This is a genomic window from Planomonospora sp. ID82291, from assembly GCF_015711645.1.
In the GTDB taxonomy this organism is placed as follows: domain Bacteria; phylum Actinomycetota; class Actinomycetes; order Streptosporangiales; family Streptosporangiaceae; genus Planomonospora.
On sequence record NZ_JABTEX010000001.1, the window covers coordinates 1 to 56848 of the forward strand.

The following is a 56848-nucleotide window of genomic DNA, read 5'->3' on the forward strand; positions in this document are numbered from 1 at the left end:
CCGTCCCGTCCCCGCCGCTCCGCGCCCCCGCCGCCGCGCCGCCCCGGTCCCGGCGCGGCGCGGCCCCCGCGCCGGGACCGGGAGGCGCGGCCACTACGGTGGCCGCGTGCTCTCCGTATCGCTGGACACCCTGCGTGTCTTCCTCCACGTGCTGGCCGCCGCCGTCTGGGTCGGCGGCCAGCTGACCCTCGCCTTCCTCGTCCCGGCGCTGCGCGCGGCCGGTGAGGGGGTGACCAAGGCCGCCGCCCGCGCGTTCGACCGGGTGGCCTGGCCGGCCTACGCGGTCCTGCTCGCCACCGGCGTGTGGAACCTGCTCGACGGGATCGGCGACGACCCCGCCTACCGCCGCACCCTGGAGGTGAAGGTGGCCGTCGTGGTCGTCTCCGGCGTCGCCGCCTTCCTGCACGCGCGCGCGAAGACGCGGGGCGCCCTGGCCGCCTTCGGCGCGCTCAGCGGCCTGTCCGCGCTGGCGGCGCTGTTCCTGGGCGTGATGCTGGGCTGAGCGGGCCCCGCCGGTCCCCCGGTCCCTCGCGTGCCGATTTATATGTCGATGATCCCTTATATAGGGAGAGACATCCATGGAAGCGGAAAATCCGGATCGTACCCTGTAACCTCTTAAAAGGGACGATCACTGGGGGTGACATGCCTGCGCGCGCCGATCGGAGCGTCGGCACGGGCGCGCTCCGGTCCGTCAGCGTGCACACCGCCCCGCTCCTCCTGCCCGTCTCGGGGCCGCCGATCGCCGACGGCGCCCTGGCCGTCCGTGCGGGCCGGGTGCTCCGGGTCGGCCCGCGTGCGCGGATCGAGGCCCTCTATCCCGCCCGCGATCCCGTGCGCTGGCCGGGAATGATCGTTCCAGGCCTCGTCGACGCGCACGTCCGGCTCGGCCCCCGGCTCGGCCCGGCGCTCGGCTCGGTGCTCGCCCACGGCGTCACCGCGATCGCCGGCGTCGTCGCCGATGCGGACGGCGCGGCGCACCCGGACACCGGTTCCGGCGGCGCCCCGCGCCCCGAGGCGGGCCCGCGCCCCGAGGCGGGCCCGCGCCCGGAGACCGGTCCGGACCTCGCCTCCGCGGCCGTCCGGGCCGGCCTGGGGGGCGTGACCTACCTGGAGACGCGGTGCGCGAGCGAGGGCCGCTGGGAGGCCGGCGGACGCGACCGGCTCATCGCGGCGATCCACGAGGTGGACCACCCCGGGCTCGTCGGCATCGCCGCGCACTCCCCCGACCCCCTGGTCATGGAGGATCTGGCGGTCCTGTCCCGGACGTTCGGGCTCCGGCTCCTGGTCGAGCTCGGCCACCGCGGCGTCGCGTTCCTGGAGGAGGCGGGCGTGCTCGGCGCCGGATCCCACGTGGTGCTCTCCGGCCCGCTCGACGAGGCCGACCGCAAGCTGCTGCGCGTCCGCGGCACGACGGCCGCCGTCACCTCGCCGTTCGCCGCCCAGGAGATGCTGGACGGGCGGAACGCGATCGCCGTCGGCACCCGGACGGGCGGGGACCCGCTGGCGCTCGCCCGCGGGTTCGCCCGCGGGTTCGCCCGCGATCCCGGAACGGACCGCCTCCTGGTCGAGGCCCTGACCATCGGCGGCGCCAGGGCCCTCGGACTGGACGAGGGGCCCGGCCGGCTGGGCCGTCTGGAGCCGGGCTGCCGCGCCGACTTCGCCGTGTTCGACGTGGACGCCGACGCGGAGACCGCCTGCACCGCCCTGCTCCACGAGGGGCCGGGCCGGTGCGTGGCCACGTTCACCGCCGGTCGCCCCGCCTGGCGCCGTGCCGTCCCCGGGAGGGCCGCCGGCCGGGGCGGTACGGCGCCGGGCGGGGCGGAGGACAGCGCGACCGGGTGACCCGCGGAGCGGCCCGGCCGCCCGCCGGACCGCTCCCGGCTCCCGGCCCGGCTCAGCCGCTCCACCCGCCGGACCGTCCGCACGCTCCCCGCCCGGCTCAGCCGCTCCACCCGCCGGACCGTCCGCACGCTCCCCGCCCGGCTCAGCCGCTCCACCCGCCGGACAGGTTCCGGACGGGTTCCGGACGGCCACCGGACCGCTCCCGGCCCTGTTCACCGATCGATTTCCGGACGGCGCTGACGGTAAAGTGGCGGAAATCGTTGGGTATGGGAGGTTTTTATGGGTGTGCCGCCGGCCGATGGACAGGACCCTGGCCAGCGCCTGAAGGATCTCCAGACGGTGCTCGACTCCATCGTCGACTACGAGATCGTCACCCTGGACACCGACGGCCGGATCGTCGGCTGGAACCGGGGCGCGCAGGGCCTTCGGGGCTACACCGCCGAGGAGGTCCTCGGACAGCCCATCTCGATGTTCCACACCGAGGAGGACCGGGACGCGGGCCTCGCCGGGCACGCCCTGGCCGCGGCCCTCGAGACGGGCCGGTTCGAGACCGAGGGCTGGCGGGTCCGCAAGGACGGCACCCGGTTCTGGGCGAGCGTGATCATCACCTCGGTCCGCGACGAGGACGGGGCGCCCGCCGGCTTCGTCAAGGTCACCCGCGACGTGACGGACCGCCGCCAGGCCGACGCGATGTTCCGCGGCCTGCTGGAGGCGGCGCCCGACTCCATGGTGATCGTGGACTCCGACGGCCTCATCGTCCTGGTCAACCGCCAGACCGAGCAGTTGTTCGGCCACACGCGGGAGGAACTGGTCGGCCGCCCGGTCGAGGTCCTGGTGCCGGAGCGCTTCCGCGACCGGCACCCCCTCTACCGCGACACCTTCTTCACCCACCCGCAGGCCCGCCCCATGGGGGTCGGCCTGCAGCTGACCGGCCTGCGCCGCGACGGCACCGAGTTCCCCGTCGAGATCAGCCTCAGCCCCCTGGAGACCGAGAAGGGCACGCTCGTGTCCGCGGCGATCCGCGACGTCACCGAGCGCCGCGAGCAGGAGCTGCGGCTCCAGCGCCAGCGCGACGAGATCATGGAGCTGTCCACCCCCGTGATCCAGGTCTGGGACAAGGTGCTGGCGCTGCCCATCATCGGCACCCTCGACTCCATGCGCGCCGCCCGGCTGACCGAGAGCCTGCTGGAGAAGATCTCCGAGAACCAGGCCGAGGTGATCATCCTGGACATCAGCGGCGTCCCCACCATCGACACCCAGGTGGCCCAGCACCTCCTCAAGACGGTCCAGGCGGCCACGCTGATGGGGGCGACGAGCATCCTGAGCGGCGTGCGGCCGGAGACGGCCCAGGCGATGGTGCACCTGGGCATCGACATCGGCCGGCTGCGCAGCCGCAACACGCTGCGTGACGCGCTGCAACTGGCGCTGCAGATCGTCTCCGACCAGGCGGGGGCGGCGCGCAGCGCCGCCACGACGGTCATGGGGGCCGCGACGACCCGGGGACAGGGAGTGATATGAGCGAGATCGTCCCGATCATGCGGATCGGGGAGACGCTGCTGGTCAGCCTCCAGGGCGACCTCGACGACGAGGCCGTGCTCCGGGTCGAGGAGCAGCTCTCCCGGGAGGTCGCCCGGACGCGTACGACGGGGACCCTGATCGACGTCAGCGGGCTGGCCGTGGTCGACTCGTTCATCGCCCGGGTCCTCACCCGCGTCGTCGCGATGATCCGGCTGCTCGGGTCGCAGGCGGCCGTCGTCGGGATCCAGCCCGCGGTGGCCATCACCCTGGTCGAGCTCGGTGTGCCCATGGGCCATCTGCACACCGCCCTCAACGCCGAGCAGGGCATGGCCCTGCTGGCGCGGTTGCGTGACCATGGCGCCTGAGCTCACCGGCACGGACCCGGTGGTCGTGACGATCGCCGCGGGGGCCGACCTCATCCACGTGCGCCAGGTGCTGCGCGCGCAGGCGCTGGAGGCCGGGCTCGGTCTCGTCGACCAGACGAAGCTCATCACCGCCGGCAGCGAGCTCGCCCGCAACATCGTGACCTACGCCACCGGCTCCCGCGGCACGCTCCACGTCGAGCAGGTGCGGGCGAACGGGCGGCGCGGCGTCCGGGCCGCCTTCTCCGACTCCGGTCCCGGGATCGACGACGTCGAGCTGGCGCTCACCGACGGATTCAGCACGGGCCGCAGCCTGGGCCTCGGCCTACCCGGCGCCCGGCGACTCACCGACGAGCTGACGATCACCTCGGCCAAGGGGGCCGGGACGACGGTGGTGATCGTGAAGTGGGCGCGCTGACCCAGGCGGAGCACCAGCGCCACGTGATCGCCGCCGAGGAGGACGTCGGCGCGGTGCGCCGGGCGGTCGCCGCGACGGCCCGGCGGCTGCCCTGCCTGCGCGAGGGCGAGGCGGAGCTGGTGGTGACCGAGCTCGCCACGAACGTGCTGCGGCACGCGAGAGCCGGCGGGTACGTGCTGCACCGGCCCTCGGGAGAAGGCCTCGAACTCCTCGCGGTCGACCGCGGGCCCGGCGGCGTCCTGCCGGGCGTGCCCCGCTGGGCGGTGCCCGGCCTCGACGGGGGGCCGGGCCCGCAGCCGTCCGGCGGCCGGCCCGCCTGGGGATCCGGCCCGGGACCGGGAGCGGGGCCCGGTGGGGGACTCGGCACGGGACTCGGCGCCGCCCCGGGCGCGGGACCCGGCACGGGACTCGGCGCCGCCCCGGGTGGGGGACTCGGTGTGGGACTCGGCGCGGTACGGCGCCGCGCCTCGGCCTTCGACTGCTACTCGGGCCCCGGCGGGACGGCCGTACTGGTCCGGATCGGCCCGTGCGCGCCCACCGCCGCCGGAACCTGGCGCTGGGGCGGGGTGAACGTCCCGCTCGGCGGCGCCGGCGAGTCCGGGGACGCCTGGGCGGTCGCCGCCGACGGGCACCTGACCGTCCTCGTCGCCGACGGGCTGGGCCACGGGCCGGCCGCCGCCGAGGCGTCGCGGGCCGCCGTCGCGGCGCTGGAGCACCCGGCGGCACCCGGCCGCCCCCCCGCGACCGGCCTCGACGGCCTCGTACGGCGCGCGCACGAGGCCATGCGCGGCACCCGCGGCGGGGTGATCGGCGTCTGCGCGATCGGGCCGGACGCGCTGAGCTTCGCGGGGATCGGCAACATCGCCGGGCGACTGCTGCCCGCCGGGGAGACCCCGCGCAGGAGCCACGGCCTGCTGTCCCACCACGGGACCCTGGGCGTCCAGCTCGCCCCGCCCCGGACCCGGGTCTCCGCCCACGTCTGGGGGCCCGGCGCCGTACTGGTCGTGACGTCCGACGGGATCACGAGCCGCTGCGATCCGCTGGCCTATCCCGGGCTGCTGGAGCGGGACCCCGCGGTCGTCGCCGCCGTCCTCCAGCGCGACCACGGGCGCGACGGCGACGACTCGACCGTGCTCGTCGTACGGGACGTCCGGGAGCCCGCCGTACAGGACACGCAGGGGGATGACGACCCCGGCGACAACCCGCAGAGTGGTGGATCGTGACAGCAGGACATCCCGAGGAACCCGCCGAGGCCCTCGCCGCGCTCGCCCGGCGGGAGGCCGAACTCGCGGCCTGCCGCCAGCAGGTCGCCGACCTGGACGCCGAACTCGAGGCGACGAGCCGGGGGCTCATCGCGCTCCACGCCGAGCTGGAGAACGCCCGCCAGGCCGAGGCCCGGCTCGCCGCGATCGTCCAGTTCTCCGACGACGCCATGTTCTCGATGACCGTGCACGGGGAGATCCAGACCTGGAACCCGAGCGCGGAGCGGCTGTTCGGGTACGGCGCGGCCGAGGCCGTGGGGCGGTCCGCGGAGATGCTGGTCCCCGAGTCGTCGCTGCACCCGTTCGGCGAGGTGCTGGAGCGGGTCCGGTCCACCGCCCAGGCCAGGAGCTACGACACCCGGCTGCGCCGCGGCGACGGCCGCCTGTTCGACGCCGCCGTCGCCGTCTCCCCCATGGGCGACCCCGGCGGCGCGCCCACCGGTTTCTCCGTGGTGGCCCGCGACATCACCGACCGGCTCCGGCTGGAGACCGAGCTGGCGGCCGCGCGCGCCCAGCAGGAGGTGATGAGCGACCGGGAGCGGATCGCCCGCGACCTGCACGACATGGTGATCCAGCGGATCTTCGGCGCCGGGCTGGCCCTGCAGGCCACCGCGGGCATGATCAAGAACCCCCAGGCGGAGGACCGCCTGCGGAAGGTCATCGGCGAGCTCGACGTCACGATCCACGAACTCCGTACCGCGATCTTCAACCTGCAGCGCCTCCCGCAGCAGGAGACCACGCTGCGGGCGGCGATCCTCCAGCTGACGGCCGAGGCGGCCGACCGGCTCGGCTTCTCGCCCTCGGTCGCCTTCGACGGGCCCATCGACTCCGCCGTCCCCGACGAGGTCGCGGTCCAGCTGCTGGCCGTCCTGCGGGAGGCGCTGTCCAACATCGTCCGCCACGCCCGCGCCACGAGCGCCGAGGTGCTGCTGAGCGCCGGGGACGACCTGGTGCTGCGGGTCACCGACAACGGGCGCGGCCTCGGCGAGACGACCCGCAGCAGCGGGCTGGGCAACATGGGCGAGCGGGCCAGGGCGCTGGACGGGTCCTTCGAGGCGGTCGGCCCGCCCGGCGGCGGGACCCGGATCGAGTGGCGGGTCCCGCTCGGGTGACCGCCCCGCTCGGGTGACCGCCCCACTCCGGTGACCGCCCGCTCCGGCCGATCCGCGCGGGGACGGCGCCGGACCGGGCGGCTGGAACGTTCCAGCGACCTCCTCTTCCGCTCGCTTCCGGGAACCCGTCCGCCGGTTCCCCCGTGCGAGCATTGATATGCAAGGAAAAGCTTGCCTATACTCGGGGCGTGGGAGACGTCTTCAAAGCGCTCGCCGACCCCACGCGCAGGGCGATCCTCGACGAGCTCGCCGAGCGGAACGGGCAGACCCTGTTCGAGATCTGCTCGCGGCTGGCCGCCAGGCACCGACTCTCCTCGTCGCGGCAGGCGGTCTCACAGCACCTCGACGTGCTGGAGGCCGCGGGCCTGGTCGAGACACGGCGCGAGGGCCGCTACAAGTTCCACCACCTCGACACCCGGCCGCTCCGGAACCTCACCGACCGGTGGCTGGGCACCGATTCCCAGGAGGACCCGTGCGAATCAACCTGACCAGCGTCTTCGTCGACGACCAGGACAAGGCCCTGCGCTTCTACACCGAGGTGCTCGGCTTCGTGAAGAAGACCGAGATCCCGCTCGGCGCGTTCCGCTGGCTGACCGTGGTCTCCTCCGACGAGCCGGACGGCGTGGAGCTGGTGCTCGAACCCGGCGAGCACCCCGCCGTCGGGCCGTTCAAGGAGGCGCTCGTCGCCGACGGCATCCCCTTCACCTCGTTCGCCGTGGACGACGTGCACAAGGAGTTCGACCGGCTCCGGGGGCTCGGCGTGCGGTTCACCCAGGAGCCCGCGGAGATGGGGCCGGTGACGACCGCCGTGTTCGACGACACCTGCGGCAACCTGATCCAGATCGCCTCCCAGGGCTGACGGCCGGCCGGCTCCGGGTGTCACGGCGCGCGGCCTCCCGTCGTACCCGTCTGCTCGGATCCCCCGTGGTTCCGTCGTACCCGCCCGCTCGGATCCCCCGTGGTTCCGTCGTACCCGTCTGCTTGGATCCCCCCATGGCTGAACGCAAGCACGGCGTGCCCGCGCCCGAGACCCGCACCACCGTCCGGTCGGCGGACTGGGACAGCGAGGACCTGTCGGGCCAGACCCACGAACAGGTCGCCTTCGTCGACGTGGACATGACCGAGGCCACCAGCCGGGGGGCCGTCTTCTCCGAGTGCTCCTTCCGCGACGTGCGGTTCAACGCCTCGGTCCACACCGGGACGGCCTTCCTGAACTGCACCTTCACCCGGTGCACGTTCTTCGACGCCGCCTTCACGGCCTGCAAGTTCGTGGGCAGCGTGTTCAGCGACTGCACCTTCGACCTGCTGAAGGTCTCCGGCGGGGACTGGTCGTTCGCCGGGCTGCCGGGGGCGGCCCTCGGCGGCGCCTCCTTCACCGACGTGCGGATGCGCGAGGCCGACCTCACCGGCGCCCGGTGCGAGGGCGCCACGCTCCAGCGGATCGACCTGTCCGGCGCCTGGCTGCACAACGCCGACCTGTCCCGCTGCGACCTGCGCGGGAGCGACCTGTCGTCGGTGGACCCGCTCACCGTCAAACTGAAGGACGCGGTGATCGACGTCCGCCAGGCGGTCATGATCGCCGGCCTGCTCGGCCTGGAGGTCCGCTCCGACTGACCGCCCGGTCGGCCCCCGCCCCCTCCCGGCCGACCGCCTCTGCGGCCCGGCGGGCGTCCCCGCCGGGCCCGGCCGCGGCCGTCCGGCGGGAAAGGCGTTCCCGGTGACCCGGGCCGGACGGCTCCCCCGTACGCTCAGGGACATGCGCAACACCCGATACGCACGGTCCGCAATGGTCTGCACGGTCGATCACCTGGCGTCGAGGGCCGGGGTCGCGATGCTGGAGCGGGGAGGGTCGGCGGCCGACGCGGCCGTCGCGGCGAACGCCGTGCTGGCGGTCACCGCGCCGCACCTGTGCGGGCTGGGCGGCGACCTGTTCGCGCTCGTGCACGACGGGTCCCCGGTCCCCGCGGCGCTCAACGCCTCCGGGCGGGCCGGGTCGGGCGCCGATCCGGAGCGCCTGCGCGCCGAGGGGCACGAGCGCATGCCGTTCCACCACGACGTGCGGTCCGCTCCGGTGCCCGGCTGCGCGGACGGCTGGCTGGCCCTGCACGCCCGGTACGGCAGGCTGCCCCTGGACGAGGTGCTCGCCCCCGCGATCGGGTACGCCGAGGACGGGTTCCCCGCCTCGCCGCTGCTGGTGCCCGGCCTGGCGACGGTCGGCCCGCTCTGCGAGGACTTCGCCGCCGCCCGCTCGGCCGGCGACCTGATCCGGCGGCCGGGGGTGGCGCGGGCGCTGAAGGCGCTGACCGGCGGCCGGGACGGGTTCTACCTCGGCGAGTTCGGCGAGGGGCTGCTCGGCCTCGGCTCCGGGGAGTACACCGAGGACGACCTGGCCCGTCCGGGTGCGGAGTGGGTCGGGCCGCTGCGCACCCGGGTCTTCGGCCACGACGTGTGGACGATGCCGCCCAACTCCCAGGGCTACCTGCTGCTGCTCGCGCTCGCCGTCGCCGAGGGCCTCGACCTGCCCGCCGACCCCGCCGATCCGCTCTGGGCGCACCTGCTCGTCGAGGCGTCGCGGGCCGCCGGGCACGACCGGCCGGAGCTGCTGTTCGACGGCGCCCGCGTCGACGCGGTCCTGGAGTCGGCCGCCGGGCGCCGGGCGCTGGTCGACCGGGACCGGCGGAGCGCGCTGCGCGGCCTTACCGCGCCCGGCGACACCACCTACCTGTGCGCGGTGGACGGCGACGGCATGGGCGTCTCGCTGATCCAGTCCAACGCCGCCGGGTTCGGCAGCCTGCTCTTCGAACCCCGGACCGGGATCAACCTGCACAACCGGGGCATCGGCTTCTCGCTCGTCCCGGGCCATCCCGCCGAGTACGGCCCCGGGCGGCGTCCCCCGCACACGCTGCTCCCGGCCCTGGTCACCCGGCCGGACGGGTCGCTGCGCTCGGTCGCCGGCACCATGGGCGGCGACGGGCAGCCGCAGATCGTGCTCCAGCTCCTGACCCGCCTGCTCCTGCACGGCCGGGAGCCCGGCGAGGCCGTGGGCGCCCCGCGCTGGCGGCTGGGCACCGGCGGCACCGGCTTCGACACCTGGACCGCCCCCGACGAGGTCGTGGTCGAGGTGGAGGAGGGCGGCCCGTGGGGCGGGGGCCTGGCGGAGCGCGGCCATGCGGTCGCGGCGCTGCCGTACGGCTCCGCGTTCGGCCACGCCCACCTGATCGACGTACTGCCCTCCGGGGTGCTGGCGGGGGCGGCCGATCCGCGCTCCGTCATCGGGGCCGCCGCCGGTCTCTGACCGGGACGCCCGGGACGGGAGGCGTCCGGTGATTCCTCATCCCTTCCGGGGGTAGTGCCCCGGTATGAGCCAATCACCCCCGGACCGTTTCGGGATGAGCGACGAGCAGGCGCTCGAAGTCGAGCAGGCGACCAGCGACCTGGGCCTCAACCACCGGATCGTCGAGGACGACCCCCGGCATCGGGACAGCCTGGACGAGCGCCTCCGGCGGGAGGCCCCCGACCACGGGCGGACGCCGCGCGACGGCAACCGCCTGATCGCGCCCGACGAGGAAACCCGGCCGGACGAGACCTCCCAGGCGTACGCCACCGACGTCGGCCGCGACGACGGCGACCTGTCGGCCGAAGAACGCGCGATCCGCATCGAGCCGTACCGCTGAACCGCCTCCGGCGGGTCCGCGTCCCGGCCGCGGGGCTCCGCGCCCCGGTCCGTCAGCGCGGCGGGCCCGCTGACAGGGCGGCCACCAGGTCGGCGAAGCCGTCGACGACGTGGTCGGCGTCGGCCGCCTCCGGGCGGGCGGCGTGCAGGTGGCCCCAGGGACCGCGGCGGATCAGCGCGGTGCGCATGCCCGCCTTCCGCGCCGGGCGGACGTCGTTGTCGAGCCGGTCGCCCACGTAGAGGATCTCCGCCGGTTCCCGGCCGGAGACCGCGACGACCTGGGCGAAGAACGCCGGATCGGGTTTGGACACGCCCCAGCCGTCGGAGGTGTGGACGGCGTCCACCGGCAGGTCCATCGCGATCAGCGCATCATAGGCCTGCGGCGGCTGGTTCCCCGCGATGATCAGCTCGTAGCCGAGGCCGCGCAGCGCGGCCAGGCCCGGCCGTACGTCCGGGTAGAGGTCGGCCGCGTCGAAGTTCACCCGCAGCCCCGCGGGGTCCTCCCGCTTCCAGGCCTCCTGCTCGGCCTCCAGGTCGAAGCCGGGCCGCAGCAGTTCGAAGGCCTCGGTGAAGGAGCGGTCGAGGGCCGCCATGCCGCCCAGCACGCCGAGCATCGTGAACCGGGTGACGCCGAGCCGGTCCGCCCAGCGCGACCAGATCCGCGTCTCGTCGATCAGCGTCTCCCCGACGTCGAACACCAGCGTCCGGATCACGGCGGTCTCCCCCTCGATGCCCTTCGATGCCCTTTAAGTGCCCCTTCGGCCGGGCCCACCGCATCCTAAGGTCTGTCCCGCCCGCCGCGGGATCCGCGGGCGCTCCCGCCGGAGCCGCGTCCGAGGGGCGCCCGGTCAGCGCCGCGCCCTCCCTCCGTCCGGCTCTTCGGGGGTGAGGTAGCGGTGCAGGTGGCTGGAGCCCTCCAGCATGGCCGCCGCGCGCCGCGTCAGCTCCTCCTGGCGCTGCGCGACGGCGGCGCGGAGCGCGTCGCTGCTGCCGTTGCGGCGCAGGCCGTCGAGGACGGACCGGATCTGCTCCAGGGGATAGCGGCTGCGGCGGAGCATGCCGATCATCCGCGCGTCCCGGATGTCGGCCGGGCCGAAGCGGCGGTACCCGGTTCCGGGCTCGCGCTTCGGGGCCAGCAGGCCGGCGGACTCCCACAGGCGCAGTGCGGACGGGCGCACCCCGAGACGGGCGGCCACCTCCCCGACGCGCAGGCCGGACCGCGGCGTCTCCGGAGCCTCCGGCGTCTGCCCCGCGACCGTCTCCAGCGCCTCGCCCGTCGCCTGCAGGGAGAGGCGCTGCTCGTGCAGCGCGGCGTGGCCGGCGTCGATGAGCCGGAGGGCCAGCGGCACGTCCCCGGCGTGCACGGCCTGCATGATCGACTGGGCGGCGTCCGGACCGTGCCCCCCGGCCAGCGCCCGGTAGGCGAGCAGGGCCCGCAGGTGCCGGGTGTCGAACCTGCGGTAGCCGGAGGCGGTCCGGGGCACCGGGGGCAGGACACCCGCCGCCGCGTAGTTGCGGATCTGCTGGGTCGAGACGCCCGCCGCCCGCGCCAGGTCGATGGGGCGCAGCCCCGGTCCCGCACGGTCCACGCGTCCGCCCTTTCCTCAGGAGGGTTACAGGGAAGTTTAAGGTTCTCCGTCAGAATCCCGATTATAGACGTAGAATTCTGCGAAAAGTCTTCACTGGGACTTGAATGAGAGACTTGAAGGCATGACTGTCGGCAACAGCGGTAACACGTCAGACCTGACCTCTCACCTCGCCGCGGACAGCCACGACCTCATCCAGGTCCGTGGTGCCCGGGAGAACAATCTCACCGGCGTCTCCCTCGACATCCCCAAGCGACGGCTCACCGTCTTCACCGGGGTCTCCGGCTCCGGCAAGTCCTCCCTCGTCTTCGACACCATCGCCGCGGAGTCCCGGCGGCTGATCAACGAGACCTACACGGCGTTCGTCCAGGGCTTCATGCCGAACCTCAACCGGCCCGACGTGGACGCGCTGCACAACCTGAGCGCGGCGATCATCGTCGACCAGGAGCGGATGGGGGCCAACGCCCGATCGACCGTGGGCACCGCCACCGACACCTACACGATGCTGCGGATCGTGTTCAGCCGGATCGGCGTCCCGCACGTCGGCCCGGCCTACGCCTTCAGCTTCAACACCCCGCAGGGCATGTGCCCGGCCTGCGAGGGACTCGGCATGGTCACCGACCTCGACGTCGACGAGCTGGTCGACCGGGAGCTCTCGCTGAACGAGGGCGCGATCAAGGTGCCCGGGTTCGGGGTGGACACCTGGTACTGGCAGGTGATGGCGAACTCGGGCTTCTACGACCCGGCGGTCAAGTTGAAGGACTTCACCCCGCAGCAGTGGGAGGACTTCCTGCACCGGCCGAACACCAAGGTGAAGGTCGGCTCCAGCAACCTCACCTACGAGGGGCTCGCCGTCCGGGTGCGGCGGCAGTACCTCGGCAAGGACCGCGAGTCGATGAAGGGGCAGATGCGCGAGTTCGCCGACCGCGCGGTCAAGCTCACCGGCTGCCCCGACTGCGGCGGCACGCGCCTGAACGAGGCGGCGCGCTCGGCGAAGATCGAGGGCCTCGGCATCGCCGACTGCGCGGCGATGCAGATCAGCGACCTGGCCGAGTTCGTCCGGAAGATCAGCGACCCCGCCATCAAGCCGGTCCTGGAGAGCCTGCGCTCGACGCTGGACTCGCTGGTGGAGATCGGCCTGGGCTACCTGAGCCTGGACCGGGAGTCCGGCACGCTCTCGGGCGGCGAGGCCCAGCGGGTGAAGATGGTCCGGCACCTCAACTCCAGCCTGACCGACGTCACCTACGTCTTCGACGAGCCCACCGCCGGTCTGCACCCGCACGACATCCAGCGGATGAACGGCCTGCTGCTGCAGCTGCGCGACAAGGGCAACACCGTGCTCGTCGTCGAGCACAAACCGGAGATGATCGCCATCGCCGACCACGTGGTCGACCTCGGCCCCGGCGCCGGCGCCGCGGGCGGCCGGCTCTGCTACACCGGCGACCTGGCGGGGCTGCGCGCCTCCGGCAGCCTGACCGGCCGCTACCTCGACCACCGGGTCGGGCTGCGCGAGACCTTCCGGCGGCCCGCCGGGCACCTGCCGATCAGGGGCGCCACGCTGCACAACCTGCGCGACGTCGACGTCGACGTCCCGCTCGGCGTGCTGACCGTCGTCACCGGGGTCGCCGGGTCCGGCAAGAGCTCGCTCATCCACGGCTACGTCTCCGGCCGGGAGGGCGTGGTGGTGGCCGACCAGTCGCCGATCCGCGGCTCGCGCCGGAGCAACCCGGCGACCTACACCGGCCTGCTCGACCCGATCCGCACGGCCTTCGCCAAGGCCAACAAGGTCAAGCCGGCCCTGTTCAGCGCCAACTCCGAGGGCGCCTGCCCGGCCTGCAAGGGCATCGGCCTCATCTACACCGACCTGGCGATGATGGCCGGGGTGGCGACGGTGTGCGAGGAGTGCGAGGGCAGGCGGTTCACCTCCGAGGTGCTGTCGTACACGCTGCGCGGCAAGAACATCAGCGAGGTGCTGGAGATGCCGGTCGCCGAGGCGGCCGAGTTCTTCACCACCGGCCCCGCGCGGGTCATCCTCGACCGCCTGGCCGCGGTGGGCCTGGGCTACCTGGGCCTGGGCCAGCCGCTCACCACCCTGTCCGGGGGCGAGCGGCAGCGCCTGAAGCTGGCCGTCAACATGGCCAGGAACGGCACCACGTACGTCCTGGACGAGCCGACGACCGGACTACACCTGGCCGACGTCGACCACCTGCTGGGCCTGCTGGACCGGCTGGTCGACGACGGCAACACGGTCATCGTCATCGAGCACCACCAGGCGGTGATGGCGCACGCCGACTGGATCATCGACATCGGCCCGGGCGCCGGTCACGACGGCGGCCAGGTGGTCTTCTCCGGCACCCCCGCCGAACTCGTCGGCACCGGCGACTCCCTGACCGCGGTCCACCTGCGCGAGTACGTCGGGCGGCCGTAGGGTCCGGCTCCGGCGGTCCCGGTCCCGCAGCCGCGCGGCCGGAGCCGCCTCCCGCGGGGGCGCCCGGAGGCCGGGCGCCCCGTCCGGGACGCCGGGCGCCTCAGCCGCCGGGCGTGGCAGACGGTCCTCTTCCGCGGGCGGCGCGGGCGGAAGAGGACCCGGCGGCTCAGCCGCGCGCGGCGGCCTCGATCGCCTCCTTCATCTCCGACGCGCCGTACTCCATGCGCCCCCGGATCTCGGCGGCCCGCGCGTGCGGCAGCACGTCGGTGGTCCAGATCAACCGGCCCGCCCGGTCGCCCTCCGGGAGGACTTCGAACGAGGCGTGGTGGTGTTCGAGCGGGGGCCTCGCGCCTTCGACGACGGAGTACGCCAGGCGGCGGGAGTCGTCGTCGATCGCGACGATCAGCTCGCGGACGACGTGGCCGTCGGGAAAGGTCAGGAACCGCTGGCCGTCCTCCAGCCGGGTGTCCGTGACGCGGCCCGGCAGCAGGCGCTCGTGCACGGCTCCGACGTCGCGCAGCACGTCCCAGATGTGTTCGGGGGACGCGTCGATGACGATCTCGTGGCGGATGGAGGCCATGACGCCGGGAACTCCTTTCGGGACGGGCGGCCCCCCTGGGGACCGCCCGCGGTGGACGGGTCCGTTCCTGAGCCTCCGCGGTCACGTCCGCTGTCCGGCCCGGCGCAGGCACCCGATCGTGCAGGGTACCGCCTAGCGTTGGAAGGACACTCCCCGGTCGATGCCCTCCATCGCCTTGCGGACGCGCTTGTCGGAGATCGAGTACGGCGTGCCGAGCGTCTGCGCGAAGTAGCTCACCCGCAGCTCCTCGATCATCCAGCGGATCTTCTGCACGTCCTCGTCGCGGCGCCGGGCCGGGGGCAGCTTCTCCAGCAGGTCGTGGTAGTCGTCCTCGACGTCGTGGACCTGGTGCATGCGCTGCTCGTCGCGGTAGGGGTCCTCCGGCAGCTTCTCCAGGCGCCGCTCGGCCGCCCTGAGGTAGCGGAGCAGGTCGGCCAGGCGGCCGTACCCCGTGGCGGTCACGAAGCCGGGGTAGACCAGGTGGGCCACCTGGTCGCGGACGTCCTCCACCGCCGGCGTGGAGCGGGCCTCGGCCAGGCGGCCGCAGACGGCGTGCCAGACCGCCAGGACGCTCTCGACCCGGGCGACGACCTCCTCGGTGGTGTCGAACAGCTCGGCGCGGACCCTGTCGCGCAGCGCGGCGAAGCCCGCCTCGTCCCAGACCGGCCCCCCGTTCTCGGCGATCAGCTTGTCGGCGGCGCAGGAGACGCAGTCGTCGAACAGCGCCACGGCCCCGGCGTGCGGGCTCCGGCTCAGCGTCAGCTTGGCCTGGTTGCCCAGGCGGCCGAGGACCCATTTGGCCGGGGACGGGATGCCGAGCAGCAGCAGCCTGCGGGTGCCCTCCCACATGGCGCGGCGCTGCTCGGCCTCGGTCTCGAACATGCGCACGGCCACGCTGGAGCCCTCGTCGGCCAGCGCCGGGTAGGCCTTCATCCTGCGTTGTTCGAAGGTCTTCGGCAGCTCGCCGAGGCTCCAGTCGGTCAGGCCCGTGCGCTCCATGCCCGCGGCCTTGGACAGAGTCTGGCGGAGCTTGGGGGCCAGTCTCCGTTTGAGGTCGGCCAGGTCCTTGCTCTCGGCGATCTTGTGCTTGCGTCCGTCGAGCACCCTGAAGGTGATCTTCAGGTGGTCGGGGACCTGGTCGAGCTGCCAGGCCTCGCGCGGGACCTGGATCCCGGTGAGCCGCAGCAGCTCCCGCTCCAGCACGGCCAGCAGCGGCTCCTGGGTGGGCTCGGCCCGCTGCAGCACCTGCTTGGCGTAGTTGGGGGCGGGCACGAAGTTGCGCCGGATGTTCTTGGGCAGGGAGCGGATCAGCGCGGTGAGGAGCTCCTCGCGCAGGCCGGGGATCTGCCAGTCGAAGCCCTCGACGTTGACCTGGTTGAGCAGCGCGAGCGGGATGTGCGCGGTGACGCCGTCGGCGTCGGCGCCGGGCTCGAACTGGTAGGTCAGCGGGAAGCGCAGGCCGCCCTGGCGCCAGACGTCGGGGTAGTCGCGCTGGCTGACGTCCCCGGCGGTCTCGCTGATCAGCATCGACTTCTCGAAGTTGAGCAGGTCGGGGTCGGTCTGCCGGGTCTTCTTCCACCAGGAGTCGAAGTGCCGGCCGGAGACGACGTCCTGCCCGACCCGCTGGTCGTAGAAGTCGAAGAGGGTCTCGTCGTCGACGAGGATGTCGCGCCGGCGGGCGCGCTCCTCCAGCTCGCCGACCTCCTCCAGCAGCCTGCGGTTGGCGGCGAAGAAGGCGTGGTGGGTCTCCCAGTCGCCCTCGACCAGGGCGTGCCGGATGAACAGCTCGCGGCTCAGCTCGGGGTCGATGCGGCCGTAGTTGACCTTGCGCTGGGCCACGATCGGCACGCCGTACAGGGTGACCTTCTCGTAGGCGATGACGGCGGCCTGCTTCTTCTCCCAGTGCGGCTCGGAGTAGGTGCGCTTGATCAGGTGCTGCGCCAGCGGCTCGACCCACTCGGGCTCGATCTTGGCGTTGACCCGGGCCCAGAGCCGGGAGGTCTCCACCAGCTCGGCGGACATCACCCACAGCGGCTGCTTCTTGGCCAGCGCGGATCCGGGGAAGATGGCGAAGCGGGCGTTGCGCGCGCCGATGTACTCCGTGAACGGCCGGCGCGGCTCGGTCATGGGGCGGCGCTGGCCCTCTTGCGGGCCCTTCTTGTCGATGTCCTTGACGCCCACGTGGGACAGCAGGCCGGACAGCAGCGAGACGTGGATCTTCTGCTCGTCTCCGGGGGCGCTGTTCAGCGTGACGCCGAGGGACTTCGACATCTGGCGGAGCTGGCTGTAGACGTCCTGCCACTCGCGCACCCGCAGGTAGTTGAGGAACTCCGCCCGGCACAGCCGCCGGAACGCGCTGGAGGACAGCTCCTGCTGTTTCTCCTGGAGGTGGTTCCAGAGGTTCAGGTAGGAGATGAAGTCCGATTCTGAGTCGGCGAAGCGGCGGTGCATCTCGTCGGCGGCCTGCTGCTTGTCCGCCGGGCGCTCGCGCGGGTCCTGGATGGACAGCGCCGCGGCGATGACCATGACCTCGCGGGCGCAGCCGTTGTGGTCGGCCTCCAGCACCATGCGGGCCAGCCGCGGGTCCACCGGGAGCCCGGCGAGCTTGCGGCCGAGCGGGGTGATGCGCTTGGCCGCGTCGAACGCGCCGAGCTCCACCAGCAGGTCGAAGCCGTCCTTGACCTGGCGCTGGTCCGGCGGCTCGACGAACGGGAAGGCCGCGATGTCGCCCAGGCCGATGGAGGTCATCTGCAGGATGACCGAGGCGAGGTTGGTCCGCAGGATCTCCGGATCGGTGAACTCCGGGCGGGCCAGGAAGTCCTCCTCCTCGTACAGCCGGATGCAGACGCCCTCGGAGACCCGGCCGCAGCGGCCCTTGCGCTGGTTGGCCGAGGCCTGGGAGATCGCCTCGATGGGCAGCCGCTGGACCTTGGTCCGGTGGCTGTAGCGGGAGATGCGGGCGAAGCCGGGGTCCACGACGTACTTGATGCCGGGGACGGTCAGCGAGGTCTCGGCCACGTTGGTCGCCAGCACGACGCGTCGGCCCCGGTGCGGCTGGAACACCCGGTGCTGCTCGGCCGCCGACAGCCGCGCGTACAGCGGCAGCACCTCGATGTCCTTGCGTTTGGACAGGGCGTCGGCGGTGTCGCGGATCTCCCGCTCGCCGCTGAGGAAGACCAGGACGTCGCCGGGCCCCTCCCGGCAGAGCTCGTCCACCGCGTCGCCGATCGCCTGGATCTGGTCGTCGTCCTCGCCCACCGGCCGGTAGCGGACCTCGACCGGGTAGGTCCGGCCGGAGACCTCCACGATCGGTGCGCCGCCGAAGTGCCGGGAGAAGCGCTCCGGGTCGATGGTCGCCGAGGTGATGATCACCTTCAGGTCGGGGCGCCGGGGCAGGAGCTGCTTGAGGTAGCCCAGGATGAAGTCGATGTTGAGGCTGCGCTCGTGCGCCTCGTCGATGATCAGCGTGTCGTACTGGAGCAGCTCGCGGTCGCCCTGCAGCTCGGCCAGGAGGATGCCGTCCGTCATCACCTTGACGAACGTGCCCTCGCCCACCTGGTCGGTGAAGCGCACCTTGTAGCCGACCGCCTCGCCGAGGGAGCCGCCGAGCTCCTCGGCGACGCGCTCGGCCACGGTCCTGGCGGCGATCCGGCGGGGCTGGGTGTGCCCGATCAGCCCTTTGACGCCCCGGCCCAGCTCCAGGCAGATCTTCGGCAGCTGGGTGGTCTTGCCCGACCCCGTCTCGCCGGCGACGATCACCACCTGGTGGTCGCGGATCGCCTCCAGGATGTCGTCCCTGCGGCGGCTGACCGGCAGGGCCTCCGGATAGGTCACCGCGGGCACGCCGGCCCGCCGCTCGGCGATCCGCCGCGCGGCCCGCTCGATGTCGGCGCCGATCTCCGCGGCGATCTTCTGCTGCGCGGCGCGGTTGCGCACCCGGCGGGCGCCGTCGAGCCGGCGGCCCAGCCGCCGCTGGTCGCGGAGCGTCAGCTCGGACAGGCGCGCGTGGAGGTCGGTGAGCGGCGAGGTCAAAGGAGGCGTTCCCATACTGCAGATCAGGATACTTTCAGCCCGTACGTCAGGAGCCAACCGCCCATGGTGCCTGACCTGTTCCCGGGGCGCATCCCAATATCCGCGGCCGCCGCACCGGAGGGGCGCGGGCCCCGCACGGTCCCGGGCGGACACCGCCGACGCACCCCGGCACGGAGACGCGGACAGGCTCGCACGGTCCCGGGCGGACACCGCCGACGCGCCCCGGCACGGAGACGCGGACGGCCCCGCCGCCTCTCGCGGAGGCGGCGGGGCCGCGTTCCGGCGCCGGTGGGGGCCGGCTCCGGGGAGGGTCCCGCCTCGCGGCGGGACCCCTGTGTCAGGTGACTACTGGACGGGCGGGTACGCGTTCTGCAGCAGCTGGCGGAACTGGGCGGAGAACCACTGGCCGGAGATGGGGGCGTCCGGCAGGGCGCCGCTCATGTTGTGCTGGTTGCGCTCGTTGCCCTCGTAGGTCGGGTCGCACATCCGGTCGAAGCCCTTGCCCTCGTTGTTCGGGATCGCCTTGCTGGAGCCGTCGGACTCACCCGGGGGCTTGATCCAGACGTAGGCGTCGATGCCGGCGGCGGGGTTGGCCTGCGGCCGCTCGCCGAGGCCCGCACCGCTCTGGTTGCACCAGTTGCCGGCGTGGATCCGGCGGTCGACGCGGGACTGGTTGACGAACTCGTCCACGTTGGTGGAGGTGCTGGCCTTGGTCGGGCGGGCGGTGCCGCCCCAGCCGTTGCGGGAGGTGTCGATGACCATTCCGAGGGTCGACTTGAAGCCCCTGCGGATGAGCTCCTGCCGGAAGGCCTGGGCGAAGGACAGCTCGTCGGCGTAGAAGTTCCAGTCGAGCCACTTGGACTGGCGGACCGTCCGGCCGTCGATGGTGGTGCTCGCGGAGAAGAACGGCTCCTTCAGCGCGGAGTAGTTGGCGGTGTTGGTGATGAAGCCGTCGACGCTCTCGAAGCCCTTGGCGGTGCCGGCGACGGTGGTGGCGAACAGCTCGGCGGAGGGGCCGAAGTTGGAGTCCCAGCCGAGCCAGCCGTGGTGGCCGGCGTCGACGTAGGTGTAGACGTTCGGGATGGCGTGCAGCTTGTCCAGGGCGTAGCGGACGCCGTTGACGTAGGCGCCGCTGTTCTTGGCCTCCTGGCACTTGTCCACGTTGAGGTTGGTGACCAGGTTCGGCAGCGAGTCGATCTCGATGACGGTCACGATCCGCAGCGCGGCGTACTTCGGATCGTCCATGATGTCGGCGATCGGGTCGATGTACTCGGCCTTGTAGCGGTTGAGGCCGTTCTCGGCGATCTTCAGCTCACCGTTGGAGGCCAGGGCCGAGCAGTCGCGGTTGGGCAGGTTGTAGATGACGAACTGGATCGTCAGCGGCTTGGCGCCGTTGGCGGCGTCCTGCTTGAGGGCCTCCTCCAGGTGGGCGCGCAGGCCCTTGGCCGAGGAGCTGCCCTCGATGGCCGCGATCCGGTCCAGCCACACGCCGGTCGAGATGTCCGCCACGGCGTCGCCGCCCGGCTCGGCGGCGGCCTTGGCCGACCAGTCCGGGTTCACGTAGCCGGTGGCCCCGTCGTAGGGGTTGTCGACGTGCTCGCCGATCGGCGGCGTGTCGCCGTCGTTGTCCTCCTCGGTCGCGGTGACCGAGACGCCGGTGTGGCCGGTGGCGGCGGCCGCGACGGTGGCGGTGCCGTTCGCCTCGTCGGCGTCCTCGGCCGCGGAGACCGTCACGTTCTGCGCCGTGTTCCAGTTGGCGCCGGTGAAGGTCAGCGTGGCGGGCGCGATGGTGACGTCGGCGTCACCGGTCTTGGTCAGGTTGACCGTGACGTTGCCGGACGGCGCCTGGCTGAGCTTGAACCCGACGGTCTTGCCGCCGCCCTCGGGGACGCTCACCGAGGTGGCGGAGGCGACGATCGACGGGGTGCCGGTGCCGCCGCCCACGGTGAACGGGACCTCGGCGCTCTCCTTGCTCAGGACCGGGGTGCCGTTGTCGTAGGCCACCGCCTTGGCGGTGTGGGCCCCGGCGGCCAGCCCGGTGGCGGAGTAGGCGTAGGGGGCGCTGGTGTCGCTGTTGACCAGGGCGCCGTCGACGTAGAACTCGACCTTGCCGACCGCGCCGTCGTCGGAGGCCGTCGCGGCGAGCGGCACGGCCGCGCCGGCGGCGTGCGAGGAGCCGCTCGCCGGGCTGGTCAGGCTGACGGTCGGGGCCTGGTTGCCGGGCTGGGTGCCGCCGCAGGCGACCCCGTTGACCGTGAAGTCGGTCGGCTTGGGGTTGGAGCCGCTCCACGAGCCGTTGAAGCCGATGCTGGTGGAGGCGCCGGTGGCGAGCCTGCCGTTCCACTCCAGGTTCTTCGCGGTGACCTTGGTCCCGTCCTGGGCCCAGGTGGCCGACCACCCCTGCAGGAGTTTCTGACCGCCGGTGAAGCCGAAGCCGAGGGTCCAGCCGTCCAGCGCGTCACCGAGGTTCTTCAGGTTCACGCTGGCGGTGAAGCCGCCCTGCCAGTCGTTGGTCGTGTAGGTGACGTCGCAGGCGACGGCCGCGTGGGCCGTCGCCGCCTGACCGGTCGCCAGACCGGCGGCCGCGACCAGCAGCGCCGCCGTCGTCGCAGCCCGGTTCCGCCAGGCGTGGCGGCGCGGATGATCTCTCATGAGTGTCATCTCCAGACGAGGGGTGGGAGCGCTCCCATAGTCCGGATGTTTCCGGGATGTGTACAGCATGTTGCGCGCGCACGGACCCGGGGTGAGCCCTTTCTCCCGGTTGACCTCAGCGAATGCCGTTCGGGTTCGATGAAAGTTTCAGATCCGGGGCCGCGGTGCCCGTCCGGGAGGGGAGCCCTCCCCCCTGCGGACGCGGTGCCGGCGGCTCCGGGACGCGCGGGCCGTACCCCGGGCCGGACGGCCGGCGGAGCGGGAAGTCCGTCAGCCGGTACCACCCCGCGAAGTCCCCGTGGACGATCAGGTTCCCGGCCCGGCGGGGATGCCCGCCGTGGCCCACGAGCCTGATCGCCGGGTACGGCGGGCCGCCCCGGCGTCCGGCGCCGCGGGCGGGGACGGGCTTGCGGCTCCACCGGGCGGAGGTCACCCCGAAGACCACCACGGTGCCGTCCTGCCGGGTGACCGCCACCGCGTCGTTCCGCCTGACCGCGGGCAGCCGGGCGAACACCGCGGGCCCGCCCCGGCCGCCGAGGCGCCCGGAGACGACCGCCCGTCCGGGCTCCCCCGGCGCGGGCCCCGCGCGCTCCCAGCGGACCGGTCCGGTCCGCCAGAGGGGCGGCGCGCCGGGCGGGTCCTCCGGCAGCAGGCCGCCCTCGACGAGCGGGGCCGCCACCCCCGCACGCGGCACCGCGATCGCCACCGGCGCGGACCTGCGGGGCCTGCCGGGCAGCGGGGCCGGCCAGCCCCGCCGCCCCGGTCCGGACCGCGTTCCCGCCGCCCCGGCCGCCGACGGGCCGCCCGGCGCCACCACCGGGAAGGAGGGGGCCGGGCCGGGACCGGCCTCCCGCAGGCCCCGCTCCCGGCAGCTCACGGCCGCCAGCAGGATCCCGAGCACCACCGCCCAGGCCGGCACGGTCGAACGACTCTGCGCACTCGTCGGCCGTGTCACATCTGTTCCGTTCCCGCCGGATACGATCTTGCTGACTCCGGCTACATACCCGGGGCCGCGAGCCGCGCCCGCCAAACGGGATCAAAATCCCGGCGGCCTTTCCCCCATGCGTCGGAACCGGGTGGCCCCGTGTCAGGCCGTCCGGCCCCGGCGCGGGTGGCGGGACCGCCCGGCCTCCCGCAGGGGCGCCGCACGGACCGCCGTCACAGGTGCGCGGCGGCCATGGCGGCGCCGACGATCCCCGCCTCGTTGCGCAGCGCCGCCGGGACCACCCGGGTCCGCACGCTCACCTTCGGCAGGAACTTCTCGGACTTCTTGCTGACGCCGCCGCCGATGACGATCAGCGAGGGGGAGAACAGCATCTCGACGTGGCGGAGGTACTCCTCGACCCGCTCGGCCCACTCGTCCCAGCTCAGATCGTGCCGCTCCCGGGCGCTGTCGGAGGCCCGCCGCTCGGCGTCCTTGCCGCGGATCTCCAGATGGCCCAGCTCGGTGTTGGGCACCAGCCGGCCGTCGACGAACAGGGCGCTGCCGATCCCGGTGCCGAAGGTCAGCATCAGCACGACCCCCGCCTCGCCCTTGGCCGCGCCGATCTCCACCTCGGCGAGCCCGGCCGCGTCGGCGTCGTTGAGCACCGTCACCGGCCGCCCGGCCGCCGCCGAGAACAGCCCGCACGCGTCCGCGCCCACCCACCGGGGGTCCACGTTGGCCGCCGTCATGGTGATCCCGTTCAGCACCACACCGGGGAAGGTGACCCCGATCGGCCCGGTCCAGCCGAAGTGCCGGACGATCTGCCCGACCACCCCGGTGACCTCCTCGGGTCCGGCCGGGTCGGGGGTGGGGATCCGCAGCCGCTCCTCGGTCAGCTCCCCCTTCTCCAGGTCCACCGGGGCGCCCTTGATCCCCGACCCGCCGATGTCGATTCCCAGTGCTCGCATGGCATCCTCCTCGGTGCGCCCCCTACCCCTGACCGGGGGAGGCAAAATTCGCGTGACGGCCGGGTTTCCCGCCGTCCTTCAGGCGAGCCGTCCCTCAGGCGAGCTGCGCGCCCTGGAGCCCGGCGTAGACGCCGCGCAGCCGCATCAGCTCCGCGTGGGCGCCGATCTCCTCGATCCGCCCGTCGCGCATCACCACGATGCGGTCGGCGCCCCTGACCGTCGAGAGGCGGTGGGCGACGACGAACACCGTACGGCCGGCCACCAGGCGGGCGAGCGCCTCCTGCACGAGCGCCTCGGAGCGGGCGTCCAGGGCCGAGGTCGCCTCGTCCAGGATCAGCACGCGCGGGTCCCGGATGAGCGCGCGGGCGATGGCCAGGCGCTGCTTCTGCCCGCCCGACAGGCGGGCGCCGCGCTCCCCCACCACCGTGTCGAGCCCGCCGGGCAGCCGGTCGATGAACTCCAGGGCGTTGGCGTCCCGCAGCGCCTGCCGCACCCGCTCCTCGCAGACCCCGGACAGGCCGTAGGTGACGTTCTCCCGGATGCTGCCCTCGAACAGGATGGACTCCTGCGGCACGACCGACAGGAACCGGCGGTAGCTGCGCAGGTCGATCTCCTCCATGTCGCGGCCGTCGAGCAGGATCCGCCCGGAGGTCGGCCGCAGGTAGCCGATGACGAGGCTGAGCACGGTGGACTTGCCCGCCCCGGACGGCCCGACCAGCGCGATCGTCTCGCCGGGGGCGACCTTCAGCGTGAAGCCGTCGACGGCGGGGGCCTCGGCCGCTCCGGCGCTCCCGTCCGTACCGCCGTCGCCGCCGCGCCCGCCGTAGGCGAAGCCGACGTCGCGGAACTCCACCTCGCCGCGGACGGAGTCCACGGCGGCCTTGCCGGAGTTGTGCTCCAGGTCGGGCGCCTGGAGCACCTCGCCGACCGAGCGCACCGACGCCAGGCCCTTGCTGATCACCGGGGTCAGGCTGAGCAGCGCGGTGACCGCCGAGGTCAGGGTGGCGAAGAAGGTGCTCAGCATGAACACGTCCCCCGCCGTGATCGGGATGAGCCGGTGGTAGGCGACCAGCGCCGAGCCCGCCAGCACGGCGGCGCCGAGCGCGTTGAGCAGGATCCAGGCCAGTGCGCCGAAGCTGCCGTTGAGCAGGTCGAGCCGGAGACCCTTGCGCAGCACCCTGGTCAGCGTGCCGTCGACCCGGTGCAGGGCGTCCTGCTCCAGGCCGTGCGCGCGGGTGATCGGGATCAGCGTGGTCATCTCGCCGACCCGGGCCGACAGGCTCTCGACCTCGCGGCGGAAGCTCTCGTTGTCCTCGCGCAGGCGGGTGCGGAGCCTCATGACCAGGAGCGCGGCGGCGGGCACGACCAGCAGGAAGACCGGGAGCGCGGCGGGCACCTGGACGGCGATCACCACCAGGCCGCCGGCCAGCATGGTCAGCGCCGACAGCCCCATGTCGCTCGCCTGCTGGGCGGCCTGCTCGATGCTCTCGACGTCCCGGATGACCTTGGTCTGCAGCACGGCGGCACTGACCCGGGAGTGGTAGCCGATGGACAGCTGCTGCATCCGGCGGCAGAGCGCCGAGCGCAGGTCCGTGCCCACCCGCCGGATCGCGCCGTGCAGGCAGCGCACGTAGAGCAGGTGCAGCGGGTAGTTGAGCAGCAGCAGGGCCAGCAGCACCGCCGTGTTGGCCCACAGCTGGGCGAGCGGGCGCTGGTAGACCACCACGTTCACGATGTTCGCGGTGATCAGCGGCAGGATCCAGACCGGGCTGTGCTTGACCAGGAAGGCCAGGACCGCGACGGCCAGCCTGAGGCGGTCCTCCTTGAACAGGTAGGCGAGCGTGCGGACGGGATGTTCGCCCCGGTAGCGATGATCGAGAGCGCCGACCACGAATCCCCCAAACAAGGATAGATCTCTACCCACATCCTCTCCTGCCCCGGTTCCGTCCGAAGGCCCGCCCCCGCCTCCCCGTCCGCCCCGGCTCCCGTGCGGTCCGCCCCCGCCTCCCCGTCCGCCCCGGCTCCCGTGCGGACCGGTCCCGGCTTCCCCGTACGGCCCGGCCCCTGCCGGTGACGGTCCCGCGCCGCCGGCCGGGGCCGGAGATCAGACGGTGTACGGCCGGGCCGCCCGCGCCTCCCGCAGGGCCGTCCCCCACCAGATGAGCTGGTCCAGCATGACCTTGGCGGCGCCGTCGACGCCCGCCCGGTCGAGCGGCTCGCCCTCCCCGTCGAACCGGGCCCGCACCCGGTGGAAGCTCACCGTGTCGCGGAGGGTGACCACGTGGAGCTCGGCCAGGACGAGGCGGAGCTGCTCCACGGCGCGCAGGCCGCCGGACTGCCCGCCGTAGGAGACGAACGCGGCGGGCTTGGCGGCCCACTCCCGGCGGACCGCGTCGATCGCCAGCTTCAGGACCGCCGGGTAGGCGTGGTTGTGCTCCGGCATGACCATCACGAAGCCGTCGGCGGCGCCGATCCGGGCGGCCAGTCCGCGGGCCTGCGGCGTCCCGGTGCCGGCGCGCGGGGCCGAGGGCGCGGGCAGCGGCGTCCGGCCGAGGTCCACGACGTCCGGCCGCAGGTCGTCCCGGCGCCCGACCTGACCGAGGAACCACCGGAGCACGTCGGCCCCGGACCGGCTCTCCGGATCGGCGGCGCTGATCACGGCGATGTCGAGCATGGTGCCTCCCGGCTGTGCGGCGTTCCCGGGGACAGCCTGCAACCTCGACCTTGGTGGAGGTCAACCCGGACGCGCGCCGGGACGGCTACCGCTCGGCGATCCGCCCGGAGTCGGCGTGCAGGTGGCGGGTGGTGTGCACGGCGTCGAGCATCCGGCGGTCGTGGGTGACCAGCAGGAGCGTGCCCGGGTAGGAGGCCAGCGCCGACTCCAGCTGCTCGATGGCGGGCAGGTCCAGGTGGTTGGTCGGCTCGTCGAGGACGAGCAGGTTCACCCCGCGGGCCTGGAGCAGCGCGAGCGCGGCCCGGGTCCGCTCCCCCGGCGACAGCGTGGCGGCCGGGCGGAGCACGTGGTCGGCGCGCAGGCCGTACTTGGCCAGCAGCGTCCGCGCCTCGGCCGGCGCCATGTCCCCCGAGGCGTCCCCGGCCGCCGCGCCGAAGGCGTCCAGCAGCGGTTCGTCCCCGAGGAAGAGCCCGCGCGCCTGGTCCACCTCGCCGACGACCACGCCGGGCCCGAGGGAGGAGTGGCCCTCGTCCAGGGGGAGCCGGCCGAGCAGCGCGGCGAGCAGCGTGGACTTGCCCGAGCCGTTGGCGCCGGTGACCGCCACCCGTTCGGCCCAGCCGATCTGGAGGTCCACCGGGCCGAGGGTGAACGCGCCGCGCCGCACGACGGCCCCGCGCAGCGTCGCGACGACCGCGCCCGCCCGGGGCGCCACGGCGATCTCCATCCGCAGCTCCCACTCCTTGCGGGGCTCTTCGACCACCTCCAGCCGCTCGATCAGCCGCTCGGTCTGGCGAGCCTTGGCGGCCTGCTTCTCGGTCGTCTCGACGCGGGCGTTGCGGCCGATCTTGTCGTTGTCGCTCATCTTGCGCCGTGCGTTCCTGACGCCCTTCTCCATCCAGTTGCGCTGGGTCAGGGCGCGGGCCTTGAGGTCGGCGACCGTCCCGGCGTACTCCTCGTACTGCTCGCGGGCGTGCCGACGGGCGACCTCGCGTTCGGCGAGGTAGGCCTCGTAGCCGCCGCCGTAGGCGCGCACCAGCCGCTGGGCGAGATCGAGCTCGACGATCCGGTCGGCGGTCCTGGCCAGGAACTCGCGGTCGTGGCTGACCAGGACCGTCCCGGCCCGCAGTCCGGTGACGAAGCGCTCCAGGCGCTCCAGGCCGTCCAGGTCGAGGTCGTTGGTGGGCTCGTCGAGCAGGAAGACGTCGTAGCGGCTGAGCAGCAGGGAGGCCATGCCCGCGCGGGCGGCCTGCCCGCCCGACAGCGCCGTCATCGGACGGTCGAGCTCCACCGCGAGGCCGAGGTCGGCGACGACCGCCTCGGCCCGCTCCTCCAGGTCGGCGCCGCCCAGGGCGAGCCACCGCTCCAGGGACGCGGCGTACGCGTCGTCGGCGCCGGGGCGGCTCTCGACCAGGCCCTCGGTGGCGGCGTCCAGCGCGCGCTGGGCGTCGGCCACCCCGGTCCGCCTGGCCAGGAAGCCCGCGACCGTCTCGCCCTCCCGGCGCTCGCGCTCCTGGGGCAGGTAGCCGACCGTCGCGGTGGGCGGGCTGAGCCGTACCGAGCCCTCCTCGGGCGGGAGCAGGCCCGCCAGGATGCGCATCAGGGTGGACTTCCCGGCGCCGTTCACCCCGACCAGGCCGACGACGTCGCCGGGGGCGACGACCAGGTCGAGGCCGGAGAAGAGGGCACGGTCACCGTGTCCGGCGGCGAGGTCCTTGACGACGACGGTGGCGCTCATGGGGGAACGCTATCCGCCCCCGGCGCGTCGGCCGAATCGATTTCCGGGGGTTCGCCATCCGTATTCCCGGCAAATCGGACAGCCAACGGATTTTTTTCCGCGGTACGGCCCGGCGCCGCACGATGTGATCGACCTGCGGGCACGCGACCGAATCGTGATGAGAAAGATACTTTGCCCCGTTGTGGTGATGGCGTTGAACCCGCGGCCCCGGCATACCCGTGTGTTAACCGGGTGGAGGCGATAACCCCGAGCATCGTCTCCACGGCAACGGGGAAAGGACCGAAAATGTTCAAGAAGATCGCTGCAGGTGCTCTCGCCACGGCGGCGAGCGCCTCTCTCGTCGTCACCATGGGCGCCGGCACGGCCTCCGCCACGGCGGCCGACCTCAGCGTGAACATCAGCGAGGTCAGCCCGAATCCCGTCGTGGTCCGGGGCGACCGGGACGTGAAGGTCACCATCGAGATCCGCACCACCGAGGCGGAGAAGGTGGAGCTCCGGCTCCGGCCGGACACCGACGCGCCCCACACCCTCAAGGCGAAGGAGCCCGAGCTCGTCCGCGAGGGCGAGCTGTGGCGCTTCGTCACCACCTTCGACAAGTCCGACCACCGCGGTCGCTGGATCGCGGTCGCCGACGCCTACGGCAAGGACGGCAAGAAGCTGACCGACACGGCGGGCTTCACCGTCAAGTACGTCGAGCGCTGGAGGAGGGCCGACACCCGCCTGGTGGGCTTCAACGCCTCTCCGGAGCCGGTCCGCAAGGGCCGTTCGGTCTACTTCTCGGGCCGCCTGGAGGCCCGCGACCGCTGGGAGTGGAACGGCGTGCGCCACGAGGAGGTGGAGATCTACTTCCGCGCCGACCGCTCCAGCGCCTGGAAGTACGTGACCTCCGCCGACACCCGCTGGGACGGCGAGTTCCGGGCCAAGGCCCGGGCGGTCCGCAGCGGTGAGTTCCGCGCCGTGTTCGACGGCGACCGCAGGCTCGACGACAGCTCCAGCCGCCCCGACTGGGTCAAGGTCAAGCGCTGGCACCGCTGACCGGCGGAGCGGCCCCGGTCCCGGTGACCGGATCCCGCCGCAGGAGCCGGTGACCGGATCGGAGCACCGCCGCAGGAGCCGGTGACCGGTTCCGCCGAACCGCGAGAGGGCCCGGGGCGACCCGGGCCCTCTCCGCGCTTCTCCGCGTTCTCCGGCGTTCTCGGGCGCCCCGTCCGTCCCCGTCCCCCGCGTCACGGCCGTCACGCCCGCCACCTCCGTCACCCCGGTTGACGCTCTCCGTGGCGGGCAGTGGAGCGGCATACGCCGCAGAGGGGAGAGCCACACGATGACGACCGGTGACTTCTACGACTACCGCGACCTCCTCGACGAGGACGAGAGGGAGGTCGTGCAGCGGGTCCGGGAGTTCATGGCCGACCAGGTCGCGCCGATCGCCGACGAGGCCTGGACCACCGCCCGGTTCCCGCACCACCTGATCCCGGAGTTCGCCAAGCTGGACGTCGCGGGCCTGCCGTACCGGGGGGCGCGGAGCCTGCTGACCGGGTTCGTGGTGCTGGAGATGAACCGGGTCGACCCGTCGATGGGGACGTTCTTCGGCGTGCACAACGGGCTGGCGATGGGGAGCGTCGACCGGCTGGGGTCGGAGGAGCAGCGCGAGCGGTGGCTGCCGCCGATGGCCGCGATGGAGAAGATCGGCGCCTTCGCCCTGACCGAGCCCGACGGCGGCTCCGACGTGGCCGCGGGGCTGCGCACGACCGCCCGGCGCGAGGGCGACACCTGGGTGCTCAACGGCGCCAAGCGGTGGATCGGCAACGCGACCTTCGCCGACCTGGTGGTGGTGTGGGCCAAGGACGAGGCCGACGGCCAGGTCAAGGGCTTCGTGGTCGAGAAGGGCACTCCGGGCTTCACCGCCACCAGGATCGAGAACAAGATCGCGCTGCGGACCGTGCAGAACGCCGACATCACGCTGACCAACTGCCTGGTCCCGGAGACGAACCGGCTACAGGGCGCGAACGGCTTCCGCGACACCGCCGCCATCCTCCGCCAGACCCGGGGCGGCGTCGCCTGGCAGGCGGTGGGCTGCATGATGGGCGCCTACGAGACGGCGCTGGCCTACGCCCGGGAGCGCGAGCAGTTCGGCCGGCCGATCGCCGGCTTCCAGCTCGTGCAGGACCTGCTGGTGCGCATGCTCGGCAACGTCACCTGCTCGCTCGGCATGGTGGTACGGCTGGCGCAGCTCCAGGACGCGGGGGTCTACAAGGACGAGCACTCGGCGATGGCCAAGGCCTTCTGCACGGTCCGGATGCGCGAGGCCGTGGGCTGGGGCCGCGAGATCATGGGCGGCAACGGGATCGTCCTCGACTACGGCATGGGACGGTTCGTGGCGGACGCGGAGGCGATCTACTCCTACGAGGGGACGCGCGAGATCAACAGCCTGATCGTGGGCCGCGCGATCACCGGGACCGGGGCCTTCGTCTGACCCCTCAAGCCGGTCGCGCGTGGCGAGCGCGGCCTCGACGCCGACCCGCATGTCGGTGCCCCCGCCTCCGGCGAGGACGACCTTCCCGGGTCCGTCAGGGCCTCCTTCCCCGGGTCGGCCACCCGGCACCTCAGCCGCCCCCGTCCGGCCCGGGTTCGGGTCGAGGAACGGGGCCCGGTCGTGGCCGCCCCCGCAGCTCAGCCGCAGCCCGGCGGCGTGCCGTACGTCCCACAGGTGCCGCGCCGCCGCCCAGTCCCGCGAGAGCCCGGACCGCGGCCCGTCCCGCGTCCGCCCGTCCGGCGTCCGCCCGTCCGGCGTCCGCCCGTCGTGCCGGACATCCGCTCCCCGCCGACACCGCGCACGATCGGGTCGTACACCCGGACGGCCCCGTCGACGACGTCCAGCGGCGGGCGGAACCCCGCCTCCCGCTGCGCCGTCTTGGCCGGGTGCGGCCGCTCGTCGGTCACCCAGCCGGTGTCGACGCTGTTCATGTGGATGCCCGAGGCCGCGTAGTCGGCGGCGGCCGTCCGGGTCAGCATGTTCAACGACGCCTTGGCCATGTTCGTGTGCGGGTGCCGGACGGTCTTGTTCCGCCGGGAGAAGCTGCCCTCCATCGCCGAGACCTGCACGACGTACCGGTCGGGGAAGGGCGAGGCCTCCAGCAGCCCGCGCAGGCGCGAGATGAGCAGAAAGGGGGCGAAGGCGTTGATCACCTGCGCCTCCAGCCACTCGGCGGGGTCCACCTCGTGCAGGCGCAGGTTCCAGCTGTTGCGCTCGCGCAGGTCCAGCGGCTGGCCGGTCTCGTCCGTGCGGCCGGCGGGGAAGAGCGCCTCCAGACCGGCCTCCCGCTCCGCCGTGCCGTCCGCCGCGGCCGGGTCGGAGAGGAGGGCCGGGCGCGGCTGCGCGGCGGGGCTCCCCGGTGGGAGGGCGGGCATCGCGGGCTGCTGGACCGGGGCTGCCCGCCCCCGGCGTCCGCCACCTCGACCCTCGCGGCAGCCCCCGTCAGCGGACCGCTCTCAGCCGCGCGGACCTCCCGGTGGTAGGCGGCCGGCCGGCGGATCGTCTGGGCGGCGTTGTCGACCAGGATGTCGAGGTGCGGGAACCGCCGGTGGACCGCGCCGAGCAGGCCCGCCACCCCGGGCAGGTCGAGCAGGTCGACGCCGTGCACGTGCAGGCGCTCCAGCCAGTCTCCGGAGTCCCGGACGGCGGCGAACCGGCGTCCTCCTGCCCGCAGCCGGGGCGCGACGACCTCCGCGCCACGGCCTCGCCGCCCGACAGCGTAGCGAACGATCGCGGCGCTCCGATCACCGCTCGGAACGCGCGTCCAGCGGACGCGCGGACGGCTTGGACGCGATCAGGGCCGTCCGGCCCGCGCGGTCAGGAGGACGGCCCCATCTCCTCCGGCTCGGGGGTCCGGGACTCTTCCTCGCCGTCCTCTCCCGGCGGGGAGGGTTCGACCGGGTCCGCCGGGATCGGCCGGTCGGGGAAGTCGGTGTCGGCTCCCGAGCGGGCCGCGACGGTCCGGCTCTCGCCCACCGCCGCGTCCGGCGCGGCGGGCGGCCCGTCTCCGCCCTCCTGCGGCGGCCCGCCGGCCGCGTCCGGCTGCGGGGGTTCCGTGGAGGGGTTCTCTGCGGGATCGTGTTCGTCGCTCATGCCGGCCCTCTCCCCCGCGCAGGGGACATCATGCCCTCCGGCCGGTCTGGGGCCCCGGGCGCTCCGGACCCGGGCCATCGGGCGCTCCGGACCCGGGCCATCGGGTCCGACGGGAACCCCGGGCGCCTCAGTCGGGCACGGCCTCGTGTCCCGGACGGCCGCGCGTACGGCGGCGCTCCTTCATCTCCGCCTCGTAGAGGTGGCGGCGGCCCCCCGCCAGCTCGTTCCTGATCCGCTCCTCCAGCTCGCGGAAGCACCGGTGGTAACCGTCGTCGTAGTCCTCGACGATCTGGAAGGTCCACCGGCCCTCGATCACGTTGCGCCCGACGATCTCGGCGGCGACCTCCTCGGCCTGGCGGTCGTGCCCGGCGGCGCGCAGCAGCTCCACCGCCTCGTCGAGCATCAGGTCGGCGTGGCCGGTGAGCTGGTGGAAGGTGTACAGGTGCCCGCGCGCCCGCTCGGTCGTCTCCAGCGCCTCGGACAGCTTGCCCAGCGCCTCGACGGTGGCGTCGTCCAGCCCTTCGGGCCGGCGGTGTGCGGAATCGGGACGGTCGTCGCTCATGGGGCGCCGTTACCCCCGGCGGCCGGGGGTATGCCCCGGAGCGCGCCGGGGATCCGCCGCCCGGGCCGGCGCCGTCCTCCGCCCGCCCGGATCGATCGTGCGGCGATCGAACGGTGGTCGGGCGGACGGACCACGCCGGCCGGGGATCAGCGCGAGGTGGCCTCGATGAGCTTGCGGCGCTGCTGGGCGCCGAGCCCGCCCAGGCGGCGGGCCTCGTCCACGTCGGCCTGCGCCATCAGCTGGGCCGCCTTCACCGTGCCCACACCGGGCAGGGCGCGCAGCGCCTGGGACACCTTGATGCGCTTGGCGATCTCGTCGTCCCGGTCGAGCAGCTGCTTGAAGGTGACCGTCCCGGACTTGACGTCGGCCAGCAGCTTGGCGCGGGCCGCCCTGGTCTCGGCGGCCTTGACAAGGGCGGCCTGGCGCTGTTCGGGGGTGAGGGTGGGGAGAGCCACGTTTTTCTCCTTCATCGTCGTGGTTTGACCATTCTGCTACCCACGACGATCAGGGTATTCATCCTTCTTCTCCCGGCAAGCGCCCCGACCCCCGCGGCGGCGGCGAGGGCCAGGACGCCCAACGCGGTCGGACGCCACGGCCAGGCGGGTCCGGCCAGCTCCAGGTGGCCCGCCGGATACTCGGCGAACTTGGCGGTGGCGCGGGCCGTGGCCAGGTCGGCGCGGGCGGCCAGATCCCGCAGCACCCCGTCGAACCCGGACTCCCCGGCCGCCCTCCCCCGGTGCGGCAGCTCCACCTCCAGGCCGCGCCCGGCCGCCCAGGCGGTCAGCGCCGGGCCGGCCTCGTCCGCGTGCCGGGCGCCCGGCACGACCAGCCGGTCCACCGGGGCGGTCCCCGGCCCCGCGGGCTCGGCGAGCAGGAGCATGCCGTGCCGGGTCCTGACCACCGGCCCGGCGGCGACCGGGATCGCCCGCGCGGCGAAGGACGTGCCGGAGTAGACCTCGAAGGCCGCGGCCGCGTCGATCTCGCCGACCCCCTCGGCCAGCCCGACGCCGACGGACGGGCGCCCCCACGGGAAGGCCGCGTTGAGCCCGTACGGCAGGTCGGCCGGGACCAGTCCGTTGACCGGGATCTCCAGTGGGCCGCCCACCGACCAGCCGGGGTAGGCCGCCTCCCGGCCGATCCGCTCGGCCTCCGCGGTCCCGGCCAGCTGCTCGACCAGCCGGAGGGCGCCCACGATGCCCGAGGTCACCCCGGCGGTGGTGGTGACGGGGCCGTCCTGGACATAGCGCAGCCCCCGGACCCAGCGCACCTGCGGGTCGGAGTCCTGGAGCGCGTCGATCCGCTGCCAGAACGAGGTCGCGCGGCGTCCGTCGAGCACGCCGGCCGCGGCCAGCAGGTCCGACCCGGCGCACACGCCCAGGATCCGGGCGCCCCGCGCGGCCCGCCGGGCCACCCACGCGCGCAGCGGCGCCTCCGCCTCCCCGCGCGGCTCGGCCACCGCGGGCACCACGACCACGTCCGGCTCGGGGACGGCGCGGGCGTCCACCTCGGCGAAGGTGCGGTCGGGCAGCGCGTGCAGCCCGCCGGAGAGCGCCACCGGCTCCCGGCGGGCCGCGACGGTGTACACCGCGAAGCGCTCCGAACGGGCGAACACCTCGTACGGCGCCAGAGCGTCCCCGGTGACCGAACCGGTCGCGCCGAGCACCACGGCGACGACCGTGCGCCCCTCCGGGACCGGCGCCGCCGGGGGCCACCCCTGCGCTGGGACGGTCCGCGGGGCGGACGGGAAGCTCTCCCGCATCGTGACCGCCACCCCGGCGGCGCAGGCCCCGGCCAGGACCGCGGCGGCCAGCCCGGCGCCGAGCAGTATCCGGGGCGCCCTGCGGGCCAGGGCGCGGAGCGGGGCGCGAGGGGACGGGGGCACGGGTGATGAGGACATGGCGGATCTCCTGGGCGACAGAGGACGGAAGAGGCTCAGCGGGCGGCGGGCGGTGCGCCCGGCGGGCCGGGCCGCCGGGACGCCGAGGGCGGCATGCCGTACCGGGCGGTGAAGAGCCGGCGGAAGTGGCGCGCGTCCCGGAAGCCGCACCGCGCGGACACCGCCTCGACGGTCAGGCCGGTCTCGGCGAGCAGTCGTGCGGCGAGTTCCAGTCGGAGCCGCTGCCGGTACTCCAGAGGGGTGATCCCGACCGTGGCGGTGAAGGCCCGGCTCAGCCCGCGCGGCGACAGGTTCGCCACGGCGGCGAGCTCGGCGAGGGTGTGCGGGCTGTCGAGGTGCTGCGCCAGGTGGTCCTGCACCCGGTGGACCGCCGGGTGCAGGTGCGCCCGGTGCTGCAGGAAGGCGCTGACCTGGGGGTCCGTTCCGGAGCGGCGCAGGTAGACCACGAGCTGGCGGGCGACGGCCGCCGCGAGCGCCGGCCCGTGGTCGCGCTCGACCAGCGACAGCGCCAGGTCGAGCCCGGTGGAGATGCCCGCGCTGGTGCTCACCGGCCCGTCGTGGACGTAGAGCACCGCCTCCTGCACCCGGGCGGCCGGGTAGCGCTCGCGCATCACCTCGATCAGCGACCAGTGCGTGGTGCACCGGCGGCCGTCCAGCAGCCCGGCCTCGCCGAGCGCCGCCGCCCCGCTGCAGACCGAGGCGAGCCGGGCCCCCGCGCGGTGGGCGGCCCGCAGCCAGTCCGCCACCCCCGGGGGGACCAGCGGCCGCCCCGGTCCGGGCTCCCGCAGGCGGTGCCCGGGCACCAGCACCAGGTCGTGCGGCCCGACCTCGGCCAGCGGCGCGAGCCCGGTGAACCGCAGCCCCTGCGCCGACTCCGCCTCCGGCGTCTGCGCGACGTACTCCACCCGGTACGGCGCACCCAGGTGGGCCGCCGCGTCGAACACCTGGACCGGCCCGCCCAGGTCGAGCAGGTTCACCTCCGGCAGCACCAGGACGACCACCCGGCCGCCGCGCGTCACGTCGCTCACGGTTCCCACGCTAGGCCCGCCCGGCCCTCCGCGGCAGGGCAGGACGGGCCCGGCACCGGACGGATCAGGCACCCGGGTGTACGGCGGGACGCCCCGGGTAGAGGACATTCCATTACAGAAAGCATCGAGGTGGTAGCAGATGGTACTGGTCAGTCGAGACGACGTCCGCACGCTGCTGGACTCCCCCGACCCCGGCGCGACGCTGGTGCTCGTCGAGGGCAGGTGCGCGGTCCTGCCGGAGGACCGAGCCGAGGGGCTCGTGATCGCCAGCCGGCGCGATCTGGCGTCCGAGCTCGACGGCGCCGACCGGAGCGACCGGGAGCTCGACCGGCTGGCGGGCCGGTTGGACGGCATCGCCCGCGACCTCGGCGCGTGAACGGCCGCGGAGGGCCGTCGGGCCGGTCCCGCCCGATCGAGCCGTCATGACCCGTCCGAAGTCGCCCTGGCCCGCCCGAGACCGACCGGGTGCACCCGAGACCGACCGGGTGCACCTGAGGCCGCCTGAGGTCGCCGGAAAACCGCGGGGAACGTCCTGGATCACGGAAATCGGGGGTGCACACGATGCCTGGCTTCGACGCGTCCGCCTACGGACGCAGGATCGCCGACATCTACGACGACGTCACCGAGGACCTGCCCACGGAGCTCGCGGTGGACCGCCTCCACGAGCTCGCCGAGGGCGGGCGCGTCCTGGAGTTCGGCATCGGCACCGGCCGGCTGGCGCTGCCGCTGGCCGCGCGAGGGGTGTCCGTCGCCGGCGTCGACGCCTCCGCGGAGATGCTGGAGGTGCTGCGGGCCAAGCCGGGAGGCGACCGCGTCCCGGTGACCGTGGGCGACTTCTCGACGGCGCGGGTCGACGGCCGGTTCAGCCTGGTCGTGCTGGCCTTCAACACGGTCTTCGCCCTCCCCTCGCAGGACGCCCAGGTCGCCTGCTTCCGCAACGCCGCCGCGCACCTGCGGCCCGGCGGCCGGTTCGTCGTCGAGGCGTGGGTGCCGGACCCGGGGGCGTTCCGCGGCCGCTCGGCGGTCCGGCTGCTCTCGCTCGCCGAGGACCGGGTCATGCTGGAGGCCGCGCGGTTGTTCCCCGCCGACCAGACGATGCGCACCACCAAGATCAGTCTGTCCTCCGGCGAGGTGCGGCTCCTGCCCGCCAACCACCGCTACGCCTGGCCCGCCGAACTCGACCTGATGGCCCGCATGGCCGGGATGGAGCGCGAGCACCGCTGGTCCGGCTGGTCCGGTGCGGCGTTCACCGACGACAGCCCGGCCCACGTGTCGGTCTACCACCGGTGGACCGTTCCCGGAGCGTCTCCGAACCGGTCCTGAAACCGCGTCCCCGAGCCGGCCTGAACCGCCGCCGACCGGCCCCGTCGTCCGTTCCCCCGCCCCCGTCGTCCGTCGTCCGTCGTCCGTCGTCCGTCCCCCCTTCGTCTGGAGTCCGTGATGCAGCTGCCCCTGCCCCGAGGTCCGATCACCGCCCGGCTCGTCGACGCGCTGGCGGCCCCGCCGCACGCCTTCGGCCTCCCGCTGCCGGACCCCGCCTGCCCGGCCCTGCGGGACGACGACCTCCAACTGGCCCTGTTCGTCTGCTACGAGCTGCACTACCGCGGCTTCGACGAGGTGGACGACGGCTGGGAGTGGAACACCTCGCTGCTGGGCCTGCGGGAGGCGCTGGAACGGCGGTTCGAGGAGGGGCTGGCCGGGGCGGTGCCCCGTCCGCCGGCCGTGCCGCCGGGGCGGTTGCGCCGGGCCATGACCGAGCTGGTGGCCGCCGCCGACGGCGACGGACCGCCGCTGGCGGCGTTCCTGCAGCACCGGGCCGATCGGGAGCAGTTCAGGGAGTTCGTCGTGCACCGGTCGGTCTACCACCTCAAGGAGGCCGACCCGCACACCTGGGCGATCCCCCGGCTGCACGGCCGGGCCAAGGCCGCCCTGGTGGAGATCCAGTCGGACGAGTACGGCTGCGGGCGGCTGGAGCGGATGCACGCCGAGCTCTTCCGGGCCACCATGCGCGGGCTGGACCTGGACGACTCCTACGGCGCCCACGTCGACCGGGTCCCGGCGATCACGCTGGCGATCGGCAACGCCATGTCGCTGTTCGGCCTGCACCGCAGGCACCGGGGGGCGCTCCTCGGCCACCTGGCGGCGTTCGAGATGACCTCCTCCACGCCCAACCTCAAATACAGCCGGGGTCTGCGGCGGCTGGGCGGCGATTCGGCCGCGCGCCGCTTCTACGACGAGCACGTGCAGGCCGACGCCGTGCACGAGCAGATCGCCCTCAACGACATGTGCGGCGGTTTCGCCGCCGACCACCCCGCGCTGACCGGGGACGTCCTGTACGGCGCCGCCTGCGCGCTGGCCCTCGACCGGCTCTTCGCCGAGCACGTCATGGGGTGCTGGCAGCGCGGCTCCACCTCGCTGCACCCGGCCGGCCTGGCCGTGGGGTCCCGGTGACCGGCCGCGGCACCGGCGGCCCCACCCTCGGCACGGACGCCGTGCACACGGGCACCGCGAGCGCGGGCACGGGCATGGGCACGGGCACCGCGAGCGCGGGCACGGGCACGGGCCTCGACTACGTGCTCCCCCTGCGCTGGGAGGACGACGCGGGCCTGGACGAGCTGACCGCCTACCTGCGCGAGCTGGCCCGGCACGCGCGCATCATCGTGGTCGACGGCTCCCCCCGCGAGCCGTTCGACCGGCACGCCCGGCGCTGGCGCGGGCTCGCCGCGCACCTGCGGCCCGACGGCGACCTCGGCTTCGCCAACGGCAAGGTCTCGGGGGTCGTCACGGGGCTGCGGCGGGCCACCGCGGAGCACGTGGTCATCGCCGACGACGACGTCCGCTACGACGCGGCGGGGCTGGCCCGGGTCCGCGCGCTGCTGGAGGAGGCCGACCTGGTCCGCCCGCAGAACCACTTCGACCCGCTGCCCTGGCACGCCCGCTGGGACACCGCCCGCACGCTGCTCAACCGCGGCCTGGGCGCCGACTACCCCGGCACGTTCGGGGTGCGCCGCTCCACCTTCGTCCGGATGGGCGGCTACGACGGGAACGTGCTCTTCGAGAACCTGGAGCTCATCCGCACGGTCCGCGCCCACGGCGGCCGCGAGGCGCGCCCTCTCGACCTCCACGTCCGCCGCCTGCCCCCCGCGGCCGGCCGGTTCTGGTCCCAGCGGGTACGGCAGGCCTACGACGACCTGGCGCAGCCCGCCCGGATGGCGTTCTTCCTCTCCGTCCTGCCCTGTCTGGCCGCCGCGCTGCTGCGCCGCCGCCACCGGGCGGCCCTGGCGGGCGCGGGACTGGCGGTGGGCCTGGCCGAGGTGGGTCGGCGGCGCGGCGGGGGCCGGCGGGTGTTCCCCTTCAGCGCCTCGCTGTTCGCCCCGGTGTGGATCCTGGAGCGGGCGGTCTGCAGCTGGCTGGCGCTGGCCGCCCGCCTCACCCGCGGCGGCGTCCCCTACGCGGGGCGGCGGCTGCGGGTGGCCGCGCACCCGGTCCGATGGATCAGGAAACGCGGTCGGACCTCGCGGGGAAGCGCTCATGCGGATCAGCGCGGTCAGACCTGCGGATCGGGTTCGCCTCCGGCCCGGAACCCGGCGGTCTTGTGCGAGCCGTCGCAGAACGGTTTGACCGCCGACAGCCCGCACCGGCACAGCGCCACCGTCGCCCTGCCCGGGTCCACCGGCCGGCCGTCCTGAGTGAGCAGGGTGAACGGCCCTCTCAGCAGGAGCGGGCCGTCCTCGCACGTGGTCACCGTGACCGTATAGTCCGTTTCATCACGCATGCTCGGCACCGTGCCCGGCAACGCCCCCCCTACTCCTCTCCGTCCTGCTCCGCCCTGCCGCTCCCGGGGCGCCGCCCGGCCGCGGGGGGGGGAGGCGGAGGACGGGGGTACGGCCCCGCCGCACCGCCCGGACGAGCGGGGGCGGGCGGGGGCGGGCGGGATCAGTGGCCGGAGGACGAGCCGTTGACGGTGAGCACGGGCTCGGGCACCTCGATGGCGGGGAACGTCCCGGTGTCGACGCCCCCGTGCTCGCTCTGCGCCGCCTCGATCAGCGCGTGCGCGCGGGGCTCCAGCTTCCACAGGGCCCGGCACTCGCGCGCGGTGGCCAGCGGCATGCCGGTCTCGTGGGCGATGTCGGAGGCCCGGGGCACGAACCGGCGCTCGATCTGCTTGTCCCAGTACTCCCGCGCCGCCCGCATCAGGGCCGCGCGCTGGGCCGGGTCGGCGGCCTGCGGGGCGGCGTCCACCGTCTCGGCGTCGTCGTCATCGTCGTCGACGAGTACGGTGGCCCGCGGTGCGGGGGCGGGCAGCGCCGGGGAGGCGGGCTCGGAGGCCCACGGCACGGGCGGGGACAGGTCGATCAGCGCGGAGGTGTTGTAGAGGGCGCCGATCTGCGACAGCAGCGCCTCCTGGCGCGCCTCGTCGACCGCCAGCCCGGTGTGCTCCACCGCCCGGTCCATCTCCCGGTCCAGCTTGGCCAGGGCCGCGCGCATCTTCCGGTCGGAGGCCCCGGCCTCGCGGAGCGCGCGGGCCTTCTTGGCGGCCAGCGCGACCCGGGTCAGCCTCCGGTGGGCGTCCACCTCGCTGGCCGTGCGGTCGCTGACCTCCGCCAGCCCGATGCGGACCAGCATGCGCTCGGGGGTGAGCCGCCAGTGGATCCGGGAGCGCCCGCTGATGCGGTGCCGCTCGATCGCCATGCCGCGCTCCCACAGCCACGCGGCGACCAGCGGGGCGGCGAGGCGGAACACGGCCTCGGCGACGCTGCGCGCGTCCATGCTGGACAGCACCGCGGTCAGGCAGGTGAGCGCCCACACGGCGACGCCGTCGATCCCCGCGGAGAAGTTCTCCCGCATGTTGCGGCGGGCCCGCACGGCGCTGGTGATGACCGCGACCTCGATGAACGCGAACAGCAGCAGCCGCAGCGGGCCGTCGAAGCCCAGCACGTCGCCGGAGAAGCGCCACATGCCCTGGGCGGACACCCCGGTGGCGATGCTGGCGGCGACGATGGTCAGCACGTCCTCCACCGGGCGGGGGGCGACGTAGCGCTGGAAGAGGCGGGTCGCGACGCGCGAGACGGCCCGGACGACGAAGTAGCCCAGGGTCAGGACGATCAGGGCGGCCACGCAGAGGACGGCCGTCGCGAGGGGGCGCTCGGACACGAAGGCGGTTATTTGATCAATGAGGGGCATCGGCCACGATCCGTGAGTATCGCTGTCCTATGGGGTATCGGGCCGATCATCCCAGAACACCGGCGGCTTTTTTGCCGAATGCATACTCATGGTTGGGACTGATGTGACGGACGGTTCCGTTTCGTCCCCGTCCGTCACATGCGCCCCGTCCCCTGCCGCGTCAGAACGGCCGGTCCGTTCTCCGTTCTCCGTTCTCCGCTGACGGGCCGGCGTCCGGAGTCAGCGGGTCACGCCGGCGCCGAGGAACCCGGCGAACAGGTTCTCCCAGAGCGGCATCACCGCGTCCGGCGCGTAGTCGCGCACGGTCTCGCGGGCCGCGGCGCCCAGGCGCCGTCGCAGCTCCTCGTCGGCGATGAGCCGGCCGATGCCCGCGGCGAGCGCGCCGACGTCACCCGGGGGGACGAGCAGCCCGTCGACCCCATCGGTCAGGACCTCCCCGGGACCGGTCGGGCAGTCGAAGGCCACGACCGGCAGCCCGTGGCCCATGGCCTCGATCATCACCATGGGCAGCCCCTCGAAGCGGGAGCTCAGCGCGTACACCGACGCCTCGGCCAGGTGGTCGGGCAGGTGGTCGCTGCGGCCCATCAGCGCGACGGTGCCGTCGAGGCCGAGCCGGGTGACGAGCCTGCGCAGTTCGGCCTTCTTCGCGCCGCTGCCGTAGATGCGCAGCCGCCAGCCGGGATGGCGCTCCGCGACCTGGGCGAAGGCCCGGATGAGCAGGTCGAAGCCCTTCTGCGCGGTGAGCCGCCCGGCCGCGACCACGAGCCGGTTCTCGTGCGTGGTCGGCCGCCGGCCGCCGAGGTCGGCGACCGCGTTGGGGATGCGCACCACCGGGGTGCCGGGCAGCAGGCGCTGGTAGTCCCGGCGGTCGGTGCCGGTGAGCACGGCGAGCGCGTCCAGCCTGCCGTAGTGGCGGGCGATCTCCGCCCGCACGGTGGCGGGGTGGGTGGCCAGGTTCATGTGCTCCTGGGCGATCCGCACCACGCCGCGCGGCCCGCGGCGGGCGGAGACGAGGTTCAGTGCGGGACGGGTGGTCACCAGGACGCCGCCGGAGACCGAGGAGACGTAGTCGATGGCGGCCTTCTCCACGCGCTCGGTGAAGTAGTGCGCGGCGAACTCCCCGCGCGGGACGATCCGGCCGCGCAGCCGCCGCCAGACCCGGCGGGCGACGGAGTCGGGCGGCGCCGCCCCGTCCCGCTGGTCCACCAGGGCGGTGAGCGCGACCCGGGGGTCGAGGGGGAACTGCGGGGTGTCGCGGCGCCGGATGACGCTGGCGATCTCGACGTCGTGCCCGGCCGCGGCCATCGCGTTCGCCTGGCTGAAGACGGTGCGGATGGTGCCGCCCATGCCGTACGCGTGCAGGAGCACGTAGTGGATCCTCATGGGTTCGGTCCTCCTCCCTCGTACGGGAGGTATCCCCAAATCCGACATATCGGTCTCAATGCCTCGGGGATCGCGTCGGGATCGGGCAGGTCGCGCCCCGGCTGCACGGTCCCGGACCGGATCTTGTCCTTCCAGTCGCCGAGGCCCTTGCCGACCACCTCCGGACGGCCGTAGGCGAGCATCCCCGGCTCCCAGCCGACGGCCAGGAAGTCGCAGATCCGGCGCGTCTGCGCCTCCGGGTCGGCGGTCAGGTCCTCGTAGCGGACGGTCAGGCCGGGCAGCGCCTTGCGCGCCCGCTGGACCGCCTTCATGTAGCGCAGGGCGTCGAGCGCGGCCTCCTCGGGCGTGCGCTTCTCCGGGCTCGCCTCGTACCAGGAGGCCGCGATGGAGGCCGGATGGCGGAGCAGGAAGACGAACCGGGCGTCGGGCCAGCAGGTGGCGATGCGCTGGAAGGCGAAGGCGTTGGCCGGGGTCTTCTCCACGATGACGGACTTGCCGCTGCGCACCAGCTCCCGGTGGAGCACCCGGTCCCAGAGCAGGTGCTCCAGGTCGGCCCGGTTGTGCCCGAGCGCGGCCATCGCCTTCTTCGACAGGGACGTGCCGAACCCCACCGTGAGGCGGCGGACGTGCAGCTCGTGGGGGGCGTGCAGCGCGGAGTGGGCGCCCAGCACGGCCCGCAGGAGGGTGGAACCCGAGCGGACGGGCGAGAGGATGAAGACGGGCGCGCGCAGCAGCCGGTCCGCCTCCGGGTCGGCGGGCGGCCGGACGAGCCCCTCCGCCGCGACGGCCGGGGTCACGACCCCGCTGGAGCCGGACGTCCCCACTCGTCTGAGCTGGAATCCGGTGAACCTGACCAGGGCCTCGTTGACGGTGCGCTGCCAGTCCATAAATCGGGAGGTTACCCACCGTTCCCGGCAATTCACCGAATACGGACACCGGACCTGCTCACCGGGCACGGCCGTACGGCGGGCGGGAGGCCTGCCCACCGCCCTGCCCATCGCGTGACGGGCCCCGCCGGGCGGGCGATACTCCGCTGAGGAGGTGCCGTCGTGCTGCGACGACCGGACCATCGAACGTGGCCGCCCGGGTCGTTTCTCGCCCGGCTCCCCGACGCCAGCCGCGCCTGGATGCGGGCGCCGCTCTTCCAGGGAGCCTCCACCACCACCGTGGCCGCCGCATAACCGCTCATCACCGCGTTGCGCATCGGAAAACTCTGCTTGCTGGGCGGGGCGTCCGGCCAGAACTGGCTGACGACCGCGCCCTCCTGGGCGATCCGCTGCTGCAGAGCGCGGTTCTCACTCGGATAGAAGCGGTTGATGCCCGTCCCGATGACGGCCACCGTCCTACCGCCCGCCTCCAGCGCCGCCCGGTGCACGGCGATGTCGATGCCCCGGGCGAGGCCGCTGACCACGGTTACCTTGTTCAGGGCCAGCTCTCTCGCCACCGCGGACGCGATCCGCAGCCCCTGCTCACTCGCCTGCCGGGTGCCCACGACGGCGATCGCGCGCCGGTCTTCGAGGAGCGCCCCCCGCGAGAACAACAGGGGGCACCTGGTGGATGCTGCGGAGCTGACTCGGGTAGTCGCGGTCGAAGCAGGCGTGGACCCCGATGCCCCCCGCCTCCCAGCCGGCCAGCGCCTGCGCGGCCTCGGCCAGGGCGGACACCACGGGGTCCGTCTCGGGGAACAGCGTGTCCTGCAGTCTCAGCTCGCGCTCCAGGGCCGTCACCGCGCTGCCGGTCTCGAGCACGTCGAGCGCGATGTCCTGCCACTTGGCGCCAGGACGCCGCAGCAGCGCCACGAGTGCGGCGCGTTCGCGCAGTTCCGGGAGCATGCCCCCGATGCTACCGGGCAACAGGGGAACCCCCCAGAGTCTTGGGCCACCAGGTCCGGGAAATTCGAACTGTTCGACGCATCGGTCATCCCATCCCGTCCACGGGGGATTCGGGCGGGGCCGCCAGGGTGCACCAGACGATCTTGCCGCCGGAGCTCGGGCGGTGGTAGCCCCAGGGGCTCGCGAGCAGGTCGACGAGATGGAGGCCGCGCCCGCCCTCGTCCTCCAGGTCCGGGACGCACAGGACCGGCGCGGTACGGCAGGCGTCCCAGACGCGGAGCACGACCGCCTCGCGGACCCGGTAGAGGTCCAGCCAGACGTGGTCCGGGGAGGCGTGGGCCGCTGGCTCGGCGGCGGGAACGCCCGAGGCGTTCGCCTTGATCGCGTTGGAGACCAGTTCGGAGACGACGAGCCGGGCCGTCTCGACCAGGTCACTCCGGCCCCAGCCCTCCAGCACGCGCTGGACGTGCACGCGGGCGTAGTAGGGCGAGGTCGGGAAGACGGACAGCTCCAGGCAGTGCGCTGTGGTGGTGACACCGGCCATTCGACCCGCTCCTGTTCGGCACGTCGGACGGAGGACCCTGCTCGGTATGTCGGGCGTAGGACCGGCACCACCGGCGGCCGGGGGGCGACCACCCTCCCCCACGGGGACGGGGGCGCGGTGCCGGTCCTACGGGAGGTACGGCCGGGCGGTGTCTCGGGGATCACCGCAGGCCGTACCGCCGGCGCCGGGCGGACCACCCGACAGGGGTGGGCCGCATCGGGAGGGAAGTCGTCCGCCCGGCCGTCTGGGAAAGCTCATGCTTTGCCTTCCGGGGAGGATCCGCCGTGGAAGGCTTGACTCTCAGAGCATGCAGCATCACCCTCAGTTAATGCAAGGCATACATAAGTAGTGCCTACATAAGTAGTGCCTACATAATCCAGAAGGGCCCAGAAGTGCGAGATAAGCAGGGAATCGAGGGAAATGTTCCTACCCCGTCAGCCAGACGGCAGCCGCCCACCGTACGCCTGCGGCGGCTGGCGGCCGAACTGCGCCGCCTCCGCCGAATCGCCGGGCTGTCCCAGGAGGAGGTGGCGGAGAAGACCAACGTCAACGTCGTCACGCTCTACCGGATCGAGACGGCCAAGGCCAAGCCGCAGCTCCGGACGCTCGTCACCCTGCTCGACACCTACGGCGTCACCGACGACACCCGCGCCGACCTACTGGCCCTGCAGAAGGAGGCGAAGCAGCGCAGTTGGCTGCAGAGCTTCGAGGGCGACCTCCCCGACCAGTACGCCGCGTTCATCGGGCTGGAGTCCGAGGCCCAGGAGGTCATCAACTACGACTCCCTGGTGATCCCCGGCCTGTTGCAGACGGAGGACTACGCCCGAGCGGTGATCCGTGGCATACGGCCGACCGTCACGGACGCCGAGGTCGAGAGTCGCGTCACCGCCAGAATGCGACGCCAGGCCCTTCTGGAGGGCGACACCCCTCTGCGGCTGTGGGCGATCGTGGATCAGGCCGCCCTCTCCCGAACGGTCGGCGGCGAGACCGTCATGCGCGCCCAGCTCGCGCACCTCGCCCAGCAGGCCCGGCGCCCGCACATCACCATCCAGGTCATCCCGTTCTCCGGCGGGGCCCACCCGGGGATGCTGGGCAGCTTCATCGTCCTGAAGTTCGGCACGGACGATCCTGACGTGATCCACCTCGACAGCACAGCGGGGGGCTTGTTCCTCGAGAAGGAAGAGGATATTCAGCGGTATAACCAGATATGTGAATATCTCCGCGCGATAGCGCTCAGCCCGGCCGACACGAGCGCACTCATCGCCTCCCTAGACGGAGATCACTAGGGGAAGGAAGCAAGGATGCGGCAGCCTGACCTGTCCGGCGCGCGGTGGCGCAAGAGCAGCCTCAGCGCCGATGGCCCGAGCTGTGTCGAGGTGGCGTTCGTCGAGGACGTCGTCGCCGTCCGCGACACCAAGGACCGGGACGGCGGCACGCTGGTGTTCCGCCGGGACGAGTGGACGGCCTTCATCGGCGGCGTCAAGACCGGCGAGTTCGACGGCCCGGCCTGACCGTCCGGCTCACCCGCGAAAAACCGAGATCATCTTCTGGGAAGCACGCGTTTCCCATCCGGAGTGCTCCATGACGGGATCCCGCCCCCCGGCGCGCACCGGCACTCATCCCACCCCTCTACGGAGATCGCCCTCGACGGAACTTTACGTCCGCTTTATCCGTCGTCCGGAGCGACAGCGCACTCCGTCGTACAGAGAGGGTGAGGACACTGGCCGACAGACCCCAGGAGATCACCGGAGCCGGGTCGGGGCTTCACCTGGCCGGAGGTCATCTCGTCGTCACGCTCCCACCGGGCCGCCACCGGGTACGGCTGCCGCTCTCCGGGCCGGACCGGGTCGTGACGCTGATGCTGTACGGTCACCCCGGCCCGTACGGAACGGTCCACGGGCTCGCGATCCTGGACGACCGGGGCCGGGTCATGCTCGACTCCCCGGGGCCGCGGCCCCGCGAGGCGGTCGAGGCGGTCGCGGCGGAGGGCGGGCTGACGTTCGCGTTCCGCCTCTACCGCACGGCGGAGAAGGCCCGTCTGGCTCTGGCCCGCCGGGCCCCGGCCGTGCACCCGGAATCGGCCGTGTCGCCGCCGTTCGCCGAAGCGATCGAGGTGCGACCGGCCGCCGGAGCGGTCAAGGGCGCCCCTCTCCCCGCCACCGTGCTCTCCTGGGACGGGGAGACGATGGTCGCCGTCGACCTGCCCGCCGACCGGTCGGTACGGCTCACCCCCGCGGCCCTCTACCACTACCGCCACGGCATGGCGGCCACCGACTCCCGCGGGAAGACCGAGACGCAGGTCTTCACCGGGCTCGCGGTGCTCGACGCCGACGGCCTCGTCCTCCTCGACCTGCCCGGCGAGTGGCGGATCCCGGACGTGGCCGCCTTCGCCGCCGGTGCGGGGCTGCCGGTCGTGGACGCTCTGGACGCCCCGTCGGACCGGGTGCGCGCCGTACTGGCCGGGCGCGCTCCCGGCTGGAGGCGCCTGGCCGGGCTGCCGGTCGCCCGCAGGTCCGGGGCGAAGCGGGTCGTGGTCGTCGGCGCGGGGGCCGCGGGCCTGCTAACGATGGCCTACGTCGTCTCGGTGGGGGGGACGGCCGCGTGGCGGGGGCTGTCCGCGCTGGGGTGGATGCTGCTGGACGTGGTGGACGCCAAGTGGTTCGCCGTCTTCTTCAGCCCCCTGCTCCTCGTCCTGGCCCCCGCCCGCCAGGCGCTGCACGTCCGGCAGGTCCGGCGCGGCAAGGTCCTGGGACAGCCGGGCGGTCCCCGGCTCTCGGTCCGGAACGGGATGCTGCGGATCATGCGCGCCCCGAAGGCGGTCCCCCTCGATCTGCTCCTGGGGCCGGGCCCGGGCACCGCGGCGTGCCTGCTGGCCTACCGGTACGAGGGCGTGCGCGGGCTCTTCGTGCTCAGCGGAGCCGGCGCGCCGCTGAACCACCTGCCGGGCCCCTGGCATCCTGAGGACGTGCACCGCTTCGCCGTACGGCACGGCCTGGCGTTCGAGGGCCGCACGCTGAACCGGGAGGAGTATCTCGATCTGGCTTCCCGCGTCCGGGACGCCCTCCCCTGACCGGAGTCCGGGGCGCCCTCCCCTGGCCGGGGTCCGGTATGCCCTGGAACCCGAAGTCCGACGCGACCCGGACCGATCCGGAGATCGCCGGACACGCCCGTCCTGCCAGCCAAATCACACCAAGGTGATTACCCTGGTGAGGCACGGGGGTACGAATCCCTCGGCAATGGGGCCGGGGCCGCGCCTCTCCTGCGGGAGGCCGGACCTCTTCGCCGCGTCCGGGTCGCCGGGACCACAGGAGGACTGCTTGCAGCGTTCCAGGCTCGGTCGTCGTGCGTCGTCTCCGATCCGTGCCGCGCGTCCGGTCCTCCTTCTAGTGAGAGGTTCTCTGTGCGACGCGTCCTCCGGTTCTCCCTTCCGGTCATCACCGCTCTCGCGGCCCTTCCCCTGACCTCCTCCCCCGCCGCGGCCGGTTCGGCGGCGGGCCTGCCGCGAGGCGTGCAGCGGGCGAAGGTGGTGCGCATCGTGGACGGTGACACGGTCGAGGTCCGGTTCGGCAAGAGCAGCCGGAAGGTCCGCGTGCGCCTGCTCGGCCTCGACACCCCGGAGTACGGCCGGTGCTGGTTCGACTCCGCGACCGAGCGCACCCGCGCGCTCCTGCCCCTCGGCAGGACCGCCTACCTGCTGCGGGACCGCGACTACAAGGACCACTACGGGCGCCGCCTGTTCTACGTCTACAATCACCGGGGCCTGTCCGTGGCCCGCAACCTCGTCCGCTACGGGTACGCCAAGGCTCTGCTGTACCGCAAGAACGACCGCTACATCAGGACGATGCGCCTGGAGGAGGCCCGGGCGCGCAAGAGGCGGCTGCGGATCTGGTCGGGCCGGTGCGACAGCAGCAAGGACATGGTGGCCCCCCTCCCCGCCGAGGCGCGGACGGTGGGCTACGCGGGCCCCGGATGGCAGCCCGACCCCCGTTTCCGCACCTGCGAGTCCGCGATCTCCGCAGGCTTCGGGCCGTACGAGCGCAGCGTCCACCCGGAGTACGCGTGGTACTACGACGCCGACGGCGACGGGCTCGTCTGCGAGCGCTGATCCCACGGCAGCCGAACCCACGGCCGCCGAACCCACAGCCGCCGAAGCCCGAGAGCACCGGAGTCGCGAGCACCGAAGCCCGCGCCGGCAGGACTTCTGACGGCAGGAGCCCTGCCCTCAGAACTCCAGAGCGTCCTGGACGGGGGAGTCGCCGGAGGCGAGCACGTCCAGGATCTGCTCGCCGTATTTCGCCAGTTTGCTCTCGCCGACACCGCTCACCTGGCCGAGCTCGGCCAGGGAGGAGGGGGAGTCGGCCGCGATCTGGCGCAGGGTCGCGTCGTGGAAGACGACGTACGCGGGGAGCCCGCGCTCCTTGGCGACGACGGCTCGCCAGGCCCGGAGCCGCTCGAACACCGGCACGGCCTCCTCCGGCAGGTCGGCCGCCGGGGACGGACGGCGCGCCCCGGAGCCGCGCGCCGCGCTCCCGGCCCGCGCCGTCCGCTCCGGGTCGCGGCGGAGCGGCACCTGCCTGCGCCGGGCCAGCACCTCGGCGCTCGCGTCGGTGAGCGCGAGCGTGCCGTGGTCGCCCTCGACGCTCAAGAGCCCCTGGGCCAGCAGCTGGCGCACCACGGCGCGCCACTCGGACTCGTTCAGCTCCGTGCCGACGCCGAAGACCGTCAGGGAGGCGTGGCCGTGCTGGACGACCTTGTCGGTCTCCCGGCCGAGCAGGATGTCGATGACGTGGCCCGCGCCGAAGCTCTGCCCCCGCTCGCGCCTCAGGCGCAGTACCGCCGACAGGAGTTTCTGCGCCGCGATCGTGCCGTCCCAGGTCTCGGGCGGCGTCAGGCAGGTGTCGCAGTTGCCGCAGGCGCCGGACTCCTGGCCGAAGTAGGCGAGCAGGTGGACGCGGCGGCACTCGACCGTCTCGCACAGGGCCAGCATGGCGTCGAGATGGGAGCTCAGACGACGCCGGTGGGCGGCGTCGCCCTCGGAGGCGTCGATCATCCGGCGCTGCTGCACGACGTCCTGGAGCCCGTAGACCATCCACGCGGTGGACGGCAGGCCGTCGCGGCCGGCCCGCCCGGTCTCCTGGTAGTAGCCCTCGATGGACTTGGGCAGGTCGAGGTGGGCGACGAACCGCACGTCGGGCTTGTCGATGCCCATGCCGAACGCGATGGTGGCGACCATGACGAGGCCGTCCTCGCGCAGGAAGCGCGACTGGTGCGCGGCGCGGGTGCGCGCGTCGAGCCCGGCGTGGTACGGCAGCGCCTGGACGCCGTTCTCCGCCAGGAACGCGGCGGTCTTCTCCACCGAGGCGCGGGACAGGCAGTAGACGATGCCGGCGTCCCCGGGGTGCTCGGTGCGCAGCAGTTGCAGCAGCTGCCGGCGGGGCTCCCGCTTCTGCGCGATGCGGTACTGGATGTTGGGGCGGTCGAAGCTCGCCACGAAATGGCGGGCCCCGCCGAGGTTCAGCCGGGTCGCGATCTCCGCGTGGGTGGCCTCGGTGGCGGTGGCGGTCAGCGCGATGCGCGGCACGTCGGGCCAGCGCTCGTGCAGGGCGGACAGCGCCAGGTAGTCGGGGCGGAAGTCGTGTCCCCACTGGGCCACGCAGTGCGCCTCGTCGATGGCGAACAGCGCGATCACGCCGCGGTCGAGGAGGCCCAGCGTCGAGGAGGTGCGCAGCCGTTCCGGCGCCACGTAGAGCAGGTCCAGCTCACCGGCGAGGAAGGCGGCCTCGACCTCGCGGCGCTCCTCGTGCTCCTGCGTGGAGTTGAGGAAGCCCGCCCGCACGCCGAGGGCCGTCAGCGCGTCGACCTGGTCCTGCATGAGCGCGATCAGCGGCGAGACGACGACGCCGGTGCCCTTCCGCACGAGGGCGGGCACCTGGTAGCACAGCGACTTGCCGCCGCCGGTGGGCATGAGCACGAGCGCGTCACCGCCGGCGACGACGTGGTCGATGATCTCCCGCTGCCCCTCCCGGAAGGAGCCGTAACCGAAGACGCGGCGCAGCACGCGCGAGGCGTCGTCCGCCTCGGGGGCGTCTTGAGGGGAGCCGGGAGGGGAAGTCATCACGTCATTCTAGGAGGATCGGGACACCCGCGAAGGAGACCGCCGGAGGCTGTGGACGACGCGGGCGGCCGTACCCAGGGCTGTGGACGACGGGCGGGGCTCCGTCCGGCTCCGGCCGGGACGGCGCCCCGCAGGAGATCGCCGTCGAGGACGCCCCGCCGGGCGCAGGACGCCCCACCGGCCGCAGGACGGGTGCGCCCCGTGCCGCACCCGCCCGCATGACCGAACGCCGTACCGCACTCGCCCGCATGACCGAACGCCGTACCGCACTCGCCCGCATGACCGGATCGATCACGGGTAGTCCCCGCACGCCCCATCGGACGGAAAGGACTCCCATGCTCACCCTCATCCTGCTGATCTTCGCCCTCGCCTGCTTCCTGCTGGCCGCGTTCGGCATCGGCGGCGCCCGGATCAACCTGATGGCGCTCGGCCTGGCCCTGTGGGTGCTGAGCGAGCTGATCCCGAAGATCGGCGACCTCTGACCGCGGTCCGCCCCGGTCGGCGGCCTCTACCGGCGGTCCGCCCCGGAGGACGAGCCGGGCGGTCAGCCCGTCTGGAGGACGAGCCGGGCGATCCGCTCGACGGTGCCGAAGTCACCGGGCGCGGCCCGGTTCTTCATCACGCCGACGCTGATCCCGGTGGCCGTGTCCGCGAAGGCCGCGGTGCCCCCGCTGCCGCCCATCCCGAACACGGTGGGCAGGCCGATCCCCTCGGTCAGGCCGATCGAGTAGCCCAGCGCCAGGGTGGCGGGGTTGCCCGCCACCTCGTCCACCCCGCTCACCGCCGGGGAGGACAGTTCGCGCAGCCGGGCGGCGGAGACCAGCTCCCCGCCCAGCAGCGCGTCGTACATGCGGGCCACCGCGCGGGCGGTCATCGTGCCGCCCGCAGGGATGTCCGAGGTCAGCACGTCGGCGCGGTTGCTGAACGCGGCGTCCGGCATCGCCCCCGGAGGGGCGGCCGTGTAGCCGCCGACCACCTTGAAGAACGGGATCTGCGCCATCACCTCGGCGGGCAGGTCCATCGGCGGCCCGGCGTCCTCGATCCTGGCCAGCCGGCCGAGTTCGGACGCGGGCACGCCGAAGAACAGCTCGCCGGCCACGCCGAGCGGTCCGGCCACCTCCTCGCGGAGCACCTGCGAGATCGGCTTTCCGGTCACCCGGCGGACGACCTCGCCCAGGATGTAGCCGTAGGTCTGCGGGTGGTAGCCGAACCGGGTGCCCGGCTCCCACCACGGCTCGGCGGCGGCGATCGCGGCGCACATCCGGTCCCAGTCGCACAGGTCCTCGGGCGTGGTGTCCACCGGCACCCCGGGCACCCCGGTCGCGTGCGTCAGCGCGTGCCGTACGGTCGCCCCCTCCTTGCCGCGGGCGGCGAACTCCGGCCACACGTCCGCGATCCGGGTCTCGTAGCCGAGGGCTCCGCGCTCGGCCAGCACGTGGACGACGGTCGCGGTCACCCCCTTGCCCGTCGAGGTGGCGTAGACCGGGGTGTCGGAGGTGAACGGGCGGCCCGTCTCCGGGTCGGCGACCCCTGCCACCGCGTCGGCCAAGAGCTCGCCGCGCCGGTAGACGGCGACCTGCACGCCGCGCTCGGCCCCCGACGCCACCAGCTCGTCGACGGCGGCCTGCACGTCCTTCTGAAGGTCGGACACGATGCTTCCTCTCTCTCGCGGTATCTCCCTCATGAGACGAGGGCGGCGCGGAAAAGGAATCGGCCTCACAGCGAGGGCGGCAGGCCGAACGCGGGGAACAGCTCGTCCCCGAACGTGGTGATCTGGGTGACCAGTCCGTCCTCGATCCGCAGGACCCCCAGCCAGGACGGCGAGAAGCAGGTCTCTCCGGCCCGGCGCAGGTAGGCGGCGGCCGCGGGCTGGCGGTTGGCCCGTACGGCCAGCATCCGCCAGTCGCCCCATGCCTCGGGCCCGACCATCGCCGGGGTCCAGGCCGCCACGAAGGTCTCCAGGCCCTGCAGCCAGATCGGCGCCGGCGGCATCGCCTGCCACACGTCGGCCCGGAGCACCCCGACGAGGACGGACGGGTCGGCCTGCTCGACGGCGTCGATGTAGCGCTGCAGGACCGCGCGGTCCTGGGGGGTGGGCTCGGCGGCCGTGGCCCACTCCGTCCTCTGCGCGGGCAGGTGCCTCCTGACGGTCGGCCTGGCCCGCTGCAGGGCGCTCTTCACCGCGGCGACGGTCAGTCCCAGCGACTCGGCGGTCTCCTGCGCCGACCAGCCGAGCACGTCGCGCAGGATGAGCACCGCCCGCTGCCGCGGCGGCAGGTGCTGGATCGCGACCAGGAAGGCCAGCTCGATCGTCTCGCGCTCGATCACCAGGTCCGCCGCGTCCAGCAGCTCGTCGGGGTAGGGCTGGAGCCAGGAGACCAGGCCCGCGGCGGGCGGGTCGAGCCCGGGATCGGCCCCGGCCGGCGCCGGGCGCGGCTCCGGCCGGCGGGGGTGCGCCCTGAGGTGGTCCAGGCAGGCGTTGGTGGCGATCCGGTACAGCCAGGCCCGCAGTCCGGCCTCGTCCCGCAGGGTGTCGCGGCGGCGCCAGGCCCGCAGGAACGTCTCCTGGACGAGGTCCTCGGCCTCGTCGAAGGAGCCGAGCATGCGGTAGCAGTGCACGTGCAGCTCACGCCGGTGCGCCTCGGCGCGCTCGGCGAACCCGTCCACCACCGCCGGTTCCGTCGTCATCGCCGGAATCCTAACCTGGGAGCACACCCCCTGACGGCGCCCGGTCAGCCTCCCGCCTCGTGGGCGGCGACCAGCTGCCGGGGCGCCGTCAGGCACCACGCCTCGGTGACCAGTTCGAACAGCTCGTCCGCGTCGATCCCCGCCAGGTGCACCACCACCCAGCCGAACCGGCCCGCGGTGAACTGGGGCTCGAAGACCTCCGGCCGCTCCGCCACCAGCGCGATCTGCTCCTCGATCGTCGCCTTGAGGCCGACGGTCTCGGTCCTCTCCCACAGGTAGCCGAACCCCTTGCCCCGCACCTTCAGCGAGATCCAGTCACCGCCGGGGGTCTGCTTCACCTCCGGCAGCCGGTCCAGCATCCCCAGGAACTCGTCAACGCTCACAGCCATGGCCCAGACCTACCAGAGCGCTCCGACATTTCCCGTGCCGAGGTGACACCCCGGCCTGCGCGACCCTCCGGTCCGGAACGACCGAAAGACCGGCCGGATCCGGAGGCCGGTCCCCGACCCCCTTCCGACGGCCTGTTCCGACACACCGGTCGGCAATCGGCTCTCACCGGCGACCACCGCTTAACCTGCAGGGGAAGGCGTGCGCGGCGACCTGTCCACGCCGCCGCTCCACTCCACCGGAGACGGCCACAGGAGGAACCGATGCCGGGAACGGGTGCGCGGATCGGCGCGGTCCTGCTCGCGAGCAGCCTGACACCGGCTCTGAGCGCCGCCCTCGCCTACCCGCACGCCGCCGCCGCCGAGCCCGTGCGGATCCGCCCCGCGGACAAGTACGCCGGCTACGCCCAGCTCGCCGCCCACGAGACCGAGGGCAGGGACTACCGGCGTGAGCGGCGCTTTCCCCGTGGTGCCCGGGTCGCCCACATCGCCATCCACGGAGGCGACATCGAGCCGCCGACGACCCAGCTGGCGGACCACTCCGCACGCGCCGGTCGACACGCCTACTACTCGTTCACGGCCACCAAGGCCTCCGGCAACCGTGACCTGCACATCACCGCCGACAGGTTCGACGAGCCGAAAGCGCGCAGCCTGGTGGCCAGGGTCGACTACACCGTCGCCTGGCACGGCGCCGCCGGATCCGGGGCGACGACCTACATCGGCGGCCGCGACACGGCACTGATCAGGAAGATCACCGCCGAGCTGCGCGCCGCGGGCTTCACCGTCGCCGGGTCGGTTCCCGCGGGCTTGAAGGGCAGGAGCCCGGCCAACATCACCAACAGGAACCGGCGGGGCAGGGGGGTGCAGCTGGAGATCAGTCTCGGCCAGCGGAAGCGGTTCTTCACCGACGGAAGGCTGAACCGCGCCTGGATCGGAAATCCAGACAACCGCACCAGTGCGTTCCACGCCTACACCGCCGCGGTCAACCGCGCCCTCCCCGGATCCTGAACGGCTCCCCCGGTTCCGTCCCGTCGCCCCCGCACGCCCGCCTCCCACGACGGAAGATGCGCCCGCCCCCCGCACGCCCGCCTTCCACGACGGAAGGTGCGCCCGCCCGGGCCCGGCCGTCCCCACCGGTGGTCCCGTGCCGTACCGGGCTCCCGGGTGAAAACAGTCGGTGGCCCGCGAATTCCGACTTCCGACCCGGGTCGGCGCCTGACGCAGATCAGCTGTCTTCGCGGTCAGTTCTTCCGCGGCTGCGGCGTCCCCCGGCCGGCGGGCTCGATCAGCCCGCAGTCGTAGGCGAGGACGACCGCCTGCGCGCGGCTGGTCAGATGGAGCTTGCTCATCAGCCGGTTCAGGTGCGTCTTGACCGTGGCCTCGCTCAGCGACAGCACCTCGGCGATCTGCCGGTTGGACATGGCCTGCCCGACGAGGTGGAGCACCTCGACCTCGCGTCCCGTGAGCGGGGCGAGCGGCTCCGGACGCGTGCCGGGTTCCGTGCGCGGGCGCGCGGCCGGGGCGCCGAAGGCCTCCACCAGCCGCCTGACGGCGTTCGGGGCGAGCAGGACGTCTCCGCCGGCGACCGTGTGGACGGCGGAGATGAGGCGTTCGGGCGGGGTGTCCTTGAGGAGGAAGCCGCTCGCTCCCAGGCGCAGCGCGTTGTAGACGTACTCGTCGACGTCGAAGGTGGTCAGGATCAGCACCTTCGGCACCGGGGAACCGCCCGCCGCGAGGATGCGCTCGGTCGCGGTGATGCCGCTGATCCCGGGCAGCCGGATGTCCATCAGCACGACGTCGGGCCGGAGCTCCGCCGCGAGGTCCACGGCCTCCTCGCCGGTGGCGGCCTCCCCGACCACCTCCAGCCCCGGAGCGGCGCGGATGAGCGCGGCCAGCCCCGCGCGGATCAGCACCTGGTCGTCGACCACCAGTACGGTGACCATTCGCGCGCCTCGCAGGTAGGTGTGTCGTCCGGACGTCACCCGCCCGGAGCGGGCGCGGGCAACGGGAGTACGGCCACCACCGCGAACCCGCCCTCCGGGCGGGGCCCTGCGGTGATCTTTCCCTGGTAGAGCCTGACACGTTCGGTCATGCCGATCAACCCGTGTCCGGCATCCCCGGAGCCGGGACCGCCGGGAGAGACGGTCCCGTCGTCGACGACGCTGACGGTCAGCTCGGCCGGGCCGTACTCCAGCAGCACCTCCGCCCGCGCCGCCCCGGCGTGCTTGAGCACGTTGGTCAGCGCCTCCTGCACGACCCGGTAGGCGCACAGGTCCAGCCCGGACGGCAGCGTCCGCGCCTTCCCCACGACGCGCACCTCGACCGCGGATCCGGCCGCGCGCACCCGCTCCAGCAGCGGCGTGAGCCCTCCCAGACCCGGAGTGATCGCATAGAGGTCCTCGTCCTCGTCGCGCGCCTCCACGCGCAGGATCGACAGCAGCCGCCGCATCTCCCCCAGCGCCTCGCTGCTGGCGTCGGCGATGACCCCCAGCGTCTCGTGCGCGGCCACCGGATCGCCCAGGGCGACGTACCTGCCCATGCCCGCCTGGACCGAGATCACCGACATGTGGTGCGCCACCAGGTCGTGCAGCTCCCGCGCGATGCGCACCCGCTCCCGGGTGACGGCCCGCCGGGCCGCGGCGGCCCGCTCCTCATGGAGCCGTGCCGCCAGTTCGGCCAGCTGGCCGGTGCGTTCGCCCAGCAGCCGCACGCCGGCACCGATGCACACCGTGACGCCGGCCACCAGGACGGACTGCCCGGCGGCCGACCACCACGCGATTCCGGGATGCAGACCGACGGCGTGGACCCACTCCGCGACGACCGGCACGGTGCCGGCGGCGGTGACGGCGGCGGGGCGGTGCGCGGCCAGGGTGTAGAGGGCCAGCAGCGGCGCCATGCTGTTGAGCCCGTAGTGGTAGCCGAGCGCGTGGTAGACCACGGCGCCCGCCGCGGAGACCACCAGCACGGTGAACGGCATCCGCCTGCGCAGCGCCAGGGGCAGGTTCACCACGGCCGTCAGCGCGACCGACCACCCGTCCACCGGCCGCGCGGCGCGCCCGGGCTCGTATACCGCCCACAGCACGCTCCCGACGGACATCACCAGCGCCAGCGCGCCGTCGAGCACGAGCGGATCGACGACCGACAGCCGTCCGAGCGCCCGAGCGCCACGACCACGCACCAGCGCATGCTATGGGCCGCGGACCTGCTCCGCATTCATCCTTCGATTGACATCGATCGCCGTACGGAGCGGCCGGGAGGCCGGGGCGCTCCCCCCTCCGAAGGATCTCCCGCCGGTTCGGCACGGACGAGAGCGCCGTGCAGGAGCGCCGCGCGGCC

The 56848-nt window shown here is 73.6% G+C and carries 53 protein-coding genes and 1 pseudogene; 25 read left to right on the forward strand and 29 right to left on the reverse strand.

The genetic code is table 11. The features are described from left to right. Positions 1-106: 106 nt before the first annotated feature. From HS045_RS00005 to HS045_RS00060, 12 genes are all read left to right on the forward strand, one after another. A complete protein-coding gene (locus tag HS045_RS00005; RefSeq protein ID WP_196449122.1) occupies positions 107-502 on the forward strand; it encodes a hypothetical protein in 396 nt (131 codons plus the stop codon). Between the two features lie 140 nt (positions 503-642). Beyond that, a complete protein-coding gene (locus HS045_RS00010) occupies positions 643-1842 on the forward strand; it encodes an amidohydrolase family protein (RefSeq protein WP_196449123.1) in 1200 nt (399 codons plus the stop codon). 339 nt (positions 1843-2181) lie between these two features. Continuing rightward, positions 2182-3360: a PAS domain S-box protein gene (locus HS045_RS00015; RefSeq protein ID WP_196449124.1), complete on the forward strand. Its 1179-nt coding sequence runs from the start codon at positions 2182-2184 to the stop codon at positions 3358-3360. Further along, positions 3357-3725 (forward strand): STAS domain-containing protein, encoded by a 369-nt coding sequence (locus HS045_RS00020; protein WP_196449125.1) that lies wholly within the window; start codon positions 3357-3359, stop codon positions 3723-3725. The genes HS045_RS00015 and HS045_RS00020 overlap by 4 nt, the downstream gene beginning before the upstream one ends. Beyond that, complete coding sequence (locus tag HS045_RS00025) at positions 3715-4140, forward strand: ATP-binding protein (protein WP_196450959.1); 426 nt, start codon at positions 3715-3717, stop codon at positions 4138-4140. Before HS045_RS00020 ends, HS045_RS00025 begins: the two co-directional genes overlap by 11 nt. Next, positions 4128-5363 carry a SpoIIE family protein phosphatase gene (locus tag HS045_RS00030; protein WP_196449126.1) on the forward strand — a complete coding sequence of 412 codons (1236 nt, stop codon included), beginning with the start codon at positions 4128-4130 and terminating at the stop codon, positions 5361-5363. The genes HS045_RS00025 and HS045_RS00030 overlap by 13 nt, the downstream gene beginning before the upstream one ends. Next, positions 5360-6514 (forward strand): PAS domain S-box protein, encoded by a 1155-nt coding sequence (locus HS045_RS00035; protein ID WP_196449127.1) that lies wholly within the window; start codon positions 5360-5362, stop codon positions 6512-6514. The genes HS045_RS00030 and HS045_RS00035 overlap by 4 nt, the downstream gene beginning before the upstream one ends. 188 nt (positions 6515-6702) lie before the next feature. Beyond that, positions 6703-7002 carry a helix-turn-helix transcriptional regulator gene (locus HS045_RS00040; protein ID WP_196449128.1) on the forward strand — a complete coding sequence of 100 codons (300 nt, stop codon included), beginning with the start codon at positions 6703-6705 and terminating at the stop codon, positions 7000-7002. Further along, positions 6987-7373 (forward strand): VOC family protein, encoded by a 387-nt coding sequence (locus HS045_RS00045; protein ID WP_196449129.1) that lies wholly within the window; start codon positions 6987-6989, stop codon positions 7371-7373. Before HS045_RS00040 ends, HS045_RS00045 begins: the two co-directional genes overlap by 16 nt. Positions 7374-7507: 134 nt before the next feature. Continuing rightward, on the forward strand, positions 7508-8128 hold the full coding sequence (locus tag HS045_RS00050; protein WP_196449130.1) for a pentapeptide repeat-containing protein: 621 nt from the start codon (positions 7508-7510) through the stop codon (positions 8126-8128). Between the two features lie 142 nt (positions 8129-8270). Beyond that, a complete protein-coding gene (locus tag HS045_RS00055; RefSeq protein ID WP_196449131.1) occupies positions 8271-9809 on the forward strand; it encodes a gamma-glutamyltransferase family protein in 1539 nt (512 codons plus the stop codon). Positions 9810-9903: 94 nt separating this feature from the next. Further along, positions 9904-10188 (forward strand): DUF5709 domain-containing protein, encoded by a 285-nt coding sequence (locus tag HS045_RS00060; RefSeq protein WP_230883368.1) that lies wholly within the window; start codon positions 9904-9906, stop codon positions 10186-10188. Between the two features lie 52 nt (positions 10189-10240). Here HS045_RS00060 and HS045_RS00065 read toward each other — a convergent pair whose 3' ends face one another. Both HS045_RS00065 and HS045_RS00070 read right to left on the reverse strand, forming a co-directional pair. Then, positions 10241-10900 carry an HAD family hydrolase gene (locus tag HS045_RS00065; protein WP_307827325.1) on the reverse strand — a complete coding sequence of 220 codons (660 nt, stop codon included), beginning with the start codon at positions 10898-10900 and terminating at the stop codon, positions 10241-10243. 135 nt (positions 10901-11035) lie between these two features. Further along, the gene (locus HS045_RS00070) at positions 11036-11776 is read right to left on the reverse strand and encodes a MerR family transcriptional regulator (RefSeq protein ID WP_196449133.1); all 741 of its coding nucleotides are present in this window, start codon (positions 11774-11776) and stop codon (positions 11036-11038) included. Positions 11777-11897: 121 nt separating this feature from the next. Between HS045_RS00070 and HS045_RS00075 the strand changes: the two genes are divergently transcribed. After that, positions 11898-14201, forward strand: coding sequence for an excinuclease ABC subunit UvrA (locus HS045_RS00075; protein ID WP_196449134.1), 2304 nt, complete (start codon positions 11898-11900; stop codon positions 14199-14201). A 166-nt stretch (positions 14202-14367) separates the two neighbouring features. Here the strand turns inward: HS045_RS00075 and HS045_RS00080 are convergent, their stop codons facing one another. From HS045_RS00080 to HS045_RS00115, 8 genes are all read right to left on the reverse strand, one after another. After that, positions 14368-14781, reverse strand: a complete 414-nt coding sequence (locus HS045_RS00080) for an SRPBCC family protein (protein ID WP_196449135.1) — start codon at positions 14779-14781, stop codon at positions 14368-14370. Between the two features lie 132 nt (positions 14782-14913). Beyond that, on the reverse strand, positions 14914-18828 hold the full coding sequence (gene hrpA / locus HS045_RS00085; RefSeq protein WP_196449136.1) for an ATP-dependent RNA helicase HrpA: 3915 nt from the start codon (positions 18826-18828) through the stop codon (positions 14914-14916). A gap of 330 nt (positions 18829-19158) precedes the next feature. Further along, entirely contained in the window at positions 19159-21465 is a 2307-nt protein-coding gene (locus HS045_RS00090) for a glycoside hydrolase family 6 protein (RefSeq protein ID WP_196449137.1), read from the reverse strand. Between the two features lie 115 nt (positions 21466-21580). After that, positions 21581-22384: a class F sortase gene (locus HS045_RS00095; protein ID WP_196449138.1), complete on the reverse strand. Its 804-nt coding sequence runs from the start codon at positions 22382-22384 to the stop codon at positions 21581-21583. 239 nt (positions 22385-22623) lie between these two features. Further along, positions 22624-23358: a polyphosphate--glucose phosphotransferase gene (gene ppgK / locus HS045_RS00100; protein WP_196449139.1), complete on the reverse strand. Its 735-nt coding sequence runs from the start codon at positions 23356-23358 to the stop codon at positions 22624-22626. 94 nt (positions 23359-23452) lie between these two features. Next, entirely contained in the window at positions 23453-25249 is a 1797-nt protein-coding gene (locus HS045_RS00105; protein ID WP_196449140.1) for an ABC transporter ATP-binding protein, read from the reverse strand. Between the two features lie 213 nt (positions 25250-25462). Next, positions 25463-26032: an NADPH-dependent FMN reductase gene (locus HS045_RS00110; RefSeq protein WP_196449141.1), complete on the reverse strand. Its 570-nt coding sequence runs from the start codon at positions 26030-26032 to the stop codon at positions 25463-25465. A gap of 85 nt (positions 26033-26117) precedes the next feature. Next, positions 26118-27767: an ABC-F family ATP-binding cassette domain-containing protein gene (locus HS045_RS00115; protein WP_196449142.1), complete on the reverse strand. Its 1650-nt coding sequence runs from the start codon at positions 27765-27767 to the stop codon at positions 26118-26120. 285 nt (positions 27768-28052) lie between these two features. Here HS045_RS00115 and HS045_RS00120 point away from each other — a divergent pair, with 285 nt between their 5' ends. Both HS045_RS00120 and HS045_RS00125 read left to right on the forward strand, forming a co-directional pair. After that, entirely contained in the window at positions 28053-28802 is a 750-nt protein-coding gene (locus HS045_RS00120; RefSeq protein WP_196449143.1) for a hypothetical protein, read from the forward strand. Between the two features lie 286 nt (positions 28803-29088). Then, the gene (locus HS045_RS00125) at positions 29089-30240 is read left to right on the forward strand and encodes an acyl-CoA dehydrogenase family protein (protein ID WP_196449144.1); all 1152 of its coding nucleotides are present in this window, start codon (positions 29089-29091) and stop codon (positions 30238-30240) included. 197 nt (positions 30241-30437) lie between these two features. Here the strand turns inward: HS045_RS00125 and HS045_RS00130 are convergent, their stop codons facing one another. From HS045_RS00130 to HS045_RS00155, 6 genes are all read right to left on the reverse strand, one after another. Then, positions 30438-31175 carry an SDR family oxidoreductase gene (locus HS045_RS00130; RefSeq protein WP_196449145.1) on the reverse strand — a complete coding sequence of 246 codons (738 nt, stop codon included), beginning with the start codon at positions 31173-31175 and terminating at the stop codon, positions 30438-30440. 442 nt (positions 31176-31617) lie between these two features. Beyond that, the gene (locus HS045_RS00135) at positions 31618-31893 is read right to left on the reverse strand and encodes a hypothetical protein (protein WP_196449146.1); all 276 of its coding nucleotides are present in this window, start codon (positions 31891-31893) and stop codon (positions 31618-31620) included. 127 nt (positions 31894-32020) lie between these two features. Further along, a complete protein-coding gene (locus HS045_RS00140; protein WP_196449147.1) occupies positions 32021-32455 on the reverse strand; it encodes a hypothetical protein in 435 nt (144 codons plus the stop codon). A gap of 146 nt (positions 32456-32601) precedes the next feature. Further along, entirely contained in the window at positions 32602-32910 is a 309-nt protein-coding gene (gene mihF, locus HS045_RS00145) for an integration host factor, actinobacterial type (RefSeq protein WP_196449148.1), read from the reverse strand. An 11-nt stretch (positions 32911-32921) separates the two neighbouring features. Further along, positions 32922-34352, reverse strand: a complete 1431-nt coding sequence (locus HS045_RS00150) for a DJ-1/PfpI family protein (protein WP_196449149.1) — start codon at positions 34350-34352, stop codon at positions 32922-32924. Positions 34353-34387: 35 nt separating this feature from the next. Continuing rightward, positions 34388-35380, reverse strand: coding sequence for a helix-turn-helix domain-containing protein (locus HS045_RS00155; protein WP_307827326.1), 993 nt, complete (start codon positions 35378-35380; stop codon positions 34388-34390). A gap of 139 nt (positions 35381-35519) precedes the next feature. Between HS045_RS00155 and HS045_RS00160 the strand changes: the two genes are divergently transcribed. The 4 genes from HS045_RS00160 (at position 35520) to HS045_RS33980 (ending at position 39069) form a co-directional block, all read left to right on the forward strand. After that, positions 35520-35756, forward strand: a complete 237-nt coding sequence (locus HS045_RS00160; protein ID WP_196449151.1) for a hypothetical protein — start codon at positions 35520-35522, stop codon at positions 35754-35756. A gap of 185 nt (positions 35757-35941) precedes the next feature. Beyond that, complete coding sequence (locus tag HS045_RS00165) at positions 35942-36703, forward strand: class I SAM-dependent methyltransferase (RefSeq protein ID WP_196450961.1); 762 nt, start codon at positions 35942-35944, stop codon at positions 36701-36703. Positions 36704-36820: 117 nt separating this feature from the next. Continuing rightward, on the forward strand, positions 36821-37831 hold the full coding sequence (locus tag HS045_RS00170; protein ID WP_196449152.1) for an iron-containing redox enzyme family protein: 1011 nt from the start codon (positions 36821-36823) through the stop codon (positions 37829-37831). Beyond that, a complete protein-coding gene (locus HS045_RS33980; RefSeq protein ID WP_307827327.1) occupies positions 37828-39069 on the forward strand; it encodes a glycosyltransferase family 2 protein in 1242 nt (413 codons plus the stop codon). The genes HS045_RS00170 and HS045_RS33980 overlap by 4 nt, the downstream gene beginning before the upstream one ends. On the opposite strand, the pseudogene HS045_RS33985 reads toward HS045_RS33980, so the two are convergent. The 7 genes and pseudogenes from HS045_RS33985 to HS045_RS00205 all read right to left on the reverse strand — a co-directional run. Next, a pseudogene (locus HS045_RS33985) lies at positions 39033-39155 on the reverse strand (hypothetical protein); the annotation flags it as partial. The gene HS045_RS33980 and the pseudogene HS045_RS33985 overlap by 37 nt on opposite strands. 161 nt (positions 39156-39316) lie before the next feature. Beyond that, positions 39317-40534, reverse strand: a complete 1218-nt coding sequence (locus HS045_RS00180; RefSeq protein WP_307827328.1) for a hypothetical protein — start codon at positions 40532-40534, stop codon at positions 39317-39319. A gap of 249 nt (positions 40535-40783) precedes the next feature. Further along, positions 40784-41947, reverse strand: coding sequence for a glycosyltransferase family 4 protein (locus HS045_RS00185; RefSeq protein WP_196449155.1), 1164 nt, complete (start codon positions 41945-41947; stop codon positions 40784-40786). Continuing rightward, positions 41944-42834: a sulfotransferase gene (locus HS045_RS00190; protein WP_196449156.1), complete on the reverse strand. Its 891-nt coding sequence runs from the start codon at positions 42832-42834 to the stop codon at positions 41944-41946. Before HS045_RS00190 ends, HS045_RS00185 begins: the two co-directional genes overlap by 4 nt. A 32-nt stretch (positions 42835-42866) precedes the next feature. After that, entirely contained in the window at positions 42867-43487 is a 621-nt protein-coding gene (locus HS045_RS00195) for a DNA-processing protein DprA (protein WP_196449157.1), read from the reverse strand. Then, a complete protein-coding gene (locus HS045_RS00200) occupies positions 43417-43779 on the reverse strand; it encodes a hypothetical protein (protein WP_196449158.1) in 363 nt (120 codons plus the stop codon). Before HS045_RS00200 ends, HS045_RS00195 begins: the two co-directional genes overlap by 71 nt. An 85-nt stretch (positions 43780-43864) precedes the next feature. Beyond that, positions 43865-44323, reverse strand: a complete 459-nt coding sequence (locus HS045_RS00205; RefSeq protein ID WP_196449159.1) for an ATP-binding protein — start codon at positions 44321-44323, stop codon at positions 43865-43867. 392 nt (positions 44324-44715) lie between these two features. On the opposite strand from HS045_RS00205, the gene HS045_RS00210 reads away from it, so the two are divergent. The 4 genes from HS045_RS00210 to HS045_RS00225 all read left to right on the forward strand — a co-directional run bounded on the left by HS045_RS00210 (position 44716) and on the right by HS045_RS00225 (position 48428). Next, on the forward strand, positions 44716-45609 hold the full coding sequence (locus HS045_RS00210; RefSeq protein ID WP_307827329.1) for a helix-turn-helix transcriptional regulator: 894 nt from the start codon (positions 44716-44718) through the stop codon (positions 45607-45609). 15 nt (positions 45610-45624) lie between these two features. Continuing rightward, positions 45625-45834, forward strand: a complete 210-nt coding sequence (locus tag HS045_RS00215) for a DUF397 domain-containing protein (RefSeq protein ID WP_196449160.1) — start codon at positions 45625-45627, stop codon at positions 45832-45834. Between the two features lie 200 nt (positions 45835-46034). Continuing rightward, positions 46035-47393, forward strand: a complete 1359-nt coding sequence (locus HS045_RS00220; RefSeq protein ID WP_196449161.1) for a hypothetical protein — start codon at positions 46035-46037, stop codon at positions 47391-47393. A gap of 330 nt (positions 47394-47723) precedes the next feature. Continuing rightward, entirely contained in the window at positions 47724-48428 is a 705-nt protein-coding gene (locus HS045_RS00225) for a thermonuclease family protein (RefSeq protein WP_196449162.1), read from the forward strand. Between the two features lie 117 nt (positions 48429-48545). Here HS045_RS00225 and recQ read toward each other — a convergent pair whose 3' ends face one another. Further along, positions 48546-50438, reverse strand: coding sequence for a DNA helicase RecQ (gene recQ / locus HS045_RS00230; protein ID WP_196449163.1), 1893 nt, complete (start codon positions 50436-50438; stop codon positions 48546-48548). A 335-nt stretch (positions 50439-50773) separates the two neighbouring features. Here recQ and HS045_RS00235 point away from each other — a divergent pair, with 335 nt between their 5' ends. After that, positions 50774-50920 (forward strand): hypothetical protein, encoded by a 147-nt coding sequence (locus tag HS045_RS00235; protein ID WP_196449164.1) that lies wholly within the window; start codon positions 50774-50776, stop codon positions 50918-50920. A gap of 62 nt (positions 50921-50982) precedes the next feature. Here HS045_RS00235 and HS045_RS00240 read toward each other — a convergent pair whose 3' ends face one another. From HS045_RS00240 to HS045_RS00250, 3 genes are all read right to left on the reverse strand, one after another. Continuing rightward, positions 50983-52089, reverse strand: coding sequence for a serine hydrolase domain-containing protein (locus tag HS045_RS00240; protein WP_196449165.1), 1107 nt, complete (start codon positions 52087-52089; stop codon positions 50983-50985). 65 nt (positions 52090-52154) lie between these two features. Continuing rightward, complete coding sequence (locus HS045_RS00245) at positions 52155-53126, reverse strand: RNA polymerase subunit sigma-70 (RefSeq protein ID WP_196449166.1); 972 nt, start codon at positions 53124-53126, stop codon at positions 52155-52157. A gap of 44 nt (positions 53127-53170) precedes the next feature. After that, a complete protein-coding gene (locus HS045_RS00250; protein ID WP_374191372.1) occupies positions 53171-53485 on the reverse strand; it encodes an MmcQ/YjbR family DNA-binding protein in 315 nt (104 codons plus the stop codon). Positions 53486-53776: 291 nt separating this feature from the next. Between HS045_RS00250 and HS045_RS00255 the strand changes: the two genes are divergently transcribed. Further along, positions 53777-54520: a poly-gamma-glutamate hydrolase family protein gene (locus HS045_RS00255; protein ID WP_196449168.1), complete on the forward strand. Its 744-nt coding sequence runs from the start codon at positions 53777-53779 to the stop codon at positions 54518-54520. Positions 54521-54753: 233 nt separating this feature from the next. On the opposite strand, the gene HS045_RS00260 is transcribed toward HS045_RS00255, so the two are convergent. Both HS045_RS00260 and HS045_RS35245 read right to left on the reverse strand, forming a co-directional pair. Further along, positions 54754-55455 (reverse strand): response regulator transcription factor, encoded by a 702-nt coding sequence (locus HS045_RS00260; protein WP_196449169.1) that lies wholly within the window; start codon positions 55453-55455, stop codon positions 54754-54756. A gap of 35 nt (positions 55456-55490) precedes the next feature. After that, on the reverse strand, positions 55491-56690 hold the full coding sequence (locus HS045_RS35245) for a sensor histidine kinase (RefSeq protein ID WP_196449170.1): 1200 nt from the start codon (positions 56688-56690) through the stop codon (positions 55491-55493). Positions 56691-56848: the final 158 nt, after the last annotated feature.

Coding starts and splice junctions, on each gene's coding strand:
- HS045_RS00010 (WP_196449123.1), top strand. CDS start 643: ATGCCTGCGCGCGCCGATCGGAGCGTCGGCACGGGCGCGCTCCGGTCC.
- HS045_RS00020 (WP_196449125.1), top strand. CDS start 3,357: ATGAGCGAGATCGTCCCGATCATGCGGATCGGGGAGACGCTGCTGGTC.
- HS045_RS00025 (WP_196450959.1), top strand. CDS start 3,715: ATGGCGCCTGAGCTCACCGGCACGGACCCGGTGGTCGTGACGATCGCC.
- HS045_RS00050 (WP_196449130.1), top strand. CDS start 7,508: ATGGCTGAACGCAAGCACGGCGTGCCCGCGCCCGAGACCCGCACCACC.
- HS045_RS00055 (WP_196449131.1), top strand. CDS start 8,271: ATGCGCAACACCCGATACGCACGGTCCGCAATGGTCTGCACGGTCGAT.
- HS045_RS00060 (WP_230883368.1), top strand. CDS start 9,904: ATGAGCGACGAGCAGGCGCTCGAAGTCGAGCAGGCGACCAGCGACCTG.
- HS045_RS00075 (WP_196449134.1), top strand. CDS start 11,898: ATGACTGTCGGCAACAGCGGTAACACGTCAGACCTGACCTCTCACCTC.
- HS045_RS00080 (WP_196449135.1), bottom strand. CDS start 14,781: ATGGCCTCCATCCGCCACGAGATCGTCATCGACGCGTCCCCCGAACAC.
- hrpA (WP_196449136.1), bottom strand. CDS start 18,828: ATGGGAACGCCTCCTTTGACCTCGCCGCTCACCGACCTCCACGCGCGC.
- HS045_RS00090 (WP_196449137.1), bottom strand. CDS start 21,465: ATGAGAGATCATCCGCGCCGCCACGCCTGGCGGAACCGGGCTGCGACG.
- ppgK (WP_196449139.1), bottom strand. CDS start 23,358: ATGCGAGCACTGGGAATCGACATCGGCGGGTCGGGGATCAAGGGCGCC.
- HS045_RS00110 (WP_196449141.1), bottom strand. CDS start 26,032: ATGCTCGACATCGCCGTGATCAGCGCCGCCGATCCGGAGAGCCGGTCC.
- HS045_RS00115 (WP_196449142.1), bottom strand. CDS start 27,767: ATGAGCGCCACCGTCGTCGTCAAGGACCTCGCCGCCGGACACGGTGAC.
- HS045_RS00120 (WP_196449143.1), top strand. CDS start 28,053: ATGTTCAAGAAGATCGCTGCAGGTGCTCTCGCCACGGCGGCGAGCGCC.
- HS045_RS00125 (WP_196449144.1), top strand. CDS start 29,089: ATGACGACCGGTGACTTCTACGACTACCGCGACCTCCTCGACGAGGAC.
- HS045_RS00130 (WP_196449145.1), bottom strand. CDS start 31,175: ATGCCCGCCCTCCCACCGGGGAGCCCCGCCGCGCAGCCGCGCCCGGCC.
- HS045_RS00135 (WP_196449146.1), bottom strand. CDS start 31,893: ATGAGCGACGAACACGATCCCGCAGAGAACCCCTCCACGGAACCCCCG.
- HS045_RS00140 (WP_196449147.1), bottom strand. CDS start 32,455: ATGAGCGACGACCGTCCCGATTCCGCACACCGCCGGCCCGAAGGGCTG.
- HS045_RS00150 (WP_196449149.1), bottom strand. CDS start 34,352: ATGTCCTCATCACCCGTGCCCCCGTCCCCTCGCGCCCCGCTCCGCGCC.
- HS045_RS00160 (WP_196449151.1), top strand. CDS start 35,520: ATGGTACTGGTCAGTCGAGACGACGTCCGCACGCTGCTGGACTCCCCC.
- HS045_RS00165 (WP_196450961.1), top strand. CDS start 35,942: ATGCCTGGCTTCGACGCGTCCGCCTACGGACGCAGGATCGCCGACATC.
- HS045_RS00170 (WP_196449152.1), top strand. CDS start 36,821: ATGCAGCTGCCCCTGCCCCGAGGTCCGATCACCGCCCGGCTCGTCGAC.
- HS045_RS00185 (WP_196449155.1), bottom strand. CDS start 41,947: ATGAGGATCCACTACGTGCTCCTGCACGCGTACGGCATGGGCGGCACC.
- HS045_RS00190 (WP_196449156.1), bottom strand. CDS start 42,834: ATGGACTGGCAGCGCACCGTCAACGAGGCCCTGGTCAGGTTCACCGGA.
- HS045_RS00200 (WP_196449158.1), bottom strand. CDS start 43,779: ATGCTCCCGGAACTGCGCGAACGCGCCGCACTCGTGGCGCTGCTGCGG.
- HS045_RS00205 (WP_196449159.1), bottom strand. CDS start 44,323: ATGGCCGGTGTCACCACCACAGCGCACTGCCTGGAGCTGTCCGTCTTC.
- HS045_RS00215 (WP_196449160.1), top strand. CDS start 45,625: ATGCGGCAGCCTGACCTGTCCGGCGCGCGGTGGCGCAAGAGCAGCCTC.
- recQ (WP_196449163.1), bottom strand. CDS start 50,438: ATGACTTCCCCTCCCGGCTCCCCTCAAGACGCCCCCGAGGCGGACGAC.
- HS045_RS00235 (WP_196449164.1), top strand. CDS start 50,774: ATGCTCACCCTCATCCTGCTGATCTTCGCCCTCGCCTGCTTCCTGCTG.
- HS045_RS00245 (WP_196449166.1), bottom strand. CDS start 53,126: ATGACGACGGAACCGGCGGTGGTGGACGGGTTCGCCGAGCGCGCCGAG.
- HS045_RS00250 (WP_374191372.1), bottom strand. CDS start 53,485: ATGCTGGACCGGCTGCCGGAGGTGAAGCAGACCCCCGGCGGTGACTGG.
- HS045_RS00255 (WP_196449168.1), top strand. CDS start 53,777: ATGCCGGGAACGGGTGCGCGGATCGGCGCGGTCCTGCTCGCGAGCAGC.
- HS045_RS00260 (WP_196449169.1), bottom strand. CDS start 55,455: ATGGTCACCGTACTGGTGGTCGACGACCAGGTGCTGATCCGCGCGGGG.